56 protein-coding genes and 1 pseudogene (1 of these 57 cut by a window edge) are annotated in these 55,471 nt (G+C 67.0%); 27 read left to right on the top strand and 30 right to left on the bottom strand.

Features of this window, described 5'->3' with window-relative positions; genetic code table 11:
- Both AC3IMC_RS14785 and rraA read right to left on the bottom strand, forming a co-directional pair.
- Nucleotides 1-1,198, bottom strand: the 5' portion of a protein-coding gene (locus AC3IMC_RS14785; protein WP_490919303.1) for an MDR family MFS transporter. It extends 461 nt beyond the left edge of the window; 1,198 of the gene's 1,659 nt are visible here — the first part of the coding sequence; its start codon is at nt 1,196-1,198; its stop codon lies beyond the left edge, outside the window.
- A 96-nt stretch (nt 1,199-1,294) separates the two neighbouring features.
- Complete coding sequence (gene rraA, locus AC3IMC_RS14780; RefSeq protein ID WP_490919302.1) at nt 1,295-1,789, bottom strand: ribonuclease E activity regulator RraA; 495 nt, start codon at nt 1,787-1,789, stop codon at nt 1,295-1,297.
- A 132-nt stretch (nt 1,790-1,921) separates the two neighbouring features.
- Between rraA and AC3IMC_RS14775 the strand changes: the two genes are divergently transcribed.
- The 6 genes from AC3IMC_RS14775 to AC3IMC_RS14750 all read left to right on the top strand — a co-directional run bounded on the left by AC3IMC_RS14775 (nt 1,922) and on the right by AC3IMC_RS14750 (nt 7,481).
- On the top strand, nt 1,922-3,208 hold the full coding sequence (locus tag AC3IMC_RS14775; RefSeq protein WP_490919301.1) for an MFS transporter: 1,287 nt from the start codon (nt 1,922-1,924) through the stop codon (nt 3,206-3,208).
- Between the two features lie 137 nt (nt 3,209-3,345).
- On the top strand, nt 3,346-3,954 hold the full coding sequence (locus tag AC3IMC_RS14770; protein ID WP_490919300.1) for a TetR/AcrR family transcriptional regulator: 609 nt from the start codon (nt 3,346-3,348) through the stop codon (nt 3,952-3,954).
- A gap of 287 nt (nt 3,955-4,241) precedes the next feature.
- Entirely contained in the window at nt 4,242-5,441 is a 1,200-nt protein-coding gene (locus tag AC3IMC_RS14765) for an NAD(P)-dependent malic enzyme (protein ID WP_490919298.1), read from the top strand.
- A gap of 105 nt (nt 5,442-5,546) precedes the next feature.
- A complete protein-coding gene (locus AC3IMC_RS14760; RefSeq protein ID WP_490919297.1) occupies nt 5,547-6,050 on the top strand; it encodes a DUF456 domain-containing protein in 504 nt (167 codons plus the stop codon).
- Between the two features lie 40 nt (nt 6,051-6,090).
- Nucleotides 6,091-6,477, top strand: coding sequence for a nuclear transport factor 2 family protein (locus AC3IMC_RS14755; protein ID WP_490919296.1), 387 nt, complete (start codon nt 6,091-6,093; stop codon nt 6,475-6,477).
- A 26-nt stretch (nt 6,478-6,503) separates the two neighbouring features.
- The gene (locus AC3IMC_RS14750) at nt 6,504-7,481 is read left to right on the top strand and encodes a hypothetical protein (protein ID WP_490919295.1); all 978 of its coding nucleotides are present in this window, start codon (nt 6,504-6,506) and stop codon (nt 7,479-7,481) included.
- Here AC3IMC_RS14750 and AC3IMC_RS14745 read toward each other — a convergent pair.
- A complete protein-coding gene (locus tag AC3IMC_RS14745; protein ID WP_490919294.1) occupies nt 7,478-8,119 on the bottom strand; it encodes a LysE family translocator in 642 nt (213 codons plus the stop codon). The genes AC3IMC_RS14750 and AC3IMC_RS14745 overlap by 4 nt on opposite strands.
- Nucleotides 8,120-8,226: 107 nt before the next feature.
- Here AC3IMC_RS14745 and AC3IMC_RS14740 point away from each other — a divergent pair, with 107 nt between their 5' ends.
- Complete coding sequence (locus tag AC3IMC_RS14740; protein WP_490919293.1) at nt 8,227-8,682, top strand: Lrp/AsnC family transcriptional regulator; 456 nt, start codon at nt 8,227-8,229, stop codon at nt 8,680-8,682.
- Between the two features lie 27 nt (nt 8,683-8,709).
- Here the strand turns inward: AC3IMC_RS14740 and AC3IMC_RS14735 are convergent, their stop codons facing one another.
- The 3 genes from AC3IMC_RS14735 to AC3IMC_RS14725 all read right to left on the bottom strand — a co-directional run bounded on the left by AC3IMC_RS14735 (nt 8,710) and on the right by AC3IMC_RS14725 (nt 11,387).
- Nucleotides 8,710-9,339: a hypothetical protein gene (locus tag AC3IMC_RS14735; RefSeq protein WP_490919292.1), complete on the bottom strand. Its 630-nt coding sequence runs from the start codon at nt 9,337-9,339 to the stop codon at nt 8,710-8,712.
- Nucleotides 9,336-10,835: a WXG100 family type VII secretion target gene (locus AC3IMC_RS14730; protein ID WP_490919291.1), complete on the bottom strand. Its 1,500-nt coding sequence runs from the start codon at nt 10,833-10,835 to the stop codon at nt 9,336-9,338. The genes AC3IMC_RS14735 and AC3IMC_RS14730 overlap by 4 nt, the downstream gene beginning before the upstream one ends.
- 69 nt (nt 10,836-10,904) lie before the next feature.
- Nucleotides 10,905-11,387 carry an Lrp/AsnC family transcriptional regulator gene (locus AC3IMC_RS14725; RefSeq protein ID WP_490919290.1) on the bottom strand — a complete coding sequence of 161 codons (483 nt, stop codon included), beginning with the start codon at nt 11,385-11,387 and terminating at the stop codon, nt 10,905-10,907.
- Between the two features lie 328 nt (nt 11,388-11,715).
- Between AC3IMC_RS14725 and gluQRS the strand changes: the two genes are divergently transcribed.
- Nucleotides 11,716-12,627, top strand: a complete 912-nt coding sequence (gene gluQRS, locus AC3IMC_RS14720) for a tRNA glutamyl-Q(34) synthetase GluQRS (RefSeq protein WP_490919289.1) — start codon at nt 11,716-11,718, stop codon at nt 12,625-12,627.
- A gap of 20 nt (nt 12,628-12,647) precedes the next feature.
- On the opposite strand, the gene AC3IMC_RS14715 is transcribed toward gluQRS, so the two are convergent.
- The 3 genes from AC3IMC_RS14715 to AC3IMC_RS14705 all read right to left on the bottom strand — a co-directional run bounded on the left by AC3IMC_RS14715 (nt 12,648) and on the right by AC3IMC_RS14705 (nt 15,644).
- Nucleotides 12,648-13,211 (bottom strand): flavodoxin domain-containing protein, encoded by a 564-nt coding sequence (locus AC3IMC_RS14715; RefSeq protein WP_490919288.1) that lies wholly within the window; start codon nt 13,209-13,211, stop codon nt 12,648-12,650.
- Nucleotides 13,212-13,275: 64 nt separating this feature from the next.
- Complete coding sequence (locus AC3IMC_RS14710; protein WP_490919286.1) at nt 13,276-14,592, bottom strand: ATP-binding protein; 1,317 nt, start codon at nt 14,590-14,592, stop codon at nt 13,276-13,278.
- Between the two features lie 104 nt (nt 14,593-14,696).
- Nucleotides 14,697-15,644: an L-lactate dehydrogenase gene (locus AC3IMC_RS14705; RefSeq protein WP_490919285.1), complete on the bottom strand. Its 948-nt coding sequence runs from the start codon at nt 15,642-15,644 to the stop codon at nt 14,697-14,699.
- A 98-nt stretch (nt 15,645-15,742) separates the two neighbouring features.
- Between AC3IMC_RS14705 and ggt the strand changes: the two genes are divergently transcribed.
- Entirely contained in the window at nt 15,743-17,575 is a 1,833-nt protein-coding gene (ggt, locus tag AC3IMC_RS14700; RefSeq protein ID WP_490919284.1) for a gamma-glutamyltransferase, read from the top strand.
- An 88-nt stretch (nt 17,576-17,663) separates the two neighbouring features.
- Here ggt and AC3IMC_RS14695 read toward each other — a convergent pair whose 3' ends face one another.
- From AC3IMC_RS14695 to AC3IMC_RS14670, 6 genes are all read right to left on the bottom strand, one after another.
- On the bottom strand, nt 17,664-19,178 hold the full coding sequence (locus AC3IMC_RS14695; RefSeq protein WP_490919283.1) for an amino acid permease: 1,515 nt from the start codon (nt 19,176-19,178) through the stop codon (nt 17,664-17,666).
- An 80-nt stretch (nt 19,179-19,258) separates the two neighbouring features.
- On the bottom strand, nt 19,259-20,680 hold the full coding sequence (locus tag AC3IMC_RS14690) for an aspartate ammonia-lyase (protein ID WP_490919282.1): 1,422 nt from the start codon (nt 20,678-20,680) through the stop codon (nt 19,259-19,261).
- A 7-nt stretch (nt 20,681-20,687) separates the two neighbouring features.
- Nucleotides 20,688-21,752: an asparaginase gene (locus AC3IMC_RS14685; RefSeq protein WP_490919281.1), complete on the bottom strand. Its 1,065-nt coding sequence runs from the start codon at nt 21,750-21,752 to the stop codon at nt 20,688-20,690.
- Nucleotides 21,753-21,786: 34 nt separating this feature from the next.
- Nucleotides 21,787-22,494 (bottom strand): FadR/GntR family transcriptional regulator, encoded by a 708-nt coding sequence (locus tag AC3IMC_RS14680; RefSeq protein ID WP_490919279.1) that lies wholly within the window; start codon nt 22,492-22,494, stop codon nt 21,787-21,789.
- Nucleotides 22,495-22,535: 41 nt separating this feature from the next.
- Nucleotides 22,536-23,171 (bottom strand): DedA family protein, encoded by a 636-nt coding sequence (locus AC3IMC_RS14675; protein WP_490919278.1) that lies wholly within the window; start codon nt 23,169-23,171, stop codon nt 22,536-22,538.
- A 30-nt stretch (nt 23,172-23,201) separates the two neighbouring features.
- Nucleotides 23,202-23,957, bottom strand: coding sequence for a phosphatase PAP2 family protein (locus AC3IMC_RS14670; RefSeq protein WP_490919277.1), 756 nt, complete (start codon nt 23,955-23,957; stop codon nt 23,202-23,204).
- A 224-nt stretch (nt 23,958-24,181) separates the two neighbouring features.
- On the opposite strand from AC3IMC_RS14670, the gene AC3IMC_RS14665 reads away from it, so the two are divergent.
- The gene (locus AC3IMC_RS14665) at nt 24,182-24,445 is read left to right on the top strand and encodes a helix-turn-helix transcriptional regulator (RefSeq protein ID WP_490919276.1); all 264 of its coding nucleotides are present in this window, start codon (nt 24,182-24,184) and stop codon (nt 24,443-24,445) included.
- A complete protein-coding gene (locus tag AC3IMC_RS14660; protein WP_490919275.1) occupies nt 24,442-25,686 on the top strand; it encodes a type II toxin-antitoxin system HipA family toxin in 1,245 nt (414 codons plus the stop codon). Before AC3IMC_RS14665 ends, AC3IMC_RS14660 begins: the two co-directional genes overlap by 4 nt.
- 50 nt (nt 25,687-25,736) lie before the next feature.
- Here AC3IMC_RS14660 and AC3IMC_RS14655 read toward each other — a convergent pair whose 3' ends face one another.
- The 7 genes from AC3IMC_RS14655 to AC3IMC_RS14625 all read right to left on the bottom strand — a co-directional run bounded on the left by AC3IMC_RS14655 (nt 25,737) and on the right by AC3IMC_RS14625 (nt 32,528).
- Entirely contained in the window at nt 25,737-26,354 is a 618-nt protein-coding gene (locus AC3IMC_RS14655; protein ID WP_490919274.1) for a uracil-DNA glycosylase family protein, read from the bottom strand.
- A 159-nt stretch (nt 26,355-26,513) separates the two neighbouring features.
- Complete coding sequence (locus AC3IMC_RS14650; protein WP_490919273.1) at nt 26,514-28,013, bottom strand: HNH endonuclease; 1,500 nt, start codon at nt 28,011-28,013, stop codon at nt 26,514-26,516.
- A gap of 159 nt (nt 28,014-28,172) precedes the next feature.
- A complete protein-coding gene (locus tag AC3IMC_RS14645) occupies nt 28,173-28,556 on the bottom strand; it encodes an RNA-binding S4 domain-containing protein (RefSeq protein WP_490919271.1) in 384 nt (127 codons plus the stop codon).
- A 31-nt stretch (nt 28,557-28,587) separates the two neighbouring features.
- Nucleotides 28,588-29,733, bottom strand: coding sequence for a sulfite oxidase (locus AC3IMC_RS14640; protein ID WP_490919270.1), 1,146 nt, complete (start codon nt 29,731-29,733; stop codon nt 28,588-28,590).
- Nucleotides 29,734-29,988: 255 nt separating this feature from the next.
- Nucleotides 29,989-30,837 (bottom strand): SDR family oxidoreductase, encoded by an 849-nt coding sequence (locus AC3IMC_RS14635; RefSeq protein ID WP_490919269.1) that lies wholly within the window; start codon nt 30,835-30,837, stop codon nt 29,989-29,991.
- Nucleotides 30,838-31,842: an aldo/keto reductase family protein gene (locus AC3IMC_RS14630; protein ID WP_490919268.1), complete on the bottom strand. Its 1,005-nt coding sequence runs from the start codon at nt 31,840-31,842 to the stop codon at nt 30,838-30,840.
- A gap of 26 nt (nt 31,843-31,868) precedes the next feature.
- Nucleotides 31,869-32,528 (bottom strand): hypothetical protein, encoded by a 660-nt coding sequence (locus AC3IMC_RS14625; RefSeq protein ID WP_490919266.1) that lies wholly within the window; start codon nt 32,526-32,528, stop codon nt 31,869-31,871.
- Between the two features lie 164 nt (nt 32,529-32,692).
- Here AC3IMC_RS14625 and AC3IMC_RS14620 point away from each other — a divergent pair, with 164 nt between their 5' ends.
- The gene (locus AC3IMC_RS14620) at nt 32,693-33,091 is read left to right on the top strand and encodes a YchJ family protein (protein WP_490919265.1); all 399 of its coding nucleotides are present in this window, start codon (nt 32,693-32,695) and stop codon (nt 33,089-33,091) included.
- Here the strand turns inward: AC3IMC_RS14620 and AC3IMC_RS14615 are convergent, their stop codons facing one another.
- From AC3IMC_RS14615 to AC3IMC_RS14605, 3 genes are all read right to left on the bottom strand, one after another.
- On the bottom strand, nt 33,092-33,916 hold the full coding sequence (locus tag AC3IMC_RS14615) for a YrzE family protein (RefSeq protein WP_490919264.1): 825 nt from the start codon (nt 33,914-33,916) through the stop codon (nt 33,092-33,094).
- 65 nt (nt 33,917-33,981) lie between these two features.
- Complete coding sequence (locus tag AC3IMC_RS14610; protein WP_490919262.1) at nt 33,982-35,982, bottom strand: acyl-CoA dehydrogenase family protein; 2,001 nt, start codon at nt 35,980-35,982, stop codon at nt 33,982-33,984.
- Between the two features lie 61 nt (nt 35,983-36,043).
- Nucleotides 36,044-36,346: a hypothetical protein gene (locus AC3IMC_RS14605; RefSeq protein WP_490919261.1), complete on the bottom strand. Its 303-nt coding sequence runs from the start codon at nt 36,344-36,346 to the stop codon at nt 36,044-36,046.
- A 257-nt stretch (nt 36,347-36,603) separates the two neighbouring features.
- On the opposite strand from AC3IMC_RS14605, the gene AC3IMC_RS14600 reads away from it, so the two are divergent.
- The 4 genes from AC3IMC_RS14600 to AC3IMC_RS14585 all read left to right on the top strand — a co-directional run bounded on the left by AC3IMC_RS14600 (nt 36,604) and on the right by AC3IMC_RS14585 (nt 43,202).
- Nucleotides 36,604-38,061 (top strand): DUF3375 family protein, encoded by a 1,458-nt coding sequence (locus AC3IMC_RS14600; RefSeq protein WP_490919260.1) that lies wholly within the window; start codon nt 36,604-36,606, stop codon nt 38,059-38,061.
- Nucleotides 38,054-38,866 carry a DUF4194 domain-containing protein gene (locus AC3IMC_RS14595; protein ID WP_490919259.1) on the top strand — a complete coding sequence of 271 codons (813 nt, stop codon included), beginning with the start codon at nt 38,054-38,056 and terminating at the stop codon, nt 38,864-38,866. Before AC3IMC_RS14600 ends, AC3IMC_RS14595 begins: the two co-directional genes overlap by 8 nt.
- The gene (locus AC3IMC_RS14590) at nt 38,863-42,333 is read left to right on the top strand and encodes an ATP-binding protein (protein WP_490919258.1); all 3,471 of its coding nucleotides are present in this window, start codon (nt 38,863-38,865) and stop codon (nt 42,331-42,333) included. Before AC3IMC_RS14595 ends, AC3IMC_RS14590 begins: the two co-directional genes overlap by 4 nt.
- 176 nt (nt 42,334-42,509) lie before the next feature.
- Nucleotides 42,510-43,202 (top strand): hypothetical protein, encoded by a 693-nt coding sequence (locus AC3IMC_RS14585; protein WP_490919257.1) that lies wholly within the window; start codon nt 42,510-42,512, stop codon nt 43,200-43,202.
- Nucleotides 43,203-43,221: 19 nt separating this feature from the next.
- Here the strand turns inward: AC3IMC_RS14585 and AC3IMC_RS14580 are convergent.
- Nucleotides 43,222-43,368, bottom strand: a pseudogene (locus AC3IMC_RS14580) (FBP domain-containing protein); the annotation flags it as partial.
- Between the two features lie 170 nt (nt 43,369-43,538).
- Between AC3IMC_RS14580 and AC3IMC_RS14575 the strand changes: the two are divergent.
- From AC3IMC_RS14575 to AC3IMC_RS14550, 6 genes are read left to right on the top strand one after another with little or no spacing between them, the layout of a single operon-like run.
- Nucleotides 43,539-44,618 (top strand): iron-siderophore ABC transporter substrate-binding protein, encoded by a 1,080-nt coding sequence (locus AC3IMC_RS14575; RefSeq protein WP_490919255.1) that lies wholly within the window; start codon nt 43,539-43,541, stop codon nt 44,616-44,618.
- 10 nt (nt 44,619-44,628) lie between these two features.
- On the top strand, nt 44,629-45,717 hold the full coding sequence (locus AC3IMC_RS14570; protein WP_490919254.1) for a FecCD family ABC transporter permease: 1,089 nt from the start codon (nt 44,629-44,631) through the stop codon (nt 45,715-45,717).
- 35 nt (nt 45,718-45,752) lie between these two features.
- Complete coding sequence (locus AC3IMC_RS14565; protein WP_490919428.1) at nt 45,753-46,730, top strand: FecCD family ABC transporter permease; 978 nt, start codon at nt 45,753-45,755, stop codon at nt 46,728-46,730.
- Between the two features lies 1 nt (nt 46,731).
- Complete coding sequence (locus tag AC3IMC_RS14560) at nt 46,732-47,547, top strand: ABC transporter ATP-binding protein (RefSeq protein ID WP_490919252.1); 816 nt, start codon at nt 46,732-46,734, stop codon at nt 47,545-47,547.
- Entirely contained in the window at nt 47,544-48,599 is a 1,056-nt protein-coding gene (locus AC3IMC_RS14555) for a siderophore-interacting protein (protein ID WP_490919251.1), read from the top strand. Before AC3IMC_RS14560 ends, AC3IMC_RS14555 begins: the two co-directional genes overlap by 4 nt.
- A gap of 60 nt (nt 48,600-48,659) precedes the next feature.
- Nucleotides 48,660-49,505 carry an SGNH/GDSL hydrolase family protein gene (locus tag AC3IMC_RS14550; RefSeq protein WP_490919249.1) on the top strand — a complete coding sequence of 282 codons (846 nt, stop codon included), beginning with the start codon at nt 48,660-48,662 and terminating at the stop codon, nt 49,503-49,505.
- Here AC3IMC_RS14550 and AC3IMC_RS14545 read toward each other — a convergent pair.
- Complete coding sequence (locus tag AC3IMC_RS14545) at nt 49,502-49,807, bottom strand: YciI family protein (RefSeq protein ID WP_490919248.1); 306 nt, start codon at nt 49,805-49,807, stop codon at nt 49,502-49,504. The genes AC3IMC_RS14550 and AC3IMC_RS14545 overlap by 4 nt on opposite strands.
- Before the next feature lie 59 nt (nt 49,808-49,866).
- Here AC3IMC_RS14545 and AC3IMC_RS14540 point away from each other — a divergent pair, with 59 nt between their 5' ends.
- Together AC3IMC_RS14540 and AC3IMC_RS14535 are read left to right on the top strand one after the other, a co-directional pair.
- Nucleotides 49,867-50,352, top strand: coding sequence for a MarR family winged helix-turn-helix transcriptional regulator (locus AC3IMC_RS14540; protein WP_490919247.1), 486 nt, complete (start codon nt 49,867-49,869; stop codon nt 50,350-50,352).
- Nucleotides 50,353-50,408: 56 nt separating this feature from the next.
- Entirely contained in the window at nt 50,409-51,170 is a 762-nt protein-coding gene (locus tag AC3IMC_RS14535) for an SGNH/GDSL hydrolase family protein (RefSeq protein WP_490919246.1), read from the top strand.
- Nucleotides 51,171-51,218: 48 nt separating this feature from the next.
- Here AC3IMC_RS14535 and AC3IMC_RS14530 read toward each other — a convergent pair whose 3' ends face one another.
- From AC3IMC_RS14530 to AC3IMC_RS14520, 3 genes are read right to left on the bottom strand one after another with little or no spacing between them, the layout of a single operon-like run.
- Nucleotides 51,219-52,052 carry an FAD:protein FMN transferase gene (locus AC3IMC_RS14530; protein WP_490919245.1) on the bottom strand — a complete coding sequence of 278 codons (834 nt, stop codon included), beginning with the start codon at nt 52,050-52,052 and terminating at the stop codon, nt 51,219-51,221.
- Nucleotides 52,036-52,563, bottom strand: coding sequence for an FMN-binding protein (locus AC3IMC_RS14525; RefSeq protein ID WP_490919244.1), 528 nt, complete (start codon nt 52,561-52,563; stop codon nt 52,036-52,038). Before AC3IMC_RS14525 ends, AC3IMC_RS14530 begins: the two co-directional genes overlap by 17 nt.
- Nucleotides 52,560-54,026 carry a ferredoxin reductase family protein gene (locus AC3IMC_RS14520; protein WP_490919243.1) on the bottom strand — a complete coding sequence of 489 codons (1,467 nt, stop codon included), beginning with the start codon at nt 54,024-54,026 and terminating at the stop codon, nt 52,560-52,562. Before AC3IMC_RS14520 ends, AC3IMC_RS14525 begins: the two co-directional genes overlap by 4 nt.
- A gap of 318 nt (nt 54,027-54,344) precedes the next feature.
- Between AC3IMC_RS14520 and rpmB the strand changes: the two genes are divergently transcribed.
- The 3 genes from rpmB to rpsN are packed head-to-tail and all read left to right on the top strand — an operon-like array spanning nt 54,345 to nt 55,056.
- On the top strand, nt 54,345-54,581 hold the full coding sequence (gene rpmB, locus AC3IMC_RS14515; RefSeq protein WP_018763944.1) for a 50S ribosomal protein L28: 237 nt from the start codon (nt 54,345-54,347) through the stop codon (nt 54,579-54,581).
- The gene (gene rpmG, locus AC3IMC_RS14510) at nt 54,581-54,748 is read left to right on the top strand and encodes a 50S ribosomal protein L33 (protein ID WP_013602737.1); all 168 of its coding nucleotides are present in this window, start codon (nt 54,581-54,583) and stop codon (nt 54,746-54,748) included. Before rpmB ends, rpmG begins: the two co-directional genes overlap by 1 nt.
- A gap of 2 nt (nt 54,749-54,750) precedes the next feature.
- On the top strand, nt 54,751-55,056 hold the full coding sequence (gene rpsN / locus AC3IMC_RS14505; protein WP_009358853.1) for a 30S ribosomal protein S14: 306 nt from the start codon (nt 54,751-54,753) through the stop codon (nt 55,054-55,056).
- Nucleotides 55,057-55,471 lie beyond the last annotated feature (415 nt).

Below are 55,471 nucleotides of genomic sequence, written 5' to 3'. Positions count from 1 at the left end.
TCTGCATGGCCAGGGTGAGCGGCTGCATGCAGAAGCCCAGGCCGACGCCGAAGAAGACGGCGATGACGCCGGGCACCCAGAGGCCGGTATCCACCTGCAGGGACAGGCCCATCACGATGGCGGCGGCGGTGAGGATGCCGGTGCCCATGATGGGGAAGATGCGGAACGTGCCGGAGGCGGAGATGGTGCGGCCGGCGGTGATGGAACCGAACAGGATGCCCACCGTGAAGGTGATCATCATCAGGCCGGCCTCGGTGGGGGTGAGGCCCTTCACCAGCTGCAGGTACATGGGCAGCATGGCGATGGCACCGAACATGCCGATGCCGATGATGAAGTTCAGCAGCGAAGACAGCCCGAACGTGAGGTTGTGGAAGAGCCGCAGGGGGATCAGGGCATAGTCCCCGGCGCGCTTCTCGGCCAGCAGGAACCAGGCGATGCCGACCACGCCCAGGCCGTAGCAGAGGAAGGAGCTGACCGAGGTCCAGCCCCAGCTGCGGCCCTGTTCGGCCACGAGGAGGAGCGGAACGATGGCCACGGTGATGGCTGCGGCGCCCCAGTAGTCGATCTTCTGCTTCAGGTGCTTGGCGGGCAGGTGCAGGAACAGGAACACCACCACCAAAGCGGCAAGGCCAATGGGCAGGTTGATGAAGAACACCCAGCGCCAGCCGTCAAAGCCCAGGATGTTGGCGGAGCCGGCGAAGGCGCCGCCCACCACCGGGCCGAGGACCGAGGAGATCCCGAAGACGGACATGAAGTAGCCCTGGAACTTGGCACGGTCCTTGAGCGACACGATGTCGCCGATGATGGTCAGCGCCAGGGCCAGCAGGCCGCCGGCGCCCAGGCCCTGGATGCCGCGGGCCACGGCCAGTTCGGTCATGGAATGCACCGACCCCGCGTAGAGGGAGCCCACCAGGAAGATGGCGATGGCCGCCAGGTACAGCGGGCGGCGGCCAAAGATATCGCTCAGCTTGCCGTAAAGCGGAGTGCTGACCGTGGACGTGATGAGGTACGCCGTGGTGGCCCAGGCCTGGAGCGAAAGCCCGTCCAGGTCGTTGGCGATGGTGTAGATCGACGTGGAGACGATGGTCTGGTCGAGCGATGCCAGGAACATGCCCAGCATCAGCCCCACCATCACGGTGACGATCTGGCGTTGGGTCAGAGTCTCTCCGGCGCCGGGCGCGGCAGTGGCTTTGGACATGGGTGCTCCAAGGGAAGAAAAGGATATAAGCAGTGATAGTTGCTTTCAGTAACTATCTTACCTGCTCTTTCTATTCCCTTGCCTGCCAGGTTTTCCCTAGGGCTCCACGAGGATGCCGTCCGGATCGCACCAGACGGTGGCTCCGGGACGGAAGGTCACGCCGTCGATCACTACGTCCACGTCAACCTCGCCCGCACCGGTCTTCAGGCTCTTCTTCGGGTTGCTGCCCAGGGCCTTGACCCCGAGGTCCAGCTGCGCGATGGCCAGCCGGTCACGGATGGCGCCATTGATAACGACGCCGGCCCAGCCGTTCGCCACGGCGCTTTCGGCAATCATGTCCCCCATCAGGGCGGTCCCCAGCGATCCGCCGCCGTCCACTACCAGCACCGCGCCGTTCCCGGGCGAGCCGAGCGTGGATTTCACCAACGCATTGTCCTGGAAGCAGCGGATGGTCCGCACCGGACCGCTGAAGTGCGTCCGGCCGCCCAGGGACTGGAACTGCAACGACACGGAGGCCAGTTCATCGCCGCGCTCGTCGTAGAGGTCTGCGGTGTTGACACTGGTGCCTTGGGCGGGGGTGGGTGTGCTCATGTGGTTCTCCTTTGTACGGCGGACCTGGAGTACGGCTGGACGGACTAAGGGAGCCGCATCACGGACAGCCCCTTAGGGCCCACGATAGTCTGGTTCCACCGCCAACCGGCCGCACCAGGGGGAGCCAAGCCAATGAGTCTGCCAGATATGCCCGCCGCCCCGGACGGCACCTCGGATGGCACAAGCACGACGGCGGCGCTCGCCGAGCCCGCGGAAAAGGTCACCGCGCGCTGGATCGCCGGCCTGGTGCTGGTCAATGTTGGCATCAACGCCGCGTTCTTCGGACCCATCAACGTCTTTATCGCCCAGCAGGCCATTGGCATCGACGAAGTCAACAAGGAAGCCATCGCCTCCCTTGTACTTGGGTGCGGGGCCGCCGTATCCCTGGTTGCCAATCCGCTCTTCGGTGCGCTGTCCGACCGGACGGTATCGGGTTTCGGCCGGCGTTCCCCCTGGGTCCTGGCGGGTGCCATCCTGGCCACGGCAGCGTTGCTGGCATTGTCCGGGGCCACGGCTGTTGCCCTGATGGTGCTTTTCTGGTGCCTGGTCCAGCTGGGCGCCAACGGGGCCTATGCAGCCATCACCGCCGCCATTCCGGACCGTGTGCCGGTGCTTCAGCGCGGCGGCGTGGGGGGACTGGCAGCTCTGGGCCAGACGGCGGGGATCCTCCTCGGCGCGGTCTTCGGGGCGGTGGTGTCCGGGAACTTCATGGTGGGATACACGATGTGTGCGGCCGCCTTGCTGTTCTCCGTGCTGCCGTACCTGTTCCACCGGAATGACCCGCCGCTGCCCAGGGAGCTCCGCCCGCAGTTCTCGTGGGGCAATTTCCTCCGCGGCTTCTGGATCAGCCCGGGCCGTCACCCGGATTTCGCCTGGGCCTGGCTCACCCGCTTCCTGGTCAACGTCTGCAACCAGCTGACCATTGTGTACCTGATTTTTTTCCTCACGGACGTCATCAAGCATGAGAACCCGGCGCTGGGGGTCCTGACCCTTACCGGCATTTATGCGGTGTTGGTGATGATTACTGCGGTGATCGCGGGGCCGTGGAGCGACCGGGTGGGCAAGCGCAAGCCATTCGTGATCGCCTCCTCCGTCATGATCGCCATGGCGGGCCTCACCATGGCGTTCTTCCCCGTATGGACCGGCGCCCTGATTGGGGCCGGCATCCTGGGCATCGGCTACGGCGCCTACCAGGCCGTTGACTTCGCCCTGCTGACGCAGGTGCTCCCTCAGGCCGCAGATCGTGGCAAGGATATGGGTGTCATTAACGTGGCCGCCTCGCTGCCGCAGGTGTTCGCGACGGGCCTCGCTTTCCTCGCGGTGACGCAATTCGGCGGGTACGGCACGCTCTTCACTACCGCCGCTGTCATCGGCCTGCTCGGCGCTGTCTTCGTGGTCAAGATCAAGGGCGTGGACTGACCCCGCCGCCGCCCGACCATAAGGCTGCTGACGAATTAGGTCACAGACGTGTGCCGTATAGTTGACGCGGACTGCAGGGCGGTATGGATGGGGGCGCTCCAGGCAGCAGGCCCCTACCAGACGACCCCGGAATGCTGATGCCCGAGACTTTTTCAGATCATCCGCCCATGGCCGCCAGGCCGTCCGCTCCCCGCCAGCGCCTCCGGTATGCGCGGATCCTCGATACCGCCGCAGGGTTCGCCCGCAAGGGGCTCGACTCGGTGGAGTTGTCCGTGGTGGCCGAGAAGGCTGACGTACCGCTGGGCACCCTGTACCGGTACTTTCCCTCGCCGACGCACCTGATGCTCGCCCTGTACCGGCACCAGCTCGATGAGCTGCAGGCTGGCGCCCCGGGGTCGTCCGCCCGCTTCCGGGGGCGCGCCCTGTCCGGCCTGCTGATGGAGATCTTCCACATGCGCGTCATGCAGCCGGCGGTGGAACAGTGCCTGAGCCGCGGAGTGTATGTTCCGGACAGGGACACCACGGAGCTCCTGCGTGAGATCGACGCGCTCAGCGAAAAGCTCGTCTTGGGAGCCAGTGGGGATGCGGTGGGCGCCCGGGTCCTGCTCCTGACGGTCACTGGTCTGGTCCAGTCCGTCCGGAACCGCCGGCTGTCCCTGTTCGAGGCGGAAGAAGACCTGAAAAAGGCGTGCGCCCGGCTGTCGCCCGCTGCGGAATCAGGGTTAACACTTCCCAAAAGTGCGTAATCGGTCTAGACCAATTGGCCATTAAATCGGCCATAATGGCGTGACGCGCCTCACTAAAAGCATTGACTAAACGTTTTGGCGCCCGTATTAGGTGCTTCCTGCGGTCCGTCGCGGCCTCCGGGCTTGCCTACGATGGTGCCACCGGAGCAACAGGGAGTGAACATCCCCCGCGTTCCCACGGACCCGCCACCCCTGGGTTTCCTGTCGCACCATTTCCCCCGCTTGGGCCCGGCCGGGCCCAGGCCCCATGAGCCGTGTGCCCACGGCGAGCACCAGGAGACAACGACGTGTCCATTGACGCAATCACCGCCATCGACGATTCCGCAACCGCACCGCTGACCGAAGACGAGATCTTCAGCGCGCACCAGGGCGGCAAGCTGACCATTGGCACCACCGCCCCGCTGTCCAACAAGCGGGACCTGTCCATCGCCTACACGCCCGGCGTCGCCGAGGTCAGCCGCGCCATCCACGCCAAGCCTGAACTGGCCCGCACCCTCACGTGGGCTGAGCGCCTGGTGGTTGTGGTCAGCGACGGCACGGCCGTCCTGGGCCTCGGCAACATCGGTGCCAGTGCCTCCCTGCCCGTGATGGAAGGCAAGTCCGCGCTGTTCAAGACCTTCGGCGACCTCGACTCCATTCCCCTTGTCCTGAACACCACCGACGTCGACGAGATCGTGGAGACCCTGGTCCGGCTGCGCCCCAGCTTCGGTGCCGTCAACCTGGAGGACATCTCCGCCCCCCGCTGCTTCGAGCTCGAGGAAAAGCTGATCGAGGCACTCGATTGCCCGGTCATGCATGATGACCAGCACGGCACCGCCGTCGTGGCCCTTGCCGCGCTGACCAACGCCGCCCAGGTGACCGGGCGCGGACTCGAAGGCCTCAAGGTAGTGGTGTCCGGTGCAGGTGCCGCCGGCATCGCCGTCGCCGAAATCCTGCTGGCCGCCGGCATCAGCGACGTCGTCCTGCTGGACTCGCGCGGAGTCATCAACAGCAGCCGCACCGACCTCGCGGCCGACCCCACCAGCAAGAAGGCCGACATCGCCGGCCGCAGCAACCCGCGCGGCGTCAGCGGCGGCCCCGGCGAGGCGCTGGCCGGAGCCGACGTCTTCATCGGCGTCTCCTCGTCGAAGCTCGATGAGGCACATCTCGCCCTGATGAACCAGGACGCCATCGTCTTCGCGCTCTCCAACCCGGACCCGGAGGTCCTGCCCGAGGTTGCCGTGAAGTACGCCGCCGTGGTGGCCACCGGGCGCAGTGACTTCCCCAACCAGATCAACAACGTCCTCGCGTTCCCCGGCATCTTCCGCGGCGCACTGGATGCCGGTGCCCGCCGCATCACGCCGGCCATGAAGCTGGCAGCCGCCCGGGCGATCGCCGAACTGGCCGCCGAGGACCTCTCGGCCGACTACATCGTGCCCAGCCCCCTCGACCCGCGCGTGGCCCCTGCCGTCACCGCAGCGGTGGCGGCCGCCGTGGAAGCTGAGTAGCACTTCCCAGCGGAAATCACGACGGCGGCGCCTCCTTGCGGAAGGAGGCGCCGCCGCGCGTTCCAAGCAGGGGAGCGCGTTAAGTCCGGCCCCTAGACTGGGGCCATGAGTTCCGAGACAGTGGTGACCATTCTGTGCGGCCTGGCAATCCTGGTGGGTGTGGCCGGCACCATCATCCCCGTCCTGCCCGGAAGCGTCCTGATCGGCGTGAGCCTGCTCGCATGGGCCATCTGGGGCGGTGCCGGGACGGCAGGATGGGTGGTCTTCGCGGTTGCCATGGTCTTCGTGGCGGCCGGCATGGCGGCCAGCGCCGTCCTCACCGGCAGGAAACTCAAGCAGCATGCCATTCCCAGCCGCAGCATCGTCGTTGCCCTGGTTGCCGGCGCCGTGGGGATGTTCATCATCCCCGTGGTGGGGCTCTTTGCCGGGTTCGCCGCCGGCCTGCTGGCCAGCGAATTCCTCCGCACCAGGAATATGTCGACGGCGGCGCGCTCCAGCTGGGCCGCGCTGAAGGCCACCGGCCTGGGCATGCTCGCCGAGTTTGGGCTGGCATGCCTTGCGGCAAGCACCTGGGTCATTGGGGTGTGGGTTGCCGCGGCCAACGGATGAATCCGTTGCGCACGGGCCCGCCCGCGGGTACAACCAAGGCATGAGCCACCCAGCTTCAGACCGGGACCTTGCCCGTGAAACCGTCCACGCCTGGATGGAAAAGTACCAGGCGGCGTGGACGAGCAACGATGCCGACGACATCCGTGCCCTCTTCACCAGTGACGCGGTCTACGAGACGCGGCCCCACGACCCCGAACCCTGGGAGGGCCAGGAAGGGATCGTTGCGGGCTGGCTCGCCGCCCGCGACGAGCCGGCCGACTGGACGTTCAGCTGGGAGCTGCTTGGGGCCGACGGCGGCACTGCCTTCGTCAAGGGTGTCACCACGTACTCCGGCGGCCGGCCCACCTACGACAACCTGTGGGTCATCGGGTTCGACGGGTCCGGCCGCGCCAGGTCCTTTACCGAATGGTTCATGGCGCGGACGTGACGAATCGTCCCGGCTAGCATGGAGAGATGAGCGCCGGGGACACCGCACCGATCTACTGGGACAGCCGGGACCTCACGCCTTTCGGGCAGGCACAGCTGCGCACGCCGGTCCACGACCTTGCCGGCGGGGTGGGCGGCCTGCTGAACGGAGTCCTGGGCGGACGCAACCCGGCGCTGCTGTCCATCGACGGCGAAGTGCCCCGGCTCAAGCGGCTCCTGCCCAAACCGGCCAAAGCCGTGCACGAGGCAGTCTTCACCAGCCGCGAACCCGAGCGGCTGATCACCCTGGCCCGCGCCTACCCCGGCTGGGCGGGCCTCTGCTACCTGATGGGAGGGCTGCTCGTCTACAAGCACGGTGGCTACCTGCGCGCCTCCGAACTCCTCCAGCGCGGGCTCACCACCAGAAACGACGAGGAAGCCAACCGCTACTCGTCCACCTACCTCACCAGGATCGTCACGCGGATCGAGCTGGCCGAGCGGATAGAAATCCCGGTCCTGTTCAGCGAGGAGTCGGTGTTCCTGGCACTGGCCCACTCGCTGCGCGAGACCGGGCGAACGGAAGCCGCGCTGGACGCACTGGCGGGCCTGCCGCCGTCGCTCCCCATGGCGCTGGCACGCTGCTCCCTTGCCCTTACCCTGGGCCGCAGCCGCACGGTGATCGACTGGACGGACGGCCTGCTGAACGCCGACGATCTCTCCGCCGCCCTGCTGCTGGTCCGCGCCCGCGCGCTGCGCAGGGAAGGCCGGCTGGATGCTGCGCACCAGGCCATCGCCGAGGTCCTGCGCCGCCGCAAGACGCACCTGGCGCTGCGGAACGACGCCCTGACGGACCGGGCGCTGCTGGTGCTCGAATCAAGCCGCCGGTCCCTGAATCCGCGCGGTTGGGGACGCCGCCGCGGCGACCCGGAACCGCAGCGCGAGCTGGAAGCGCCGGCGCCCATCCGCAAGGACGAGGAAATGCGCCGGATCTGGGAGCAGGACTGGAAGGAGCTCAGCGGCGACTAGGAGCGGGCCGCCAGGAATGGCACCAGCTGCTCGCCCAGTAGCACGGCGCCCAGCGCCACCATGATGATGCCGCTGGCTAACGTCACAGCCCGCGCAGCCCCGGGCCTGCTCTGCAGCAGGCTCCGGGAGAGAAGTGCCACCACGGTGTACACCAGGCCCGCCAGTGCCACGAACGTCATTCCCAGCAGGCCTGACTGCACCGGGACGGGCAACGCGGCGTCGGCGCTGACGAACTGGGGAATGAGGGCTACATAGAAGAGCAGGCCCTTCGGGTTGATGCCGCTGGTGCCCATGCCCTGCAGAAATGTCCGCAGCTGGGTGCCGTTCCCGGTGGCGGCGGCCGCACTGAAGCTGGCCCCGCGCCAGGACCGGAGCGTCCCAACCCCGAGCCACAACAGGTAGGCCGCACCAGCCAGCGTGATCCAGGCCAGGACTCCGGGCATGCCGGCAAGCACCGCGGCCAGCCCTGCCACCAGCAGGACGGTATGGAGGACATAGCCGCCGCAGAGCCCGGCCACGGCGGGGACGAAACTCCGCTGCCGGAGGCCCGCCGCAATGGTGTAGGCCCAGTCGACGCCAGGGGTGCAGGCAAGGGCTGCGGCCACCACCAGAAAGGCCAGGAACAGCTGCGGATTCATCGGGTTTCTCCTGTCGAAGGGCTCTCAGGAGCAACCATAGGGAGAATGCCGCCAAAAGTGCTGTCCTTTTTTCGCCCGCCCCACCGCCCAGGCAGTATGTTTATTGCGTGATTGACGCAATCGACAGGAATATTTTGCGGCACCTGCAGGAGGATGGCCGGATGACTGCCACCGCGCTTGCCGGGAAGGTGGGCCTGACCGTGGCGCCGTGCCACCGCCGCCTGCGCGACCTGGAACAGTCGGGCGTGATCCGGGGGTACAGGGCGGACGTCGATCCTGCCGCCGTCGGCCTGGGGTTCGAGGCGATTGTGTTTGTCACGCTCCGGCAGGTGGACCGGCCCACGATGGAGATCTTCGAGAACCGCGTTGCGGAGAACCCGAACATCGTGGAGGCGCAGCGGCTGTTCGGATCGCCGGACTACCTGTTGAAGGTCATTGCAGAGGACCTGCCGGCGTACCAGCGCTTCTACGACACGGAGCTGACATCCCTGCCCGGGGTGGAGCGCCTGACGTCAACCCTGGTGATGAAGAACCTGAAGTCCAACGCCGGCCCGCCGGTTTAGGTACAGCAGCCAGGCAGCGGCGGGCGGCTACGCCAGCGGGTGGACGTGCACGATAATGACCTGGGTGTCCTTGCTGCCGTCATACCGAAGGTCGTAATTCACCTCGAGGCCCGTGCTGGTGCCGGAGGTGATGGAAAAGTCGCTCCTGGTGCCAGGGTTGCCTTGGGCGCTGCTGATCCATTCCTCGGCCGATTCCCGGTCGATGCCGTACTTCGCCACGCCGTCCCTGATGAGGCCGACGTACTCCTCCAGTGAAGAGGCCGTGAGGAAGTAGGTCACCTCGCGGAAGTCCGGCCGCGACTGCGTGGTGTTGAAGCGGATCCGGTCCGTTTCGGCAGAGATCTCGCCGGACGGGCCGGCGATGGTCAGCGAAATCTTCCCCGTGTCCCGCGTGTTGATTTCGGGACCGAAGCTGTCGTCGGTCAACCTGACGGCCGCCTTCTGCAGCGTGCCGGACCGCATGTCCAGGCGCGCGGTCATGCTGTCCCGGATGGCGTCCACGCCGGCGGCATCGAGGGTGGAGAATTCTGAAGTTTTCACGGTGCTCCCTGCGGAAGGTGGGGTGGCTGACGGGCTGGCGGGTGGTGGGGCGGCAGGCGTGCAGCCCGCCAGGGCAAGGGCTGCAAGAAGGGCAAGGACTGCAGGCGGCAGGGTCACTGGTGGACCTCCGCGTCGAACCCGTCCAGGAAGCGGTCCATGATCTGCGGAATGTTGTTGGTGGGCCGGTACTGGTCCACCCGGCCGTCGAAGCCCGAGCCGATGATCTGTGCGGCGCGGTCCGGATCGGTGGCCAGCAGGTGCTGGTAGGCCGGAAGCGTGTCCTGCCGGATCAGCTCCCAGCGCTGGTCTGCATTGGCGATGTTGCCGTCGGGGAAGCCCGTGGTGAAGTCGGTGCGGAACTGGGCGGGGTTGTCCCATGAGGTGAAGGGGATGTTCTCCGGGCCGGGGCTTTCGACGCTGAAGCTGAACGGGAACACCTCCGGGTAGCTCTTCGCCCCGGGGATGGAGGGCTCGCCGGCGAGCGTCACCATGTAGGTAACGGCTTCACCGCCGGGATGGCTGCGCATGGTGTCGTAATCGTCCGCGATGATGTCGTTCTGCTCGCGGTACAGCAGCACGGTGTTTCCCTCCTGCACACGGGCGGGGTCGCCGGAGTCGATGTCAGCCCACGCCCGGGCGGTGTCCGGATCGATGGCGCCGGAGTCGCGGAGGCGATTGATCTCGTCGATGCCGCCGTTGAGGTAGGCCTGGTGCTGGCGTGCCTGGTCAAGGAAGATCTCCTTGTTCATGTCCAGCATGCTGGTTTCGTAGAAGCGGATCTCCTGGTCCGTCATGCCGGCGAGCTGCTCCAGCTGGTCCAGGACCGGCAGGGGTATGTCCGAGGCAGGGGCGTCCGTGATCTGTTGCGCCAGGTCGCGGAGCATGGCCATGTCCCGGAATCCACCCGCGAAGGACGGGCCGATCATGTTGGCCATGCCGGCCCACTGCAGGTCCGGATTGGCGAGATAGGCCTGGCCGTAGAAATCGTAGACGCTCCGGATGGTGTCCCAGTTGTATTCCGTGCCCTTGGCGGTGTCCCAGTCCGAAGGGTCGATTCCCATCTGCTGCATGGCCTGGTTGTTCCAGTACAAGCCAAGGAAATCCGCGTAGGCGGGCGACTTCTTTTCGATAAGCCCTGAGTCGGCGGCCGCATCCATGGCAGCCTTGGCGGCGTCGGGATGGGCCAGTGCCCACTGCTTGAACTCGTCGCTTTGCAGGTACTGGAGGCGTTCTGCCGGTGTCATTCCGGCCAGGGTGTCGGTGAGGTCCTGGGCCGTGCCGCCGGAGCCCGATCCTCCCGACCCACCTGGTCCTCCCGACCCGCCGGCGCCGCCCCCCGAACCTGGCGAGCTGGCCTTCTCCTGTTCGTCCGCGTTGGCCAACAGCGCCTTGGACGCCGATTCGAGCCCTGCCGTGGCCGACCTCAGCAGCCTGACGTGTGAAGAAGTCCACTCGCTGCGGAAGCGTTCGGCGTCGCGCCCTTTCCACAGCCCGGAACTGATGCTGCTGCTGAGCTGCTGGCCCAAGGCGTTCAGCCGGTTGGCGCTGCCGGTCAGCTCCTTGGCGAGCTGCCGGAGCTGCGCCACGTCCCCGCCGTAAAAGTTCCCCGCCATGTGTTTTCCCCCCGTTAGGATCTCCCGTGCCAGCCTAGCCGGGACCGCCGGCTTCGACGATGGGGAGAGCTATCCAGAACCGGCCCGGTCCGCGCCGTCGCTGAGCAGGCCGGTGGTGCGGTAGGGAATGACTTCGCGCAAAAACATGCTGGTGGACGTGCGCACGATGCCCGGGCACAGCCGGATCTCCTCGGACACCCGGTACAGGTCGTCCGGGCTGGTGGCCACCACGCGGATCAGCAGGTCGGTGTCCCCCGCCGGGGCATGGCATTCCAGGACTTCGGGGATCTCGCGCAGTGCGGCGATGGCCTCGTTGAGGTGGCTCTGGTCCAACTCTGCACTCACCGCTGCGGCCACGCCGCGTCCCAGCGCTGCCGGGACCACCCGGCTGCTGTTGGCCCGCAGGGCGCCCGACGACGCCATGCGCTCCAGGCGCGACTGCACGGTTCCGCGGGCCAGGCCCAGCTTCTGCGCCAGCACCATGATGGGCATGCGGGGATCGTCGTCCAGCGCTGCGAGGATGCGCTTGTCGGTCGGGTCGAGTACCTGCAAAATGATCAGTTCCTGTCGTCAACGGGCGCTCCAACCAGCCAGATTGACCAGTTGGACAGGGCTCGGTTGCACCAACTGTAGAAGTACTGCTCAAATATTGGCAACAAGGGATGCAGGCTACCGCCGGCTCCCGCAGGCTACAGGAGCCCCGGCACACCACCCGGTCCCTCGAACAGGCTTCCCGCAAGGATGCCGCCGCTGATTGACTCTTGTTCACGCATTGTCATTCCGCACCACACGGCAAGAGCCCCTGAGCTACCGACGTCGGCATTTTCCGGAGTCATCGGTAGCTGAGGGGCTCTTGTGTTGTTCCGCCTAAGGTGGATTCATGACCTCCGCCGGCCGCTTCGCCCCCAGCCCCTCGGGCGAACTGCACGTTGGGAACCTTCGCACCGCCATCCTCGCCTGGCTCTTCGCACGCTCCACGGGCCGGAAGTTCCTGCTGCGGGTGGAGGACCTGGACCGTGCACGCGCCGGGGCGGAGGCGGAGCAGCTTCGCGACCTGCAGGCAATTGGCGTGACTTGGGACGGTGAGGCTGTCCGCCAGACGGACCGCGGCCAGCTCTATGCAGCGGCTATCGCCCGGCTGGAAGAAGCCGGACTCACCTATGAATGCTTCTGCACGCGGCGGGAGATCCAGGAGGCGGCGTCGGCGCCTCACGCCCCGCAGGGCGCCTACCCCGGAACCTGCCGCGACCTCGAACCCGCCGAACTGGAATTCAAGCGCTCCACGAGGCCCGCCGCACTCCGCCTGCGCGCCCACGTTGCGGAATTCACCGTGCACGACGTCCTCCACGGTGGCTTCACGGGCGTGGTGGACGACTTCGTGCTGCGGCGCAACGACGGCGTGACCGCCTACAACCTCGCCGTGGTGGTGGATGATGCCGCGCAAGGCATAGACCAAGTGGTCCGCGGCGACGACCTGCTACCGTCCACGCCGCGCCAGGCCTACCTCGCGTCCCTCTTGAGTATTCCCGTTCCGGAATACGTTCACGTGCCCCTGGTGGTCAACCACGACGGCGTACGGCTGGCCAAGCGCGACGGCGCGGTGACGCTGGCCGACCTCGCGCGGACGGGGGTTCCGGCGGAGGAGGTTCGGGACCGGCTGCTCGCATCCCTGGGCCTGCCCCCCGGGAGCCTGGAGCACGCCCTGAAGGCGTTTGACCCTGCGAGCCTCCCGAGGGCGCCCTGGGTGTGGACACCGCCCGTGGTGATGCGGCCGGCACCGACCAGCACCTGATGCAGCCCGGTCAGGGGGACCTACTTGGCCGCCGGTTTCCGCCCGAACTGCGCCTTTCCCCCGAACTGTGCAACGAACTCCTCGGCGAACCGCCGCACCCCGTCCCACTCGGTGTAGATGTAGTCCCGGCCCGTGTCGGTATCGGTGCTGCCCTGGCTGCCGACGATCTTCTTCATCATCATGCGCTTGAGGAAACCGTACTGGGTGTACAGCAAGGCACCGCCGAACACCGCCACTTTCGACGGGTGCCAGCCTGTGGCGTCTTCGAATTCCGCCACATACTTCTCAGCCTCATCAGGGTCCGCGTGGGCTGAGAGGCTGACGGAAAACAGTGCGGCGGGAAGGTTCCCGAGCGCGGTCCTGTTCCGGCGCACGAAGTCGCCCACATATCCCTCGTGTTTCCCCGCGTGGATGGACGCACCGACGATGACCGCGTCATAGCCTTCGGGCAGATTATGCTCCGCGTGCTTGAGGTCCAGGGTCTCGGCCTCATGTCCGTGGGCGCGCAGGACGTCTGCGATGTAGTCGGAGATGCGGGCCGTCTGGCCCTCCGAGGTGCCATAGGGAATCAGGATTCTTGCCATGGGCACCACTCTGCTGCCCACCCGGCGGCCGGCAAAGGGGCGAAAGTCCCGCCACGCCCGGCGGCTACACCCGTCCCAAGGCGTCGATGTCTTCGAGGAAGTCCTGGTGGACCTGTTCGCTCACCGTGGTCCGGGTGTCCCCGATAGCATCCAGGTAATCCTGGGTGGAGGGCCCCTTCCGCACGGCCTCCCGAACGGAAACCTCACCTCCGGAGGCCAGCCCGCCGTCGTCGTACACTGCTTTCTCCAACGCCCGCTGGGAGGCGCTGCGGGCCGCGTACTCAATGTCCGCCGGGGAGAAGCCCTCCGTGCGTTCCACCAGCAGTTCCACATCCACGTCATCCACCACCGGTGCGGGAATGAAGCGCTGCCACATCGCCTCCCGCGCCTGCCGGTCGGGCAGTCCGATCGGGATCACGTAGTCGAACCGGCCATGGCGCAGGAACGCCGAATCCAGGGCACGGATGAAGTTCGTGGCGCACACGAGCAGCCGGCCCGGTTGCTCGCGGAACGCCGGGATGATCTTCAGCAGCTCGTTGGTGACCCCCTGCAGCGGCGACGGCGGGTCCCCCGCGCGCTGGGAGGCGATTTCCTCCACCTCGTCGATGAACACCACCGCGTGTTCCAGTTCGGCGATTTCCAGGAAGGTCTCGCGCAGCGCCCCGGCCAGGCCCTGCGGATCGGCCGCCAGCCGGGACGGGAACACCTCCACGAACGGCCACTCCAGGCGGGAGGCGATCGCTTTGGCAAAGGTGGTCTTGCCGGTGCCCGGGGGTCCGAAAAGGACGACGGCGCGCGGCGGCACCACGCCGAATTCGTCCGCGAGGTCCGCCTCGGCGAGGGGAAGCACCAGGCGCCGCTCCAGCAGTTCCTTTTCCCGGCGCATCCCGGCGACGTTCTCCCATAGGTCGCGGGCGAGGACCCTGCCCCCCAGCTGGCCCAGGGCGCCAAGCTCCTGGCGCTGCACGGGAATGGTGCGTTCGAAGTACCGCAGGTTCTTCTTCAAGGCGAAACCCCGGCCCAGGAATGCCTCCACCCGCGTCTCCGATTCCGGCATCAGGGCGGAGAGCTTGTTCAGCCCGTGCGGTGCCATGCGGTTTTCGACGGCGGCGAGCAGTGAGGTGCCGATCCCGCGGCCCCGGTACTCAGGGAGGGTGGCCAGGAAGACGATCCAGCCTTGGTCATGGGCAGCACGGCCGACGGCGGCGCCCACCACCTGCTCGCCCAGCACCGCTACCACCGCGTGGTCCTTTTCGCAGGACGCGAGCACCTCGGAGAGGGCATAGACCGGTTCCACATTGTTCGCCTTGAGGGTCTCCCACAGGTGCAGGATCCCGTCCAGGTCTGCCGGGTGGAAGTCCCTGATCCGCCAGTTGGTCATGCGTTTACTCCTGTTGGTTCCTCATTGAGCCGGCACAGCTTCTGTTGGTGAGCATATGCGAACCGCCGCCGGACATGGTTGCGGCGGCGTTGCATGACGCGCGTTCAAAGCCCCAGCGTGGCCATGGTGTTCCGCAGCGTGTCGGCGGAATGCTGCAGTGCCGCCTGTTCACCGGGGTCCATGGGTGTGTCCAGGACCCGGCGCACGCCCCCGCGGCCCACGATGCTGGGAAGGGACAGCGCCACGCCCGAAATCCCGTACTGCCCTGACAGAACCGTGGAGACGGGCAGGACAGCGTTGTCGTCGCGGAGGAGCGCCTCCACGATCCTGGCACCGGAGAGCCCGATCGCGTAGTTCGTGGCGCCCTTGCCGGCGATGACCTTGTACGCGGCCTGCGTGACATCCCGTGCAGCTTCGGCGAGGTAGCCGGGTGTGAAGATCCGTTCACCACCGTCCGTCCATTCGCGGATTGGGACGGGTCCGATCGTGGCGCCGGACCACAGCGGGAACTCGGTATCGCCGTGCTCGCCCACCATGCTGGCGTGGACGCTTGCCACGGACACGCCTGCGCGCCGGGCGAGCAGCCACCGCAGCCGGGAGGTGTCCAGGACCGTGCCCGAGGAGAAGATCCGTTCGGTGGGCAGCCCTGAAATGCGCTGCGCGGCCACGGTGAGGACGTCGCAGGGGTTGGTCACCAGGACATAGACGGCATTGGGTGCCTGCTCCAGCAGCTGTGGCATCAGCTGCTCCAGGATGCGGACATTGGTGCCGGCCAGGTCCAGGCGGCTCTGGCCGGGGTTTTGCTTGGCACCTGCCGTAATGACGACGACGTCGGCCCCCTCCGTTACAGCGATGTCCCCGCCGCCGGTGACCGAGGCGGAGGCTGCCGCGAACTGGCTGCCGTGGGCAAGATCGAGCGCCTCGGCCTCGGCCTTTGGCGCGTTGACGTCGAACAACGCGATATTGCTGGCCGAGCCGCGGATCAGGGCCGCGTACGCAAGGGATGTTCCGACGCTTCCCGCCCCTACCACCGCTAGCTTCGATCCTGACATGGTCTACCCCTTCCCGCGGAGGGTACCGCCGGCCGTTGAGTGTGTCTCCCCTGAAGAGTAGCGTGACCCACATCACTCAACCCCACTTAGGAGCCACCATGCCACATTTCGGACGCCGGCTCGCAGCTCTGACCGCCGCATTGACGGTGAGCGTGACCACCGGGGCCATCAGCCCGGCCTTTGCCGATGAACGGCAAACCGACAAGGATCCCACCGCCACCGGCTACGGCGGCGCCGTCAGCACCGTGGACCCGGAAGCTTCAGCGGCAGCCATCGACGTCCTGCGCAAGGGCGGGAACGCGGTGGACGCTGCCGTCGCCGCCGCAGCCACTTTGGGGGTGACCGAGCCGTACTCCGCCGGCATCGGCGGGGGCGGCTACTTCGTCTACTACGACGCAAAGTCCCGCAAGGTCAGCACCATCGACGGCCGGGAGACGGCGCCCGCGGGCATCTCGCACGATGCCTTCATCGATCCCGCCACGGGCAAGGCCTACAACTTCACGCCGGAGCTGGTGACGAGCGGCGTTTCGGTGGGGGTCCCGGGAACGCCTGCAACCTGGGAACGCGCCCTGGAGCGCTGGGGCAGCATCAGCCTCGGGGACGCGCTGAAACCCGCCATCAAGGTGGCCGACCGCGGCTTCGTGGTGGACGATACCTTCCGCAGCCAGACCAAGGACAATCAGGTCCGCTTCGAGGCGTTCACTTCCACCAAGGACCTCTATCTCCCGGGCGGACAGCTCCCGGAGGTGGGCTCGGTGTTCAAGAACCACGACCTGGCGGACACTTACCGCCTGCTGGCGCGTAAGGGCATGGACGCTTTCTACACAGGTCCGCTCGCCGAAGAGATCGCCAAGACTGTCCAGGCGCCCCCGAAGTCCCCGGACACCAAACTCCCCGTTCCGGTGGGTTCCATGACGGCGAAGGACCTTGCCAACTACAAGGCCCTGGACCAGAAGCCAACCCACGTGAACTACCGCGGCTATGACGTCTACGGCATGGCACCCTCCAGCAGCGGCGGCACCACTGTGGGTGAGTCGCTGAACATCCTGGACGTGTTCGACCTGCCGGACCTGAAGAAGGACAAGCCTGCCGTCCTTCACCACTACCTCGAGGCCAGCGCCCTGGCCTTCGCGGACAGGGCCGCGTATGTTGGCGACCCCGCCTTCGTGGATGTTCCCACCAAGGCCCTGACGGATCCCATCTTCGGCAAGGAGCGTGCCTGCGAGCTCGATCCCGCACACGCAGCGACGAAGCCCGTGGCGGCCGGTGACGTGAAGTCGTATGACGGCACCTGCCCGGTGGATCCCGCCGCGCTCCCGGACGAGAAGGACACGGAGAACATCTCCACCACCAACATGACTGTCTCCGACAAGTGGGGCAACGTGGTGGAATACACGCTGACCATCGAGCAGACGGGCGGCTCCGGCATTGTTGTTCCCGGCCGCGGGTTCCTGCTCAACAACGAGCTGACCGACTTCTCCACCGTCTACAGCGCGACCGACCCCAACCGGATCGAGCCCGGCAAGCGACCGCGTTCGTCCATGTCCCCCACGATCCTGCTGAAGGACGACAAGCCGTTCCTGGCCCTGGGTTCCCCGGGTGGCTCCACTATCATCACCACCGTCCTGCAGACGCTGGTGAACCGCATCGACCTGGGCATGAGCATCCCGGACGCCATCGCGGCACCCCGCGCAGCACAGCGGAACACCGCGAAGGTGACCGCCGAACCGGCCTTCATTGACAAGTACGGGGCCGCACTGACCTCGCGCTTCGGCCACGAGTTCACGCCTTCCGGCGATTCGTTCTCGTCCGCCTCGGAAATCGGAGCGGCCACCGCCATCGAATTCCTGAAGGACGGTCAGGTCCTGGCGGCCGCGGAACCGGTCAGGCGCGGCGGCGGATCGGCCATGGTGGTGAAACCGGCAAAGTGACCGGAGAAAACCGCCGTTAAACCCCGACGGCGGCACCTGGGCTGGTTTGTTCCAGAACCCGGGTGCCGCCGTCGGACGTTTAAGGCAGTTACTTCTTGAAGGTCTCGGCCGGCGCGTTGGCGACCACGGGTGACATTCCGGTGAAGCCTTCGCGGGTTTCGGCGATTTCGCGGATCCGGGTCCGGCAGGCGTACCAGCCGGCCACCATCAGGACCGACGCGATGGCCGTCACGAGCATGGTGAGCGGTGAATCGATGAAGACCATGACCAGCACGCCGACGAGGAAGAGCAGGGAGAGGTAGCCGGTGTAGGGGGCGCCGAACATGCGGAACGAGGGGCGCTCCACCCAGCCCTTGTCAGCCCAGCGCTTGAGCTGGATCTGGCACAGCACAATCGTGGCCCAGGTCATGATGATGCCGACGGAGGCGATGTTGAGGACGATTTCGAACGCCTCGGCCGGGACGAGGTAGTTCAGCGGGACGCCCAGCAGGGAGACGACGGCGGTGATGGCGATGCCGCCGTAGGGCACGCCTGCCTTGTTCATGCGGGAGGCGAACTTGGGGGCCGAGCCGTTGACGGACATGGAGCGCAGGATCCGGCCGGTGGAGTAGAGGCCGGCGTTCAGGGACGACAGGGCGGCGGTGAGGACCACGAGGTTCATGATGACGTCCACGCCTTGGACGCCGATGGAGCCGAAGAACGTCACGAAGGGGCTGACGCCCTTCTGGTAGGACGTGAACGGCAGCAGCAGGGCGAGCAGGATCACGGAGCCGACGTAGAACACGGCGATGCGGAAGACCACGGAGTTGATGGCCTTGGGCATGATCTTTTCGGGGTTTTCGGTTTCGCCCGCGGCGGTGCCCACCAGTTCGATGGAGGCGTAGGCGAACAGGACGCCCTGCATGAGGATGATCATCGGCAGCAGTCCGTTGGGGAAGATCCCGCCGTTATCGGACAGGAGGCTGATGCCCACCTGCTGGCCGTCCACGGGGGTGCCGAAGATGACGAAGTAGGTGCCGATGATGAGGAATGCGACCAGGGCAGCGACCTTGATCAGGGCGAACCAGAATTCCATCTCGCCGAAGACCTTCACGGAGACCAAGTTCAGGCACAGGACGACGACGAGGGCTGTCAGTGCCCAGACCCACTGCGGGACATCGGCCATCCAGGGGATGTAGTTGCCGAAGAAGTGCATGTAGAGGGCGGCCGCGGTGATGTCCACGATGGTGGTGGTGGCCCAGTTGATCCAGTAGAACCAGCCGGAGACGAACGCGGCTTTTTCGCCGAAGAATTCGCGGGCGTAGGAGACGAAGGAGCCCGAGGATGGCCGGTGCAGCACCAGTTCGCCCAGGGCGCGGAGGATCAGGAACGCGAAGAAACCGCACACCGCGTACGCGATGACCAGGGACGGGCCGGCTGCATTGAGCCGGCCGCCGGCGCCGAGGAACAGGCCGGTGCCGATCGCGCCGCCGATGGCGATCATCTGGATCTGCCGGGGCTTGAGGTTCTTGTGGTAGCCCTTGTCCTCGGCGTGCAGGGAGGTCTCGGACGCGTGCGCGTGACCACCGTCAATAACGTGGTCTGGAAGGGGAGTGTTTGTCATTGGGGGGTGTCCTTACAACGGTGGGCCCACGCCCGCCGGGTTCCCTGGCCGAGCTTGCGAGGCTAGGGGGCGGGTGGGGATTATTTGCTGAGGTTGGCCAGGCGTTCGGGGCTCAGGAGTTCCTGGAGTTGGGCACCGGTGAGGAGCCCGTGTTCCAGGACCAGTTCCGCCACGCCCTTGCCGGTGGCAAGTGCTTCCTGCGCGATGGCAGTGGCGGTGGCGTAGCCGAGGTGGGGATTCAGTGCGGTCACCAGGCCGATGGACTGCTCCACGGTGCGGCGCAGGTGTTCGGTGTTGGCGGTGATTCCCCGGATGCAGCGCGCCGTCAGGGTGCGGCAGGCTGCCTCCAGGTGGGAGATGCTCTTGTGGAGGCTGTGGACGATGATCGGTTCGAAGGCGTTGAGCTGCAGCTGGCCCGCTTCGGCGGCCATGGTGATGGTGACGTCGTTGCCGATGACTTCGTAGGCCACCTGGGAGACCACTTCCGGGATCACCGGGTTGATCTTGCCGGGCATGATGGAGGACCCGGACTGGACCGCGGGCAGGTTGATTTCGCCGAAGCCGGCGCGCGGACCTGAGGAGAGCAGGCGGAGGTCGTTGCAGATCTTGGAGAGCTTGACCGCAACGCGCTTCAGCACGCCGGACAGGTGCACGAACGCTCCAACGTCCTGGGTGGCTTCGATGAGGTCGACGGCGGTCACGAGGGGCAGCCCGGTGACCTCCGCCAGGTGCCGGCAGGCTGTTTCGGCGTAGCCGGCCGGGGCGTTCAGTCCGGTGCCGATCGCTGTGGCGCCGAGGTTGATCTCGTGGATCAGCAGCTCAGCCTCCGCCAGGCGGAGCCGGTCCTCGCCGATGGTGACGGCGTAGCTGCCGAACTCCTGGCCCAGCGTCATGGGGACGGCGTCCTGCAGCTGGGTGCGGCCCATCTTCACCACGGTGCGGAATTCCATGGCCTTGGCGGCGCAGGCGTCCTCGAGTTCTTCGAGGGCTGCCAGCAGTTCCCGGGCGGCGAAGATCGTGCCCAACTTCACTGCCGTGGGGTACACGTCGTTGGTGGACTGGCTGAGGTTGACGTGGTCGTTGGGGTGCAGCCGCGCGTAGTCGCCCTTGGGGTGGCCCAGGATTTCCAGCGCCCGGTTGGCGATGACCTCGTTCGCGTTCATGTTCGACGACGTCCCGGCGCCGCCCTGGACGACGTCCACCACGAACTGGTCGGCCAGGCGGCCGGCGAGCACGTCGTGGCATGCCTGTTCGATGGCATCGGCGCGTTCGGCGTCCAGCAGGCCGAGCTCGCGGTTGGTGCGGGCGGCGGCCAGCTTCACGGCGGCCAGGCCCCGGACCAGGTGCATGTTGGAGGACAGCTTCTGCCCGGTAATGGGGAAGTTCTCGACGGCGCGGAGGGTGTGCACGCCCCAGTAGGCGTGTGCCGGTACGTCGCGGTCGCCGAGCAGGTCATGCTCTGAGCGGACCTGTGCGGGTACAGCTGTTTCGATGGTGGTCATGGTGTCCTTACAGGGCTTCGTTGACGGGTGCGGACAGGGTGTTGTGGTTCAGGAAGTCGGTGGCCTGCAACCGGCCCACCTCATGGCCTCCGCCCAGCACGGGGGCGGTGGCGATGCCGGCCAGTTCGTCGGGGTCTTGGCCGAGGGCTTCGAGCAGGCGCACGGTGGCCGGCATCCGGGCGCGGTCGCCGCCGTCGGAAATCTTCACAGCCACGGCGCTGCCGTCGGCCAGGCCCACCAGCTGGACGCCCTCGAAGCCGTCCTTGGCCACGGAGCCGGGCAGCAGGCGCATCAGACCGGTGACGTCGCGGCCGTCGCCGGCCACCATCTCCGGGTGCCGCTGCATGGCGAGGCCGACGGCGGCTTCCGGGCTGCCGCCGTCGTTCTGAGCATCCGAGGCGGCGGCACGGGCGATCCGGCCGAACGCGCGGGCCATGCCGTGCAGGGTCAGCGCGAACAGGGGCGTACCGCAGCCGTCGGTGCTCAGGGCTGCCGGCTGTTCGCCGGTCAGCTCGATAACGGTGCGTGCCACGAGCTGCTGCAGCGGGTGGGACGGGTCCAGGTAGCCCTGCACGGGCCAGCCGTTGACGGCGCAGGTGGCCACCATGGCGGCGTGCTTGCCGGAGCAGTTCTGGGTGATTTGCGTTGCGCTGCCGCCGCTGCGCAGCCAGTCCTCGCGCTCTTCGACGCCATAGGGGAGGTCCGTGCTGTTGCCGAGGTCTGAGGCGGCGAGCCCGTGCAGTTCGAGGATGCGCAGTGCGCCGTCGCGGTGCGCCGCCGCGCCGGAGTGGCTGGCGGCGGCGAGTGCCAGGAGGTCGGCCGGAAGCTTCAGTCCGGCACGGACCATGGCGACGGCCTGCAACGGCTTCAGCGAAGAGCGGGGGTAGAACGGCGCTTGCGGGTCGCCGGCCGTGGCTGCTGCAGTCCCGTCAGGGCCGAGGGCGATGGCGGAACCGTAGTGGACGCTCTCCACCAGACCGTCGCGGACGGCGGCCACCAAGGGTGTGTGCTGCGGCAGGGCCAGTACGGCCGGATCAGCAGTGGGGGCAGCGGAAAACGCAGGGGAGGGCATGGCGTCCTTGGGATGGTGGATGGATCGTGGTTCGTCAGTTGTTGAGGATGGAATCCAGGGCCACGCCCACGGCTTCCAGGTGCCGGGCCATGGCAGTGCGGGCGTCCTCCGCGGAGCCCGCCTCGATGGCGGCAAGGATTTCCTGATGTTCGATGTCTGAGGCGTGCTGCCGGTCCGCCACCATGTTCAGAGTCTCGGACTGGTGGGCCAGGGCGTCACGGATGTCTGCCACAACGCTGGCAAAGACCTTGTTGCCGCTGGCGCGGGCGATCGTGGCGTGGAAGGTCGAATCCATGGCCACCCATGATTCGGGGTCTGTCTCGGCGGACATAGCGGCCACGACGTCGCGGAGGGTTTCCAGCTCCTCCGGGGTGCGCCGCTGCGCGGCCAGCCCGGCGGCGGGGACCTCAATGTGTGGCCGGGCTTCGGTGAGGTCGCGCGCCGAGTACTGTCCCAGGGTCAGGTCGTTGGCCACCTTGCTGGCAACCACAAAGGTGCCCTTCCCCGTCCTGGTGACCGTCAGTCCCAACGCGGTGCAGGAGCGCAGGGCTTCCCGGATCACCGAACGGCTCACGCCGTACTCCTGCGAGAGGACGGCCTCGGAGCTGAGCTTGCTGCCGACCGGGATAGCCCCTGACTCAATGTCTGTCCGGATAGCGTTGAACACCGCCTCGGCGGCACTCAGCCGGGCGAGGGGGCGGGCTGCAGGCTGTCCTGCTGTCCGGCTGTCTGACAGGTTCACGCTTTAAATATGGCACCGGTCACAGTGTCTGTCAAACTTTCCTACCTCTTCGGCTGGCTGGCCGCGGCCCGGCGCTGTCGACGCCGTCGGGAACGGAAGTGCCAGGTGATGAGTGCCGCCACTGCCAGCACGGCGATCACGACGGCGATATCCCGGCCTGCTGCCTGGGCGACGGCTTCATAGGAGTTGCCCGCCACGAAGCCCAGCAGGACAAAACCGGCGCCCCAGGCCAGGCCGCCGGCGGCGTTGAAGGCGAGGAACCGGCCGTAGGGCATGCGCGACGTGCCGGCCAGTGCGGGCATGACGGCGCGGAAGAACGCGGTGAAGCGGCCCAGGAAGACGGCGGAACCTCCTTTGCGGCGCAGGAAGTCCTGCGCATTTTCCAGGCGTTCCTGGTGGCGGGCGAGCGGCCGGGAGTTGATGATGCGCTGGCCCAGATGTTTTCCCACCTCATATCCGGCGCTGTCCCCGACGATGGCTGCGGTGACCACCAGGGCCATCATGGGAAGGAGCTGCACTTCACCGCGGCTGGCCACCACGCCACCCAGCACCGCTGCCGTTTCGCCCGGGATGACGAAGCCGACAAACAAGGCGTCTTCGGCGAACACCAGGCAGAAGACTGCGATGTACGCCACCAGGGGGCTGACGTTCAGGAGGCCATCGATGAAGGCCGTCATGGCAGCAAGTTTAAGCCTGCGGCGCCGCGTTTAAGCCTGCGGCGCCGGGACGGGACCAAGCTTTGCCAGGAACGGGATCCGGCTGAGAATGGCCAGGCCGAACCGGTTCCAGAGGCCGGTAACGAACGCTGCTCCGGTTGCTGCCGTGAGGAAGGACGCCACGACGTCGGTGGGGTAGTGCACCCCCAGGTAGACGCGGGAGAGTGCCACCGCCACCACCAGGAGAACGCCCAGGACGGCGGCGGGGCGCTGCCACCTCGTGCCGCGGGCCAGCAGGAAGATGGCGATGGCGAGGGCAGCGGCCAGCGCTGTATGGCCGCTGGGGAAGCTGTCGGTGCCGGGCTCGGGGATCAGCGGGTTGAACAGGGCGGTGGAATCCGGCCGGTGCCGGGCCACCACCACCTTGAACAGCTCGCTGCTGACCCAGCCCCCGGCCGCCACCATGCCTGTGGCAACGGCGTTCACGGGGCTTCGCCGCACCAGCAGCAGGTACAGGCAGAGGGCCGCGATCATCAGCACCCCGCCGGGCGGACTGAAGACCACGTTGATGAAGAGGGCAAGGCTGGTCAGGGGCGGGGTGTGGTCGTGGCTCAGCTCGGCATCCACGGCCATGTCCGAGGCCGTCAGGGCCGGGATGAACCGCAGGGCCAAACCGGCGGCGGCGATCAGGACGGCGGCCAGCATGGGCAGCGCGATCCAGTGCCGGAGCTGGGGAAGGGCGGCCATCCGGACCTCCGGAATGGCTGGCCCGGCCGAAGCAGCAGGGCGGGGGCTTGGTGAGGGCATCGTGTGGTTCTTTCGCGGGGAGGTACTCACCTTGAGTATGCGCCTGCGTGCCTGAAAGGAACCTGTGAAGGGGCTCGGGACGGGCCTGACGTCCGTTGAGCTTGGCTAGTCTCCGGCACGTTCGTGCCGAACGAAGTGCTTTACGGCAGGTTTTAACGGCGATAGGGTGGTTTGGCAGAGCCATCGGCACGTTCGTGCCTAACAGGCGGGTGGTATTGAGGGAGATGGACCAGTTACCCAAGCGGCTGGCAGCAGAAGTTCGGGCGCGGCGGGCCTCCCTGCGCCTCAGCCAGCGTGACCTTGCGGACATGGCAGGGGTCTCTGAGCGCTTTGTCCGGTTCGTGGAGCAGGGCAAGCCCAGCATCCAGCTCGACTCGCTGGTGGCCGTGCTGGAGACGCTCGGCCTTGAGCTGCAGATCACCGGTCGCGCCAGCCCGGCGTCCCGCCTTGCGCGGCCCCCGGGCGGCCAGGACGGGGCTGGCCCGTGAGGCACCGGGTTGCGGACATTTATAAAGCCGGCATTTTGGCCGCGCGGCTGGAGCGGCACGACGGCGGCACGAAGTTCAGTTACCTGCCCTCGTACCTAGCTGCCCACGGAGCCGCCGTCGCAAGCTCCCTGCCGCTGACCGGCGAGCCTGTCTTCTCTCCTGCGGGGGCGGCCCCGCCCTACTTCACCGGGCTGCTGCCGGAAGGCCGCCGCCTTAACGCGCTGAGGCGCTCCATCAAGACCAGCGCCGACGACGACCTCTCCCTGCTCATCGCGGCCGGCGCAAATCCCGTGGGCGATGTGCAGATCGTGGGGCACGGAGAGCCGCTGGAGCCGGACGAGCATGCAGTGGAACTGGACCCGAAACAACCCGTTGATTTCGACCAGCTTCTCGGTGATCCGGACCTGATCGACCCGGTGGCGCTCGCCGGGGTGCAGGACAAGTTGTCCGCGGGAATGATTTCGGTGCCCGTTGCCAGGGCCGGGCGGCGGTACATCCTCAAACTTAATGCCCCCGAATTTCCGCACGTGGTGGAGAACGAACTGGTGATGTTCCGTTACGCGGCCAAACTGCGGATCCCGTTAAGCCGGGTGGAGCTTATCCGGGATGTGGCCGGGCGGCCGGGCCTGCTGGTGGAGCGCTTCGACAGGGTTCCGTTGCCGGGTGGGGGAGCGGACGACGTCCAGCGCCTGGCAGTCGAAGACGCCGCGCAGGTGCTCAAGCTCTACCCGGCGGGCAAGTACAACGTGGGCTATGGGCAGGTCTGCCATGCTTTGGCGGATCATTGTGCCGCGCCGCTGCCGGCCCTGCGGAACCTCGCCATCCAGGTAGCCTTCGCGTGGTTGAGCGGCAACGGCGACCTCCACGCCAAAAACCTGTCCATGGTGCAGCAGCCGCATGGGGAATGGACCGTCGCGCCGGTGTATGACATCCCTTCCACCGTCGTGTACGGCGACAAGACGCTGGCGCTGACCCTTGACGGCAAACGGACGGGCATCTCCCGCCGCCACTTCCTGGGCTGGGCGGCCGGGCTGGGACTTCCGGCGCGCACCGCCGCGAAGGTGGCCGAGTTGGCCCTGGCCGCGTCGGGACCTTTGCTTGCCGACCTTCAGGCAGGGACGGCCTTCGCCGTCGTAAGTGGCGCCAAAGGGAACCACGACGGCGGTTCACCGTTCCCCGAGATGGTCACCAGGGCATGGGTGAAGGAGCTGAAGCACCGCCGGCGGATGTTCGAAGGATAACGCGGATGTTCCCAGCAGCTATGCCAGGAGCGCAGGCGCCTGGCCGTGGTTCACAGGTGCTGGATGCCGGCCCGTTGCATGGCATCCCGGTAGGTTTCCACGCTCTTGGCGAGGAGCTCTTCCTGTTTTGCTTCGGAGACGGCAAATGCCCTGCCCCCTAATGCGGTTGCCTTGTAGATCTTGATGCCGGCGTTCTTCAGCGACGAGTGGTACGTCTTTTCGAAAAGTGTCAGGAAGGTGGATGCATCCGTGCCGTGGGCGATGATCGCCGAGACGCGGGCGTTGATCTTGAGGAACTGGCGGAAGGGGCGGAGGCCGTCCGTCTTCTCCTGGACGCTCAGCGCTGACGGGCTGCCGCTTTCACGGACCCACGGGTAGGCGTTCCACGGCATCACGTAGCGGGGGTCGAGTTCGGCCAGTTCGTAGATCTGGGTGGCGCGGCGGGCGGCTTCGTCGTCGTTGTTATGGGAGACGAATCCGGACTCGGTGCCCTTGCCGGGGCTCGGGTGGAGACTGATAATCCTGCACTCATCTTCGTCGTGGACGGGGTCGATATACGGGACCGTGAAGCCGGGCTTCTTTTCCATCAGTTCATCGCAAAGCTGCGTCACTTTGGCAATGTTGGGTTCCTGTAGCAGGGCCTTTTTTTCGTCCCAATCAATCGTCACGATCTCTCCCTAAGCAGCGAGGCGTCCAGAATCAGGCGTCCGATGCCACTTTACGCTCCCCGGGGTAGGGGTGGGCAGGGGCAATGTTAGGGGCACCCCTAATCCCGGCGGTCTCCACCGCATCAGTGCTGGTGGGAGCACTTTTCCTGGCGCGCGCCCCTAGCGGATCCCGGCCGGGGCGCCGGTCATTCTGCTCTTGGCGCGCTGCCAAAGCTTTCGGCGCCTGCTGTCGCTCCGGGGCACCACCCTTCCGAGGACATGGACGGCCTGGCCGGGTTGGACAAGTGGGACGGGTTGGACAGGTTGGGCGGCAGTTCCCGGCAGGGGTGGTGCCGTGGATTGGTAGGTGTGGCCAGTGGGGGTGGTGGTTGTGACGGTGTGGCGTGGCCCGGGAACCGGCTTCGCGGTCCAGCCGGGGGTTTCTTTGGTGTGGTTGCAGGCTTCGCAGAGGCCTTGGCCGTTGACTGCGGTGGTGGGGCCGCCGTTTTGCCAGGATTCGATGTGGTCGTGGTGCCGGATCGGGGCGTCGCAGTAGGGGGTGCGGCACGTGTCGTCCCTGATCTGGAGGAAGCGTTTCAGGCCAGGCGGGAAGAGCCGGGCGTTGGAGTCCATCGCGACCAGTTCCCCGGTGCCGGGGGCGGTGTAGAGCCGGCGGAGGAAGACATTGAATTCCGGGGTGACGGCGTCCCCTGCGCCGCCGCTCTTGCCGGTGAGGGCGAGTTCGCGGGCGGTTGCTGCGGGAACAACACCGTAGCCGGGGAGGCGTGCGGGTTCGGTATCGGCTTGGAGGAGGGTGCGGTCGGTCATGACGAGCTGGATCTCAACCCCGGACACGCCGCCGGGGGTGCCGGTGACGCGTTCGACCAAGGTGTCGGCCATGACCTGCCCGCGGGACCGGTCATCGCCTGCCGAGCGGGCGGTGTCGGCGTCCCGGGACAGGGCCGCGTAGGCGGCGACGCCCTGCGCGACCGGCAGCAGCGCGGTCAGGTAGGTCATGGTGTCCGGTGCCGGGCGCAGGCTCACGCACCGCTCACCCACGGCCCGGGCCGCCCGCTTGGCAACGGACGCGGGGTCCCGCCGGTACGCCGCGGCACGGACCGCGGCGATGATGGCCTTGTCACCGGCGCCGTCGAGGGTGCCGGTGAGGGTTCCGCTGCCGGCGGCGAGCTCCTCGTCCACGCCGACCCGGTCCTCGACAGACAGGCAGATCGTTTCCTTCACGATCAGCGTTGTCCGCCACTCATTCAACCGGCCGTTCCTGAACGCGGCGAACGTGTGCGGCATCCCGGTCAGGGCCTTAGCCAGGCCCAGCAGCCGCGAACCCTTCGCCGGGGACTCCCGCCGGGCCAGCGCGATCTGCGCCGCCACGCCGGCGCCCCGCTCATCGGCCGGCATTCCCGCCGCAGCCTGCTCCCGCCGCTGCTGAAGATCAAAGGCCACGGTGGCATCGGCCTGCTTCGCGCCAGCCAGGCACTTGATGTCCTCCAGCCCGCTGATCTGGTCGATCAAGCCCGGACCATCAGCGGCGAGCGGCACGGAACGAAGCAGGGCCAGGACATCAGCAAGGGTGGGAACGGCAGCAACAGCCAGGGCCGCAGGCTGCGGCGTTCCACTCGCCGCCGCCGTCACACCTGATTGCCTCGTCCCCAGTGCTTCCATGACCAAAGTCTTCCAGCACCCTCTGACAATGGCAGCCACCCCCAACCCCTATGTGGAAAACGGCGCCGGCAAACACCCAAGGAAGACGGCAGGCCCGCAAAAGCCAGCCACCCGCCGTCGTACTTTGCGACCCAGGGGCGGGATTGAAGCTGTCAGCGCTTAGACCGTGCCGCGGAGGCGCTCCATCTCGCGGCGATCCTTCTTGGTTGGCCGGCCGGTGCCCCGGTCGCGCTGGGGCAGTCCAAGTGCCGGGGCAAGGGGACGCGGCGGCGTGTGGTCGGTGAAGCAGTTGGACGCTGCCTCAGCCCCCACGCGCTTGGCAATGAGGCGCCTCACTTCGAGGATGCGCTCGTACCCCGGCATGCGGACGGTCACGGTATCACCCGTTACGAGGGTTGCCGATGCCTTCGACGGGCTGCCGTTCAGGCGCACATGCCCGGCCCGGCACGCGGCGGTGGCGGCCGATCGGGTCTTGTAGGCGCGGATGGACCACAGCCAGGCATCGATTCGGACGCTCGCGGGGGCGGAAGGAAGGCTCGTCATGATTGGCACCGAGTATAGCCCCGGCGCCGGATCAGCTGCCTTCCACCGTCACGTTCACGCGCTGCACCACGTTGTTGCCCATCCCTTGGTAATTCCAGTTCTGCTCGAGGGGCTGCGTGGCGCCGGTGATGTCGGTGGCGCGGCAGGCGAGGACATGCTCCCCGGGTTCGGCAACCCACGGCAGTGTCCATTTCCGCCAAGCGAAGCCACCCGCCGGCTTGTCCAGTTGGGCGGGGAGCCAGGTGCCGTCGATTCCTACCTCTACGGCGGTGACTGCACCTTCCCCGGACCACGCCCTGCCCTGAAGCAGTACCGGACCGGGGCGGAGAACCCGGTGCCGGGTGAAGAAGTCGGGGACTCCCGGCGGGACCATCAGCGAACGCACGCGGATCCGGGACACCGGCCGCCCGGCGTCGTCCTCGGAATCCTGGTAACGGTAGGCCACCTGCTGCTGGTAGCCGGTGAACGGTGCCGTGACCACCTCGATGGATTCGAGCCACTTGACGCTGGCCATCCCGTACCACCCGGGGACTACCAGCCGCAGCGGGTATCCGTGCTGGGGCGGCAGTTCGCCCCCGTTCATTTCGTAGGCAAGGACGACGTCGGGACGCAGCGCTTCCCGGATGGGCAGGCTCCGCGCGTACTTCTGGGCAACGCCGCCCTGTACCCCCGCGTCGGTCCCGGTAAAGACCACCTCCGTGGCATTGGGCAGCACGCCTGCTTTGCCCAGGAGGTAAGCCAGGGGAACGCCGGTCCAGTGCGCCGTTCCCACTGCCTCCAGCACCCAGGGTTGGCTAAGCGGCCTTGGGTCCAGGAGTGAGCGGCCGTTTCCTGCGCATTCAAGGGTGACCGGGACAGTGATGGCCGGGTCCCTGCGAAGCGCGGCCATGCTCAGTTCCAAAGCACCCTCCACCGCTCCGTTGATCCGCAGATGCCAGGAGTCCCCATCGATGTCCGGGATGTCGAAATGGGTCAGCACATAATGGAGACCCGGCGGCGTTACATCCCGCCGGAGCGCCTCCAGCGGCATGGAATGGTTGCGGGCCGAGAGCTGCAGCTCCTCCGGCGTAATGCCCGCCGCTCCCGCCGCCGGCGTGGTGCCGGCGGCGGGACTTTGGGGTGCCGGTGGAGTTGTAGGCGTGCCGCTGACAGTGGGTTGCTGATCGGTGTAGGACATGGCGCTGCGATTCTGGTCTATGGACTGGGATAGTGCCCTGCCACAGGTTTACGCCTGGCCCCGCAGACCCGTCAACGCCCTACCTGCCGGCGGGGCCGCTGTCAGCCTGCCGGCGGGCCGGGCCGCCCTGCATCCGGACCAGTTCTGTCGTGTTCTCGGCCGTGCGGATCCCGGCGATCAGCGATTCGAGGCAAATGCGTGCCAGCGCCAGGTAGATCAGGACAAACAGCGGCCCCGGACATCACCTGTCCACCGCTATAAAACGGGCCGTGTCAGGAACTCCGCCAGGCTGATGGGGTCATCGCCGGTCAGTCCGTGCACGTCAGGGGAGAGTCCGGCCATCTCGCCCGAGGCCATCGCCGTGTAGGTGCTGACCCACGCATCCAGCTGCCACTGCGGATCGCCGTAGGAGGCCCGTGATGCGTAGGCTTCCTCGACCGTTTCAGGATGGTAGCTGACAGACCGCCCGGTCCCCGTGGTGAGGATCTCCGCAGCCCTGGCCAGGGTCAGTTCCTCGGGGCCGGTCAGGTTGTAGGTCTTCCCCTGATGCACGGCCGGGTCCCGCAGTACGGCGTGGGCACAGCGGGCGACATCCTCCCGCGCCACCCCGGAGAACACGCCGTCCCCGGCCGGGCCCCGGATCACGCCGTCCTCTCCGGCCAGCAGCGGCAGGAAGTCGAGATAGAAATTGTCCCGGAGGAACGTGAAATCCATCCCCGAGTCCTTGATGCGCTCCTCGGTGGCGTAGTGGTCCCGGGCGAGGGTGAAGGTGGCGTCCGGTGCGGCGCCGTAGAAGGACGTGTACACCACATGCTCCACGCCCGCTGCCGCGGCGGCGTCCACGAACGCATAGTGCTGCTGCAGCCGGTCCTCGGCTTCAGCAGCGGACACCATGAACAGGACCTCCACGCCGTCCAACGCCTGGCGGGCCGCGGGCCCGTCCCCATAACTGCAGACGACCGCCGAAGCCCCCTCAAGTTCGGGGGCCCGGGCAGCGTCCCGCACCAGCAGGCGCTGGGCGGAACCGGACGCGGCTACGTGCCGCGCCACCATCCCGCCCAGCCCGCCGGTGGCTCCGGTGACGGCAAGTCCGGGCAGCGCCACTCAGGCTTCCCTGGTTGCCGGCGACTTGGTTTGGGCGGGATCGCGCTCCGCGAGTGACCCGATGGCGTCGTCGATCTTCTTCAGGACCTCCGTTTCCAGCTTCACGCCGGCCGCGCCCACGCTGTCCGCGATCTGCTCCGGCCGGGACGCGCCGACAATGGCGGAAGCCACGTTCGGGTTCTGCAGCACCCACGCAACCGCCAGCTGCGGCATGGACAGTCCGGCTTCCTGCGCGATGGGTTTCAGTTCCTGCACCCCTGCCAGGACGTCGTCGCGCATCCAGCGTTCGATCATCTTGGCGCCGCCCTTTTCATCCGTGGCGCGGCTGCCCTCGGGGGCTGGCTGGCCGGGCAGGTATTTGCCGCTGAGGACACCCTGCGCCATCGGGGACCAGACGATCTGGGAGATGCCCAGCTCTTCCGACGCCGGGACGACCTCGGCTTCGATGACGCGCCAGAGCATGGAGTACTGCGGCTGGTTGGAGATGAGCTGGAAGCCGAGTTCCTTGGACAGCTTGTGGCCTTCACGAAGCTGGTCTGCGGTCCATTCGCTGACACCGATGTAGAGGGCCTTGCCCTGCCGGACGATGTCCGCGAAGGCCTGCATGGTCTCTTCCAGCGGCGTTTCGAAGTCGAACCTGTGGGCCTGGTAGAGGTCCACGTAGTCCGTCTGCAGCCGGCGCAGCGAACCGTTGATGGACTCCATGATGTGCTTCCGGGAAAGGCCGAGGTCGTTCTTGCCCTTGGGGCCGGTGGGGCCGAAGACCTTGGTGAAGACTTCCAGGGATTCGCGGCGCTCGCCCTTCAGGGCCTCGCCCAAGACCGTTTCCGCTGCCGTGTTGGCGTAGACATCGGCCGTGTCGAAGGTGCTGATGCCGGCGTCGAGGGCCGCCCGCACGCACTGGGTGGCAACGTCGTTTTCCACCTGCGAGCCGTGTGTCAGCCAGTTGCCGAACGTGATTTCCGAGACTTTGAAGCCGCTGTTACCGAGGTATCTGAATTCCATATGTTCACGCTAACCCAGATGGTTGCTCAGGGTAAGGGCTTTGCTCCGTTCTGTTCCTCTGCCTGTTCCTTGATGGCCTGCGGAGCGGAGAGGGAAACCAGCGAGCCGGTATCGAGCGGTGCGAGCGGGTGGGGCGGCTGCGGTTTTTTGAACGAGCGGGGCAGCTCCTGGGGCGGCCGATGGTTGTGCAGCGCGGATTCGACCAAAGGGGCGACTTCCACCACCTTCTCCGCGGGGACGGCGGGGTCGGGGAGGTCGCGCACTGAAAGCTTGATTTCCGGTGCCGCGGCGCGTGCCCTGGCGATCGCGCGGGCATCCGCGTCGGCCACGGCCGAGGCCCAGTCCTCCGCAAGGACCGGAGGTTCGCGGCGTGCGGCAAGCTTCGGGTGGCGTTCGACGGCGGTGCGGAGCGACTTGGCCAGCCGGTCCGGCTTCGACGCGGCCAGCCGTTCCCGCAACAGCCGGCGGGGGGTGGCGGACCCAGCCGCGCTGCCTGCAGTGTCCCGGGACCGGACCAGGGGGCGCCTGCCGAAAAGTGCCATCAGCACGACGGCGGCGAGCCGGCCCAGGCCCGCCAGGACCAGGGTGATAACCCCGAGCAGGAAGAGAACGAAAAACATCATCAGCGCCATGCCCACGGTGCCGAGGAAAGTCAGGTTGAGGACGAGAGTGTCCGGTTGCTCCACGTCATCTCTCCTCTCTCCCGTCATCCTGAACCAGCACCCGGCGCGTCAGGCCGTGGGCGAAGCTCCTTCTCCACCATACGGATTTTTGCTCCGCCGTGCCGCCCGGCCGGCTTGGCGGCAGGGGGTTGTAGCAAAGCTGTTACCGGATATGACAGCATCCGGGTATGACAACCATTGAAGGGCAGGACAACTGCGTGTGCCTGTCCGGGGAGCACTACCAGGACTGCTGCGGACGGTTCCACTCGGGCCATGCGGAGGCGGCAACCGCGGAGCAGCTCATGCGCTCCCGCTACTCAGCCTTTGCCCTTCTTGACGAGGCCTACCTGCTGCGCACCCATCATCCGGCGACGGCTCCCCGCGACCTCCAGCTGGACCCGGAGATGCAGTGGCGGCGCCTGGACATCCTGTCCACCAGCGGGGGTGGTCCCTTCGACACGGAGGGAACGGTCGAGTTCAAGGCCCATTACCGGCACGGCAGGGAGCGCGGCGTCCTCCACGAGGCCAGCCGGTTTGTCCGGGACGGCGGCCGCTGGCTGTATGTGGACGGCGACATCCGGGCCTGACTACTTGTCGTCGTCGTAGTATTCGCTGTCCGGAGTGAAGCCCGCACGGTCCACCTTGCGGTGGAACCGCATGCCCGCCAGTCCGCCCAGCACGGCGCCGACCAGGGCTACCGCGGCAACCACGACGGCGGCGATGATGCTCGTGGTGGTCAGCTGCCCCTCATTGATGGGGATCCGCGGGAAGCTGTTCAGGCTGGCCAGGACGTTGAACTGCTGGCCGGCCACCATGCCCAGCACGGCAACCAGGATCGCCGCGATGAGTGCCCAGATCCACACCATCAGGCCTTGTTTGGCACCGTTGAACCGTGCCATCCGGCCGGCCACGTAGCCGCCGCAATAGTAGGACAGGAACAGGATAACCAGCAGGACGATGATGCCTACCAGCCCCACCGTTCCAGTGTTCTGGGCCGCCTGGTTCACGGCCTCGTTGACGTCCGTGTTGCTGGCAAGGCCTACGGCCGTTCCGGCTGCTGCCACCAAGGCGGTCAGGAGCACGGCCATTCCGGTGGCGGTGAGCCAGCCGAAGAAGGCCGAGCCGGCCTTGATGCCGCCGAAGCGTTCCCGCTGGCGTGCGACGGCGGTCTCCCGGTCAGCCAGCCCCCGGTCCACCACGGGTGCCGCGGCGGTGGGGGCGGGCTCGTATACCCGCTCGGCGGTTGGCTCGGGGTAGTAGTCGCCGCGGTCGCTTGAACGCGCGGGGGCTTGGTCGAACGAGCGTGTGGCTGCCTCATCCGCGTCCGCTGCACGGTAGCTTCCGCTCCGGGGGGTCTCGTCCTCCCGGTGGCGGCGGGGAGGCAGGTTCTCTGGGTCCGTTGAGCTGCTCATGTGAACCACTCAACCACCCACCTGAGTCGATAGCAAGCGTGCTTACTATTTTGTGACCTGCGGTTTTACCGGTATTTCCGGTGCAGGTCCTCCTTCCTGGAGGGTCCCGGGGAAGCGTCCGCGATCCACGGGCCGGTGCCCTCGGACGGGTCCAGGACTCCCGCCTCCAGCCAGGTGTACTCCCCGGCGAGGACCTTGCGGGTCAGCTCATGGTCGGCATCGTCGGTGTTCCGCCATAGCCGGTCGAAGTATTCGTCTACGCGCACACGGGCCTGTTCGCAGTAGGCCTCGGCGAGCTCGTAGGCGCTGGCACCCTTTTCGGGCGCCGTCCTCAGGAGCATCTCCGCCCGGACGCAGCAGGCGGTCATGGCAAACAGCTCGGCGCCGATGTCCACCACGCGGCCCAGGAAGGCCTGCTTCCGTTCCAGCTTCGCCTGCCACCTGCCCATGCCGTAAAAGGTCTGCCGGGCCAGCCGCCGGGATGAGCGTTCTACAAAGCGCAGGTGCTTGGCGAGCCGGCCGAACTCGTTGTAGGAGCGCGGGTCCATGCCCGCTCCGGCCACCAGCTTGGGCAGCCACTTGGCGTAGAACCCGGAAGCGCCGACGGCGGCCTTCGCTTTGTCAGCCAGGCTGGCGTCGAGGGACGCAAGGTCGCCCGCGGCGGCCAGGTGCGCATCAACGGCTTCCCGGGCAATCAGCAACCGCATGATCTCCGATGACCCCTCGAAAATCCTGTTGATCCGCAGGTCCCGCAGCTGCTGCTCGGCCGGCACCGCGCGTTCCCCGCGCGCCGCCAGCGATTCGGCCGTCTCGAAGCCGCGCCCACCGCGGATCTGCACCAGCTCGTCCGCGATGAGGCAGCTGATCTCCGTGGCCCAGAGCTTCGCCAGTGCAGCTTCGATCCGGACGTCCTTCTGTCCCGCATCGGCAAGTTCGGCCGAGAGCTCGAAGACGGCATCAAGGGCGAAGGCCGAGGCTGCGATGAAGGCAATTTTCTTGCCCACGGCTTCGTGTTCACCCACGGGGCGGCCCCACTGGGTGCGGGCGTTGGACCACTCGCGGGCGATTTTGAGGCTCCACCGGCCGGATGCCACGCAGAGAGCGGGCAAGGCAAGCCGGCCAGTGTTGAGGGTGGTGAGGGCGATCTTGAGGCCCTGCCCTTCGCGGCCCAGCCGGTTCGCGGCCGGGACCCGCACCTGGTGGAAGCGGGTCACGCCGTTTTCGATCCCCCGCAGACCCATGAAGGCATTCCGGTTCTCCACTGTGATGCCCGGGGAATCCATCTCCACCACGAAGGCGCTGATGCCGCCCTTGTGTTTGGTTCCATCGGCGTCGGTGTGGGCGGGGACCAGGGCCATCACCACCACCAGTTCCGCGATCACCCCGTTGGTGGTCCAAAGCTTCACGCCGTCCAGAAGGTAAGCGTCGCCGTCGTCCGTGGGCGTAGCCGTGCTGCCCATCCGGGCGGGGTCGCTGCCCACGTCCGGTTCGGTGAGGAGGAACGCGGTGACGGCCCCGGCGGCGCAGCGGGGGAGGTACTCGCGCTTCTGCGCCGGGGTGCCGAAGACCTTGACCGGCTCGGGGACGCCGATGGACTGGTGGGCGGAGATGAGCGCACCGAGGCTGGGGTGGACGCTGCCGAGCAATGCCAGCGCGCGCCCGTAGTACACCAGGGACAACCCCAGGCCGCCGTATTCCTCGGGGATCTTCATGCCGAAGACGCCAAGATCGGCGAGGCCCTTGATGTACTCGTCGGGGATCTTCGCCGCGCGCTCGATGATGCTCCCGTCCATCGTGCGGGCGTACTCGGTGAGGCGGGCCATGAACTCCTCGCCCCGCTCCACGGATGGGGGGTCGGCCGCGGGCCAGGGGTGTACCAGGCCGAGGTCGAAGCTGCCGAGGTAAAGGCCTTTGGCGAAGCTCGGCCGGTCCCAACCGGACTCCCGGGCCGCTTCGGCGACGGCGCGCGCGTCCTCGGCGGTGGCGGCGGCACCGATGTTGCCGGCAGGTACGGGTATTTCTTCCGCCGGGGCGTCTTTGGCCTGGCTGTCAGTCACGGAGCTCATGGGTTATCTCCTTGGCCGGATTGGCCGGTGTAGCCATGGATCCGCCGGGTTGGAGAACCCTTCAGCTGTCCCTCAAGATTACCCGCGGGTAGGTTCCGGTGCTAGGGGATGGCTGGTGCTGGAAATCGCCGGAGCGGTCCACCGATGCAGCCCGGTGGACCAGCCTCTCCCAGCCGGCATTGATGCAGTGGACCACGGCAAGGAGCGTGTTGGCTATCGCCATCCAGGTCAGTTTGCCGGCACCCAGCAGGACCAGGGCAACCAGCCCCGCTACCAGGACGAACGCGGCCAGGACTGCCGCGATGGCCAACGTGCCGATAAAGACGAGCGTGGATGTTTCCACTGCGCTCAGATCAAACTGCATGAATCCCCCTGCTGCGACGTTGCTGTGGTGAATGACTGCCGTGGTGAAGATCAGTAGCAGAAGCGTAGGGGGACACTCCTGCGAGCAGCCATAGCTGCCACGTGCGGATGCGCCGGTTGATACGGGATCGAGATGCTACCCCTGGGTAGGTCACGGGGCGGTCGCGGCGGCCTGCGTTAACCTTGTAGTTGGCAGTTTTAAGGTCCGTCCTTTGCGCGGACCCTGCCCAGCCCCCGCCAACAGCCCAAGGAGAGTGTGTGCCCCGCTCAGCCAGGTCGTCCGCTGACGCCATCAGCGCCCGGCTCCGGGACCTCGAACTCCTCACCAAGGGGCCAGCGTGGGCTTTGACGCGCTCGGCGCCCTGGGTGATCGCGGTGCTGCAGGCGTCCTTCACCCGCACCCGGCCGCAGTTGCCGCTTGAGGAATTCCATGCCGACGTCGACTCCTTCCTTGAGGAGCTTCGCCGCCAGGACCCGGGGCTGGGAGGCGGGGCGAACGGAAAGTCGTTCGGCGACGAGTGGACCCGCCGCCAGTTCCTGACGCGCCGGAACCAGTCGGGCCAGATTGTTTACGAGGTCACGGAGGCGGCCGCGCGGGTGCTCGCGTTCCTGGACAGCCTCTCAAGCGAGCGGTCCACCTTGAACGGTTCCCGGCTGGGCACGCTCCTGGGTGACGTGGAGAAGCTCGCCAACGAAACGAACCCGGACCAGAGTGCCCGCCTCGAGGCCCTCGAGGAGGAAATCGAAGAGCGGCAGCAGCTCATCGAGGACATCAGCAGCGGTGAGTTTGACGGCCTGCTTGACGACGACGAGGCTGTCGAGGCTGCGGGAAACATCCTGGACCTCGCCGCCAGCCTCCCTGCCGACTACAAGAAGATGCGTGACCGGATCGAGGAGTTGGTGGGTGAACTCCGCAACCAGATCATCGAGGAATCGCTGACCAAGGGCGCCACCATGGCCCAGGTGCTGGAAGCGGACAAGCGGCTCCGCCAAAGCCCGGAGGGCAGGACGTTCCGGTCCTTCACCGCCTTCCTGGAGGACCCGCAGCAGCAGCTGAGGTTCCGGTCCGCCATCGGCGAGGTCCTCAGCCGGCAGTTCGCCGACGACCTGTCGCCCGAGGACCGCGAAACACTGAAGAACCTGGTGGCTGAGCTCCGGCAGCAGCACAGCCAGATCCAGCGCATCTACGGCAAGCTCAGCGAGAGCCTCAACACCTACGTCCAGAGCGACGACTTCCGCCAGTCCGTCCGGCTCCGGCAGGTGCTGCGGGAAGCCGAGCAGGCCATCCGGTCCCTCCCGTACGAGCGTGAACGTCCGGGGCTGGTTCCGGGCCCCGTGCTGTTCAATGCAGGGTTCGAGTCGCTGTCCATGGTCAAGCTCTTCGATCCCGATGAATTCGCGGCGCCTCCCCGGCTGGCGGACCCCATCGCGTTCACCGACTCCGACCGGGTGCGCTCGCCGAGGACGGGCAAGGCGCGGCCCCATGTGGTCCGTGCGGCCCTGGCAGGGGCTGCCACGCTCGCGGACGCCTGGCAGCAGGTGCCGCCGGAAGAGCAGCACATCAACACCATCCGCGCCCTGCTGTCCGAGGCCCTGCATGCCGGGGCCGAATTCAACCGCAGTGACTTCGCGGGCCTGGACTTTGAACAGATAGACGGCTCCATCCGCAGGGCCTACCTGCCGGTGGTCACGCTCGCAAAGGATTCCGATGAGTGAAGAGATGACGACGACGGCCGACACGGCGGACGAGCCGGCGGTTGAGGCCGGCGAAGCCCGGGCGGCCTCTATTGCTGGCGTAACCCCGCGGGAGACGTTCGTTGACGGCGCCGCGCTGTTCCCGGGCGACACCGGCGTGCTGCCGATGAAGGTCCGGCAGGCGCTGGTGAAGCTGCTCAAAGGCCCGTACGTGGACGGCGGCCGGGACGAGAAGCTCTGGACCGTCCTGCTGGACAACCAGGTGATCCTGCGCAGCCGCCTGTCCGAACTGTTCCTGGCCCTGCAGCTGGACCATGAGCGGAAGATCGCCGTCCTGCGCCCCGTGGACCCCGAGGTCATCGGCGGCGGTGCACGGTCCAGCATCCTGCGCCAGCAGCGGGCCCTCAGCCGGGTGGAAACCATCGTGCTGCTCCGACTCCGCCTCCTCCTGGACAGGCACGTCACTGCCCAGACCGACCCCACCATCACCCGCGAGGAAATCACGGAGCTGGTGGCGCACTACCAGCCCGCCGGGCAGCAGGACGCCCTCCGCGACTCGGACGTGGTGACCCGGGCCATCACCAAGCTCCTGGCCCGCCAGCTCCTGCTCCCCACCGGCCTGGACGACGTTTACACCATCTCCAACGCCCTCCCCCTGGCCCTGCCGTTCGAAAACATCGGCGACATCCCGGCCCACATCGAGGCCCTGGTAGCCGCCTCGGCGGACCAGTCAGGAACCGAGCCGCTGTTGGACCTGGAGTCCGAGACAGCAGTTGAACCTGCCGACGCCGGGGACGACAACGACGACACGGAGGGCGCCAAATGAGTATCCCGAGCATGCTTCCGCTGGGCGAGGTGACGAACCCGGGACAGATGCGGCTGGCGCTGGTCCAGGTGGTCAACTGGGGGACCTTCCACGGGGCGCACACGATGCATATGGACCGGAACGGGACGCTGCTGACCGGCAACTCGGGGGTGGGAAAGTCCACCCTGTTCGACGCGATGCTGCGGGTGTTCGACGCACGGCCGCGGTCCAATGAGGCGGCTGCCCAGCGTTCGGGGGCCGTTGAGGACAAGCGGACCACGTTTACCTATATGCGCGGCAAGGTGGGGGACAAGGCCGTGGGCGAGGGGTCGGCCAGTGCGTTCCAGCGTCCCGGTGCCACCTGGTCCGCCGTCGCCCTGACGTTCGACAACGCCGCCGGCACCCGGGTGACCGTCTCGGCGCTGTTCGACCTGCCCAAGAACGGCACGGAGTCGAGCGTGGGCCGGTTCTACCTGATCGACAACGTTCCCCTTGATCTTGAAGCCGTGGAGGGGATCGCCGACAAGCGCTTCACCAAGGGCGCGCTTGAGGCCATCTTCCCGCACGCCCAGGTGTTTGACGTCCACAAGGCCTTCGCCGAGCGGTTCCGGCGCCTGCTGGGCATCAGCTCGGACCAGGCACTGCCCCTGCTGCGCGTGATCCAGGCCGGCAAGGGCCTGGGCGGCAGCGTCAACACCTTCTTCCGCGACCAGGTCCTCGACGCGCCCGCGACGCTGGCCGCGGCGGACGACGTGGTGGAGGAGTTCAGCAACCTGATGTCCATCCGGCAGCGGCTGGAAGACGTCCGGCAGCAGCGCGACCAGCTTGCCCCCGTGCCGGGCCTGAACCGGGAGTACGCGCAGTCGCTGCTGGACGCGAACCGGCTCCGCGAACTGGCCGGCGAGGAGTTCGAGGCGTACAAGCAGAAGCTGGCCGTTACCGTGCACCAGAAGACGCTGGCGCGTTTCAAGGAGCTGGCGCAGGCGAAAGCGAAGGAACTCGGCGCCGAGCGCGCGGTCCGGGATGGCCTGGCCAAGGAACTGCGGCAGCTGGAAACCGATTACAACCACCAGGGCGGCAATGCGATCTCCGCGATCGAGCAGTCACTGGAGAACGCCCGGGTTGGCCTGAAGCTGCGCCGGCAGGTGGAGGAGGCGGCGCAGCAGGCACTGGCCGACGCCGGGCTGCAGCTTGAGTGGAGCGCCGCGGGCTGGGAGCAGGCACATGAGCAGGCGGCGGCCCGGTCCGCCGAGCTGAAGGATGATTCGCAGGCCCTGCAGGAGCTGAGGTTCGAGGCGTTCGACGCCCACGCCACCCGGAAACGCGAGCTGGCGGCTGCCGAGCAGGAACTCGTCTCGCTGAAGACGCGCAAATCCCTGCTGCCGCCGTCGAGCATTGAAAACCGCGCCGCCATCGCCGCGGCCACCGGCATCCCCGAGGACCGGATGCCGTTTGCCGGCGAACTCATGGACCTCGCGGAAGGGCAGGAACGGTGGCGCCCCGCCGCCGAGCGCGCACTCCGCAGCCTGGCCACCACCCTGCTGGTCCCGGGCGAGCACTTCGGCACCGTCACCCGGTACCTCAACGACCACAACGTCCGCGGAGCGCTCCGGGCAGTGGACGTCTCCAAGCCGCTGGCCGGCGGTGCGCTCGCCGTGGAGGACGTGCGCGACGGCGACCTGCTCACCAAGCTGGACATCCTCGCCTCCGGCGCGGCTGCTGAGGCGGGCGAATGGGTGCGCGAACGGATTGCCCTGGACTTCGCGTACCCATGCGTGGAGGACCCGGACGAGCTGGCCGTGCTGGACAAGGGCCTGAGCCTGGGCGGCGTGGTCAAGCGCAACCGGCACACCGTGGAGAAGGACGACCGGTTCACCAGCCGGCAGGACTACGTCCTCGGCTTCGACAACGCCGCCAAGCTGGAACTCGTGGCCGGCCAGGTGGAGGACCTCCGGCAGGAAGTGGCCAAGGCCGCGGAGCTGGCGCAAAGCCGCGAGGACTCGCACCAGGGCATGAGCCGGCAGCTGGACGCGCTGCGGCGGATCGCCGAAGACGACCGGACCTGGGAACAGGTGTCTGCCGCCGTTGCTGCGGACGAGCTCGCGCGGATCGAGCAGCGGCTCAAGGATGCCCTGGCCGCGCAGGCCGACCTCGAACCCCTGCGTGCCACCATCGAGGAAGTCCGGCAGAAGCACCAGTCCAGCACCGAGTCCGCCGCAGTCCTGCAAAGCGAATACAAGGCACTCGACCGCCAGCTGACCTCTGCCGATTCCCTCCTGGACGCTGCGCGTGAACGCCTTGCCCAGGCGCCGCCGTCGGACGCCACCGCCGCGGCGCTGGAGCCGTACTTCGCGGAATTCGGCGACGTGACCGAAATGCACGAACTGGACAACCTCGCCAACCGGGTGCGGACCGCACTGCTCGGCGACCTGCACGCGGCCGAATCCCGCGGCCAGGCCACCGCGGAGCGGCTTACCCGCATCTTCGAAGGTTTCGTCCGCGAGTGGGGCAGCGCCATCTCGGCCGACCATGGCACCAGCATCGGTGCCGCCAGCGAGTTTGAAGCCCGTTACCACGCCATCGTCAACGACGGCCTGCCCGCCCAGGAGGCAGAGTTCCGGCAGTTCTTCAACCAGCGCACGCACGAATCGTTCAGCACGCTGCTGCACCTGCTGGACGAGGAACGCCGTTCCATCACCAGCCGCATCCTGCCACTGAACGGCATCCTGTCCCAGGTCAACTTCCACGAGGGCAGCTACCTGGAACTGGACATCAAGCAGACGCTGCCGCCAACGGCCAAACAGTTCAAGGACGCCATCCAGAACGCGCTGAAGGCCCGGCACACCCGGCCGGCCAAGGCAGAGGCGGCCAGGGCGGAGGCCGCGGGCAGGGACGACGACGCGGAACTCACCGCGCGCTACAAGTCCCTGGAAACCCTGGTCAAGCGCCTCGGCTCGCAGGCGCCCGAGGACCGGCGCTGGCGGGCAGAGGTGCTCGACGTCCGGGGACACCTTTTCATCCAGTGCAAGGAGCACCGGGACGTTGCCGTGTCGTCACCCAAGGGGAAATGGGGCGGCAAGAAGACCGAGGTGTTCATGCACGCGGACACCGGCTCCATGTCCGGCGGCGAGCGGCAGCGGTTTACCGCGTTCATCATGGCCGCTGCGCTGAGCTACCAGCTGGGCATCGCCGAGCAGGGCTTTACCACCTACGGCACGGTGATGATGGATGAAGCCTTCGTGCTCGCGTCGGAGGAGTTTGCCGGCGCCGGCATCAAGGCGCTGCACGAGTTCGGGTTCCAGCTGCTGCTGGCCGCGCCGGAGAACGTGATCGACCTGTCCCGGCACTTGGGCTCCGTCACCGAAATCCTTCGCGACCGCCGCACCAACCGCTCCGGTGTGCTCACGGCGCCGGTGATCCGGCCCCGCCAGGGCGAGGAGGGCGCGTGGCGTTCCGAGGCGAACCCGGTGGACATCGTCCTGCGCTGAAAGGCCATATAACAAATTGGTGGATTTACTGCCTCGCCAGTAGCAGCGGCGGTTCCGCTGTGCCACTCTGGGGCCTACCAAATCACCTCGCCTGAGTGATCCCCATAGGTACTGCGGGATGCTGGGTCCGCGCTGTTTCCCGAGAGAACGATGGCGTCCTCTTGAAAGGCACTCCCATGCGCCCGCGGCAATGCATCGGCTTCTCCCTCGCGGCAATGGCCGCAGCAGTGCTGTCCCTCGCAGGCTGTGCGGCAGGCACGCCTCCCGGGAGCGGCGGGGCGTCGACAGCACCTCCCTTTTCGGAACCCCCGGCCAGCGCGCCTCCGTCCATTGTTCCTGCCGCCACCTCCTCTGCAGTGCCGAGTCCCGACGGGGCGGTGACCTACACCTTCCCCGACGGCAGGCTGTCCTTCAGCCACCCGTCGGGCTGGCGGGTGCAGCATGAGCAGGTTTCGGCGTCACCCGCGGTGGACACTGCCACGGTCTATGACGCCGACGGCAATGGGCGGGTCAATATCTATTACAGCCAGATTGGGGACGCCACCGCAGGGCCCGCCAGCAGGTTCGTCCTCGATACCGAGCCGGTCCCGGGCTTGATCGGGCAGTCTGTTCCAACACCCCATTCGTCGTTCTTTGTTGACCACATTGCCGGCGTTGCCCATTACCGGATGGGGCTTACTGCCGGCTTGCCTGTCTCGCCGGATGGGACGTTCCAGCACGGGCTGATCAGGCTGGGCGACCGCATCATGACTGCCGAGGTCCTGTTCGCGGGTCCAGCGTTCGCCACTGACGAGGAGGCGAAAGCGTGGTACTGGGGCAGTGAAGGCCAGACCTTGAAGGCACTGCTGATGAGCTTCACTTACTGCTGAGCGGCACGCCCCCTGCGCCTTACGTGCCCCGCACGCGGGCCAGGAACTGGTCCGTCCGGTCCTGCAGCCCCTGGATCTGGCGCTTCACGACGACGGCCGGGTCCGGGTTGATCTCGTTGGCAGGGGGCTCCTTGCGGACGTTGGCGCAGCACAGGAAGTCCGCGCAGGCGGCCATCCTGCCGCATCCGGCCCTGCCTGTCCAAGGGCAGGCGTCCAAGGTGCGGCCCTGGTGTGCTCTTCGTCACGTAGGAGCTATTACGTGACATAAACCTTGCGTAATAGTCATTTGGGTAGGTTAGCCTTACTTAAGTTCGCCTCACCCACTTAAGGAGCTCCGTGACTTCGCCCCTCTTCCCCGGCCCCATCTCCACCCGCCGCACCCTCTTTTCCTCAGCGGGCAAGGCTGCGGCCGTCCTCGCCGCAGCAGCAATGACGCTGTCGGCCTGCTCCACGGGACCGGCGGCCTCCACTGCTGCCAGTTCCAGCAGCACACAGTTCCCCGTCACCATCGGGCACGTGTTCGGCGAAACCACCATCGAGAAGCAGCCCACGCGGGTAGCCACCGTCTCCTGGGTCAACGACGACGTCGCCATCGCCCTCGGGGTGGTGCCCGTGGGCGTTCCCAAAAATGAGTGGGGCGGCAACGATAAAGGCTCCACCCCCTGGAAGGACGCGGCCCTCGAAAAGCTGGGCGCCGGCTTCGGATCCGCCAAGGCCCCGGTCCAGTACTCAGAGGCCGACGGCATCAATTTCACCGAGATCGCCAAGCTCAGCCCGGACGTCATCCTCGCCGCCTACTCCGGCCTCACCGAAGAGGACTACAGGAAGCTCAGCGAAATAGCCCCGGTTGTCGCCCACCCCGAGGTTGCCTATGGCACCTCCTGGCAGGACTCCACCACCATCATCGGCAAGGCCCTCGGCAAGGAAGCGGAGGCGGCCAAGCTGGTTTCCGATACCGAGGCCACCATCAAGGACAAAGTGGGCAAGTTCCCCCAGATCGAGGGCAAGAGCTTCATCTACGGCAACCTCGAACCTGCCAAGGGTGATGGCGTGAACGTCTACACCGCCAACGACAACCGGCCGCGTTTCCTCAGCGAAATCGGCATGGCGCTGGCCCCGGTGGTTACCGACAACTCCAAGGGCTCCAAGGAGTTCTACATTCCCTGGTCCGCGGAAAAGGCCAACGAACTGCAGTCCGACATCTTCGTGACGTGGGTTCCCGACGCCTCCACCACGGATGCCATCAAGGCCGATCCGCTGCTCAGCCAGATCCCCGCCATCAAGAACGGCGCCCTGGTTGCCGACTCGGACAACACGCTGACCCTTTCCATCTCGGCATCCTCGCCCTTGAGCCTGCCGTGGTCCCTGGATACGTTCCTGCCGCAGCTGGCCAGCGCGGCGGACGCAGTGAAGTAAGCACACCTCCATGACGCAGAGTACGACGACGGCGCGTCCGGCCGTGCCCGCCGGCACCCGGGTGCCGGGCCACGTTCCCAGTGGCCGCACCGGGAGCACCGCTTCCGGAAGGACGCGGGCCGCTTGGCTGACCGCCGCCGTCGTCGTGCTGGCGCTTTTGGCCGGGGCGTCGCTGGCCGTGGGAGCCCGGGACGTTGCCCTTGCCACCGTGTGGCAGGCCCTTGCCGCTTTCGACCCCGCCAACGGAGACCACGCCGTGGTCCATGCCCGGATTCCGCGCACCGTCCTTGGCCTGCTGGTTGGGGGCGCCCTGGGCCTTGCCGGTGCGGCAATGCAGGGTGTAGCCCGCAATCCCCTTGCCGATCCCGGCATCATCGGCGTCAACGCCGGAGCCGCCCTGGCGGTGGTCACAGGAATCTATATCTTCGGCGTGGCAACCTTTTCCGGCTACATCTGGTTCGCGTTCCTCGGCGCTGCCGCTGCCGCCGTCGTCGTGTACCTCATTGCCTCGCTGGGCAGGGAGGGCGCGACCCCGGTGAAGCTGGCCCTGGCTGGAGCGGCCCTCAGCGCCGGACTGTACTCGCTCATGAACGTCATCCTGGTCTCCAGCCAGGACACCCTCGACCGGTTCCGTTTCTGGCAGGTGGGCGGAATCGCCGGGCGAGACTGGTCGGTGATCCTGCCGGCGCTGCCGTTCCTGGCCCTTGGCGCGCTCACCGTGCTGATGGCAGGCCGGATCCTGAACAGCCTGGCCCTGGGGGACGACATGGCCCGCGGGCTTGGCCAGCGCGTCGGCTTCTCCCGCGCCGTTACCGCCCTGGGGATTGTCCTCCTCTGTGGTTCCGCCACCGCACTTGCAGGTCCCATCGGCTTTATCGGCCTGGTCATCCCGCACGCGGTCCGCTTCCTCACCGGCCCCGACTACCGCTGGATCCTTCCTTTCTCCCTGGCGGCTGCACCCGCGCTGCTCCTTGGTGCGGACATCATCGGGCGGGTCGTGCTGCTGCCCGGCGAGGTCCCGGCCGGCATCATGACCGCCCTGGTCGGTGCGCCGGTATTCGTCTGGCTGATCCGCCGCGGGAAGGGGGCCGGCCTGTGAGCCGTACCGCGGTGCTGGCCGCCGGCGCAGTGCTGATGTTCTTCGTGTCCGTCCTGCTGGGCAGCTACACCGTGACCATCCCCGACTTCTTCACGATCGTCGCCAACCACGTGGCGGGCGGCCCCAAAATCCCCGGTGCGAGCTTCATCGTGATGGAGAACAAGCTTCCCCGGGCAGTCCTTGGGACCATGATCGGGATTGCCTTCGGCCTGGCCGGTGCCCTTTTCCAGACAATGCTCCGCAACCCGCTGGCCAGCCCGGACGTCATCGGCATCAGTTACGGTGCCAGCGCCGCGGCGGTCATGGCCATCGTCATCTTCGGCGCCACCGGGGCCGCCGTTTCAGGCGCGGCCATGGCCGGCGCCCTGGCGGTGGCGGCCCTGATCTATGCGATATCCAGCGGCGGGGCGCTGCGCGGAACCGCCCGCGGGAACGCCGCCGGCAACAGGCTCGTCCTGGCCGGCGTGGGCGTCGCGGCCGCGCTGCAGGCCGTGGTCAGTTTCCTGATGACGCGCGCGGACATCCGGACTGCAGCCGACGCCTTGGTCTGGCTCAACGGGTCCCTGAACTCCGCCAACTGGGACCGCGCCGGCGTCCTGCTCCTCGCGCTCGGGGTCCTGCTTCCCGCCGCCGCCGTGATCGCCGGGCCGCTGCGCATCCTGGAACTGGGCGACGACACCGCGGCCAGCCTGGGCATCCGGGTCAACGGCACCCGCCTCGCCCTGGTCGCCGTCGCCGTTACCCTTGCGGCGGTGGCGACGGCGGCCGCCGGGCCGGTCTCGTTCGTCGCCTTCCTGGCCGGGCCCATTGCCCGCCGCTTCACCCGGAAAGCCAGCCTGCCGGCGTCGGCCCTGACGGGTGCCCTGATTGTCCTTGCGGCGGACTTCTTCGCCGCGAACGTTGCCCCCTTGCTGCTGGGCGGCACAGTGCTGCCGGTCGGCGTCATTACCGGCGCGCTCGGCGCCCCCTTCCTGCTGTGGCTGCTGGTCACGGCCAACCGAAAGGATGCCTGACGTGGCAGTTCTGACCGCCAAGGACCTGACGCTGAAATACGACCAGCGCTGCGTGGTGGAGGGCCTCAACACCCAAATCCCCGAAGGCCGCGTGACCATGATCGTGGGCGCCAACGCCTGCGGAAAATCGACCCTGCTCCGCGGCCTGTCGCGGCTCCTCAAGCCCGCCGGGGGCGCGGTAACCCTCGACGGCAGGGACATCCACTCGCGGCCGGCACGCGAACTCGCCCGCACCCTGGGCTTGCTGCCGCAGCACCCCACCGCGCCGGACGGCATCACCGTTCGGGACCTCGTGGGCCGCGGCCGGTACCCGCACCAGGGCCTGTTCCGAAGCTGGAGCGAAAAAGACGACGCCGCGGTGCACCGCGCGCTGGAAGCCACCGAAACGCTGGACCTCGCCGGGCGCGACGTTGACGAACTCTCCGGCGGCCAGCGGCAGCGCGTGTGGATCGCCATGGCTCTGGCCCAGGAAACCGATGTCCTGCTGCTCGATGAACCCACCACCTACCTGGACCTCGCGCACCAGGTGGAGGTCCTGGACCTCGTCACGGATCTAAACCGCAAACGCGGCACCACCGTGGCCATCGTGCTGCATGACCTCAACCTCGCGGCACGCTATGCAGACCACGTGATCGCCATGAAAGGCGGCGCCGTGGTGGCTGCGGGCCCGCCCGGCCAGGTGGTCACCGAAGACCTCGTCCGCCGCGTCTTCAACCTTGACTCCCGGGTCATCCCGGATCCCGTGTCCGGAACACCCCTGATCATTCCCATCGGCCGCCACCACGTCCCCGCCACCGAACTGGAGCTCGTTTCATGAAGACCCGGGAAACCACTGCCGCTGAACCCATGACCACCGAACCCATGACCCTGGCGTTCGACGTCACTGTGACCTCGGTCCGGGAGCTGAGCCCGAACTTCCGCAGGATCACCTTCGGCGGCTACTCGCTGCGGGATTTCGGGGTGCACGGCGACACCCTGGACCTGCGCGTCAAACTGATGATCCCTTCCCTCGCGGAAGACGGCTCCGCGCTGCCGCTGCCGGTCTTCGAAATGGCCTCCTCCGGCTGGTACCGGGAATGGCTGGCCATGGATCCGGCCGTCCGCGGTTCCATGCGCACCTACACCGTCCGCCAGGCCCGGCTTGATGCCGTGTACCCGGAGATCGACGTGGATTTCGTCATGCACTTTGACGGCCGCGGAAACGGCGGCCCGGCAGCGAACTGGGCGTTGAGCGCCCAACCCGGCGATGCCATCACCATCATCGGGCCCAACAACAGGGCCGCGCATTGCGTCACCGCCGAAACGTACTCGGGCATCGAATGGCGTCCCGGGCTGGCGCAGCGCATCCTGCTCGCCGGCGATGAGACAGCAGTCCCGGCCATCTCCGCCATCCTCGAAAGCCTGCCGCCGTACATGAGCGGGCACGCCTTCCTGGAAGTCCCCGAAGCAGGCGACTTCCAGGAACTGACCTCGCCCGCTGACATCGAAATCACCTGGCTTGCCCGGGGCGCCTCGCTCGGACGCGGCCGCCGCCACGGCCAGCTGCTGCAGGAAGCCGTGCGCACCGCGGTTCCCGTGCCGGGCTGGGTTGGCATCAAGGCGGCCAACGGCGGTGCGGGCCCCGAGCCCGAGGACGTCAACGTGGACGAGGACATCCTCTGGGAGACGCCCGCCCGGATGGAAGCCGCCGATATCCAGGCCACCAAAAACCCCGAAAAGCCCGCCGGAGCGCTGCCCTTCTATGCTTGGATCGCGGGCGAGGCCGGGGTCATCAAGGACCTGCGGCGCTACCTGGTGCGGGACGTCGGGATCGACCGGAAGCAGGTGGCCTTCATGGGGTACTGGCGACAGGGCAAAGCCGAAGGCTAGGTCTCCCACTGTTCATCCCGCCGTCGCCCTTGCTTTTCCCTGGCCCGTTAGTTTGGGGCCGTGCCCTCTGTTCCCTTGCTTCCTGAGTCCGGGCGGCGGGTGTTTGTTGCCCTTGGCGACTCTTTTACCGAAGGCGTGGGGGACCGGGACGAGCGCCTGCCCAACGGGGTGCGCGGGTGGGCCGACCGTGTCGCGGAGAAGCTGGCCAAGGCGCAGCCGGGCTGGAAGTACGCGAACCTGGCGATCAGGAGCAAGCGGCTGCGGCATATCATCGACGAACAGCTGGAACCTGCGCTGCAGATGAAGCCCGCCCTGATCACGCTTTACGCCGGCGGCAACGACATCCTCGACCTTAAAACGGACATGGCGGCGCTGATGGTGGACTACGAAAAGCTCGTTGCGCGTCTCGCTGGAACAGGCGCCACGTTGGTCCTGTTCACGGGATTCGACGTCAAGGTCTCGGCACTGCTGGAGCCGTTGAAGAAACGCAACGCTTTTTACAACCAGCAGGTCCGGGCCATCGCGGAGAAATACGGAGCCGTGCTGGTGGACTACTGGTGCCTGGACGCCTTCCATGACCGGCGGATGTGGGACTCGGACCGGCTCCACATGTCCAAGGCGGGCCACAAGTACCTGGCCGGCCAGGTCCTGGACCAGCTGGGGGTGCCGCACAAGATCCGGCCCAAGGACTGGGAACCACCGCAGCGGATCGGCCTGCGCGAGTGGGAGCGGCGCCAGCGGCGCTGGGTCCATGACTGGGTCCTGCCGCTGTTCGGCCGCAAGCTCCGCGGTGTGACGCTGGGGGACACCCTCACCCCGCGCTGGCCCCAGCCGGTGAAGGTCCCGCGGAAAGGCGGGCTGAAGAAGCTGGCCGCAGGAACGTACGACGGCGGCCGGGTGCCTTAGGGGGCAGGCTGCGGCGGGGTGTCCAGCAGGTTTTCAAACCCCGGGGCTACACGGCCGGCATGGAACTCCAGTACCTCAAAGTCGGCAACCCCGTTGCTGTAGAACGGGTCCTGCTTGATGCTCGCATCCAGGGTGGCACGGTCAGCCTGGGAGAGCAGCAAGCCTCCGGTGCGGGGGATCTTACGGCCCGCGGCGATGAACACGCCATCGTCGAATGCCTTCTGCAGCCAGGCTATGTGGGCGTCGTTATGGAAGTCCACGATGTCCTGGGGCACGCGGTAGGTCAGGGAGACAACATACATGCAGCCAGCCTACCGGCGGCGAACCGGCTGCTTGAAAGATCAATCGTAGAATAAGGCCCATGACCGAACCCCGGTGGCTCAACGCCGACGAACGCCGAGCCTGGCTGGCCCTGGTCAGCATCAATACCCTGCTGCCCGCAGCCCTGGACACCAGACTGCATGCAGCGGGCAAGCTGTCACTCTTCGACTACACCGTCCTGGCCATGCTGTCCGAGGCTGAGGGCCGGTTCCTGCCCATGAGTGAACTGGCCGCGCGCAGCAGCGCCTCCCTGTCGCGGCTCTCGCACGTGGTGACCAAGCTGCAGAAGCGCGGCTGGGTCGAACGCCGCCCGCACCCCTCCGATGCGCGGGTCACCACCGCCCATCTGACTGAGGAAGGGATGGCAACCATCGTCGGGCTGGCGCCGGTACACGTGGAGGACGTCCGCAACCTGTTCCTTGACGCCCTGACGGAGCAGGATGTGCTGGACCTGGCACGGATCGGCGAAAAAGTGGTGGGCCGCCTGGACAGGGACCACTGGATCCTCCGGGAAACCCAGGCCTGACCGGAGGACATGCCGGGCGATTGGTTGCTCCCGGCAACGGATGGCAAACTAACCGCATGGATTTCACTTCCCGCTTTGTGGCCCTGGGCGACTCCTTCACCGAAGGCGTCGGCGACGACGACCCCGCGCGTCCCAACGGCGTCCGCGGCTGGGCGGACCGCGTCGCGGAGCAGCTCAGTGCCGCTGATCCCGGTTTCGCGTACGCCAACCTCGCGATCCGCGGCAGGAAGCTCCGCCAGATCCTGGCTGAACAGGTGGATGCCGCCGTCGCGCTTGAGCCCACGCTGGTGAGCATCTACGCGGGCGCCAATGACATCCTCCGCCCCCGCGTGGACATCGACGACCTGCTCGTGGAGTACAACGACGCCGTCGCCAAGCTCGCTGCCACCGGCGCAACGGTTGTCATGTTCACCGGCTTCGACGCGCGCGGCTCCAAGGTCTTCGGCACCATGCGCGGCCGGACGGCGATTTACAACGAGCTGGTCCGGGGGATCGCCGGTGACCACGGGGCGCTGCTGGTGGACTATTGGCGCTTCAGCGAGTACTACGACTGGGGCATGTGGGCACATGACCGGATGCACATGTCCGCTGCCGGCCACGCCAACATGGCCAAACGCGTCCTCGAGGTACTTAAATATGACCACTCGATCGACATCCCGCCCATGACGCCGGTCCCCGAACTCAGCCGGGCTGAGGCCATCCGCGCCAACGCCCAGTGGTTCCGCGAGTACGCGGCGCCCTGGGTGGTCCGGCGTGTCACCGGCAAGTCGTCCGGGGACAACCTGCAGCCGAAGTACCCGCAGCTCACCCGCCTGTAGCAGGAGCTCCCGCGGCTGTCCGTCCCGCGTGCTTCAGTCCCGCGTGCTTCAGGAGGGCTGGAATCCCGGGGTGGCCAGCATGGAGCCGTCCGGGCGGATGGCCAGCACGGCAACATCCCAGTTGCCTGCGGCCAGGTTCAGCATGCGGGTCCCACCGGCAACGATCGCGGTGGCCAGCACGTCCGCGGTGACGATATCCAAGGCTGCCACGGTCACCTGGACAAATTCGCCCTCGTTTCCCACCCGCCAGATGTGCTCACCGCGTTCAGCAGAGCCCGAGGTGGCGATCGCCCTGTGCCTGCTGTCGCGGCCCAGCGCGTAGCCGGTAATAAGGGTGCGGCGGTCGGCAGGATCCACAATGCCGGCTTTCCACGGCTCACTGCTGCCGGGCTCCGGTGAGCCACTGACCAGGACGTCGCCCCCGGCATTGAGGCACCAGTCCCCGCGGCCCAGGGCCAGGAGCGAGGTTCCGGCCTCGCGGATGGCATGGCCCTTGATGATCCCCGACAGGTCCAGCACGCCGTCCGGCCTTTCCGGGGTGAAGGCACCTTCGGTCAGCAGCCGCCACTCATGCGCCTCGGCATACCGCTCGCGCATCTGTGCCGAGGCTTGCGGAAGCTTCAGTTCCCCGCGGGCCAGCCTGCTCGCTTCGGAGTCCGGGCGGTAGAGGCTGAACGTTTCGTCCAGGTCCCGGAACAGGCGTTCGACGACGGCGGTGGCGGCAGCGAGTTCATCCAACCCGCTCTGCCCTTCCGTGGGGCAGTCCACTGGCATGGTGAGGCCGATGACCGTCCCCATGCACTCAAAGGTGCGGGCCTTGAGGACGGAGGCTTTGCGGGCGGACGTGCCGGTGGCCGTTTGCGGGTCAGAGGTTCGCTGCATCGATGGCCGCCTGGAGCGAGGCCAAGTAGGCGCTGCTGGTGATGGTGGCGCCGCTGACGGTCTGGACATGTGCCGACTGTGCCGCCAGGACCTTGCTGCGAAGCAGGGGAACCGCGCGGTTGCTGATCTGGATGGACTTGCCGTCCGTGTTGGTGAGCTGGAGGGCCGTGACATCGGTGATCTTCCCGTTCGCCACCGTGATCTGGACCTGCACGGGACCGAACCGGGTCTGAACGGTGTTGCCCTTGTAGGTCCCGGAGGCGGAGGAGTTCGAGGACCCGGTAGAACCCGACGAACCGGAGGAACCGGAGGAGCTGGACGAACCTGACGTGCCCGTTGACCCCGAGGAACCTGACCCGGACGAACCTGTACCGGTCGAACCCGTGGTGCCTGCCGCCGTCGTGCTTGAAGCGACGGTGCTGATGCCGCCTGCCTGTGTGCCGGTCTGCCAGCCCGCCAGGAGGATCCCGGCGGATGCCAGGGCCGCTGCAATTGTTCCGCGTATTTTCACCAGTCAAACCTTTCGTGATGGATCTGTTCCGCAGGGACGCCGGCTTTCCCGGCATCCGCTATGACGTTGGCCGCCCAGACCGCCGGTCCGCACACATAGACGTCCGCCTCCGCGATGTCGGGCACATAGGACGTGAGGGTGTAGCCGTTCCGCGCGGCATCCTCGGGAAGCCAGGTGGACTTGGTGCGTGACCGCTGTCCCGTGAGGTGGAAGAGCCGGACGCCCCGGGACTGGCAGAGGTCGAGGATCTCGCTGCCGAGGTACAGCTCCTGGTCTGTGTGGCCACGGAGCAGGACGGTTGCCTCACCCGGAGCAAAGGGCGTGGTTTCCAGTAGCGCCCGCAGGGGTGTGATGCCGATGCCCGCGCCGATCATCACCACCTTGTTCTTCGTCCTGGCAGCCGTGCTGAGCAGGCCGTATGGGCCTTCCAGCGCCACCTTGGTGCCCTTCCGCAGTTTGAGCAGCTGGGCGGAGCCGTTGCCAAGGTTGCGGACCGTGACCCGCAGTGTCCCCTGGCCGTCCGGACCGTTGAAGACGGGCTCCGCGGACAGGCTGAACGGGTGGGGATGCCACCAAATGCCCGACGCCAGGAAGCGCCAGATGAAGAAGCGCCCGCCCGTCCCTGCCAGCTGGTCCAGCTTCCGGCCCCTCATCACGATGTTCACTACGCCCGGCGCCACTGCCTCCACGCGGGCCACGGTCAGCTGGTGCCGTGCCGTGGCGAGCACCGGCTCCAGGATCCGGAAGTACGCCAGGGCGGTGCCGGTATAGATGCAGATGGCCAGCCAGTACCAGCGCTGCCAGGTGCCCGCGGCAAAAAGGCCGCCCACGCTGAACTGGTGGGGGATCGAGGTGGCAACGGCGGCATAGGTCAGGAGGTGGACCACATACCAGAACTCGTAGGGAAAGCGACGGCGGACAGCCACCAGGGACGTGACGACGACGGCGATGAACAGCGCCATGGAAACGAACGCCAGCCACATGTCGGGCACCTGGACCCAGAGGTTGATGGACTCGCTGACCGGGTCCAGCCCCTCGGCCATGCCGTACCCGATGACGAGCAGCAACCCGTGTGCCAGCAGCAGGTAGAGGGAGGGCTTGCCCAGTTTGCCGTGGAACTCCAGGGCGCGGTCGTGGCCGATGGTGCGGTCGATGAAGGGGATCCTTGCCGCAAGGAGCAGCATGAGCAGGACCAGGTCCATGCCTGCCAGGCCGGCCACGATGCCGGCCGCCGTGAAGGCCGCGGCCGCCGAAGTGATGGCGGCAGCACCGCCGTCGCCCAGCCACAGGGCGATTGCGGCGGCGACCGACGCCCAGGCAATGACCGTGAGGAGATCCAAGCGCAGCATGCGCTGCCGGTATTGGCGATCAAACCAGCCACGCGCTGGCCTTGTCCTCGGTGAAAGCTCCGGGCGGCCGGAGCTGCTTGCGGCCGGTGACGCCGGCAGGAGCTGTGTGTTCATGCCTCAAAGATCCGCCCGGAAGCTTTCGATTTCCTGTGAGGAGGGGCGGACTCTTGCTGTGACCTTTCGGCAGTGCTTATACACCCGTGGTGGTCCCGATTGGTCTTTAATTGCGTCAACTCGTAGACTTGGTAGGCGCTAAGTGCGCGGAGCGTGCGCAATTGCTCCGGTTGCCCGGTATTTTTCTCCAGGGTGGCCGGTAGTTAGGGGCTCAAGTTGCGTAACTAACCGTTGCCCGTACATTCTGTGGGTCGCCCTTAGCAGCATGGTCCAGCAGCAGATATGCGGATCATTACTTTCAATTCTTGAGGAGAAGTCATGGCAGCACACTGCCAAGTGACCGGGGCCGAGCCGGGCTTTGGGCACAGCATTTCGCACTCGCACCGCCGCAACAAGCGCCGGTTCGATCCGAACATCCAGAAGAAGCGCTACTGGGTTCCGTCCCTGCGCCGTAACGTCACGCTGCAGGTCTCTGCACGTGGCATCAAGACCATCGACGTTCGCGGCATCGACGCAGTCGTCGCCGACATTCTGGCTCGTGGGGTGAAGCTCTAGTGGCTAAGGACAAGGACGTACGTCCGATCATCAAGCTCAAGTCGACCGCGGGCACGGGTTACACCTACGTAACCCGCAAGAACCGTCGTAACGACCCGGACCGCATGGTCCTGAAGAAGTACGACCCCAAGATCCGCCAGCACGTCGAATTCCGAGAGGAGCGCTAAACATGGCTAAGAAGTCCAAGATTGCTCGCAACGAGCAGCGCAAGGTCATCGTTGAGCGTTACGCTGCCAAGCGCCTCGAACTGAAGAAGACCCTGGTTGACGAAAACGCAACCGACGAAGCACGCGAAGCAGCCCGTCTGGGCCTGCAGAAGCTGCCCCGCAACGCGTCCCCGATCCGTCTGCGTAACCGCGACATCATCGACGGCCGTCCCCGCGGTACCTTCCAGAAGTTCGGTATCTCCCGTGTCCGCTTCCGCGACATGGCCCACAAGGGCGAACTCCCGGGCATCACCAAGTCTTCCTGGTAATCAGCCCTGCTGATTCCAGCTGCTTGAAAGAGCCGGCAACCTCACGGTTGCCGGTTCTTTGCGTTTATCGCCCTTTAGCAGGATCGCTGGTCCTGCTGGTTGCGGGGTGCCAGCGGCTGTGGCGCAGCACACGGAGGGGAATGACGACGGCGGGGGCCGGCGAAGTGCCCAGATGACCGGTTCTGCCCCGCGATTCCGGGGGTTTCGCGGCCCTGGGGAGGGGATTTGCGGCCGCCCCCGAGTGGGTGTATTGTTTTCTAAGTCGCCGCGAGGGAGACAGCGAAGAGCTGCTAACCCGGGCGGCCAAAACCCCACAAAACAAGCCAAAATCTGGTAGCTCTTTAGGGCGCTGGAAAGTGGCGGGGGCGGTCCTCCTGCCGGTATGAATCCTGAAAGACGGATTTGCATCGGGGCG

The organism is Arthrobacter sp. E70 (assembly GCF_058266945.1).
This window is presented reverse-complemented; position numbering and strand designations above follow the sequence as displayed.

Coding starts and splice junctions, on each gene's coding strand:
- ggt (WP_490919284.1), top strand. CDS start 15,743: ATGCCACATTTCGGACGCCGGCTCGCAGCTCTGACCGCCGCATTGACG.
- AC3IMC_RS14665 (WP_490919276.1), top strand. CDS start 24,182: ATGGACCAGTTACCCAAGCGGCTGGCAGCAGAAGTTCGGGCGCGGCGG.
- AC3IMC_RS14620 (WP_490919265.1), top strand. CDS start 32,693: ATGACAACCATTGAAGGGCAGGACAACTGCGTGTGCCTGTCCGGGGAG.
- AC3IMC_RS14670 (WP_490919277.1), bottom strand. CDS start 23,957: ATGCCCTCACCAAGCCCCCGCCCTGCTGCTTCGGCCGGGCCAGCCATT.
- rpmB (WP_018763944.1), top strand. CDS start 54,345: ATGGCAGCACACTGCCAAGTGACCGGGGCCGAGCCGGGCTTTGGGCAC.
- AC3IMC_RS14760 (WP_490919297.1), top strand. CDS start 5,547: ATGAGTTCCGAGACAGTGGTGACCATTCTGTGCGGCCTGGCAATCCTG.
- AC3IMC_RS14595 (WP_490919259.1), top strand. CDS start 38,054: ATGAGTGAAGAGATGACGACGACGGCCGACACGGCGGACGAGCCGGCG.
- AC3IMC_RS14715 (WP_490919288.1), bottom strand. CDS start 13,211: ATGGCAAGAATCCTGATTCCCTATGGCACCTCGGAGGGCCAGACGGCC.
- AC3IMC_RS14535 (WP_490919246.1), top strand. CDS start 50,409: ATGGATTTCACTTCCCGCTTTGTGGCCCTGGGCGACTCCTTCACCGAA.
- rraA (WP_490919302.1), bottom strand. CDS start 1,789: ATGAGCACACCCACCCCCGCCCAAGGCACCAGTGTCAACACCGCAGAC.
- AC3IMC_RS14650 (WP_490919273.1), bottom strand. CDS start 28,013: ATGGAAGCACTGGGGACGAGGCAATCAGGTGTGACGGCGGCGGCGAGT.
- AC3IMC_RS14775 (WP_490919301.1), top strand. CDS start 1,922: ATGAGTCTGCCAGATATGCCCGCCGCCCCGGACGGCACCTCGGATGGC.
- rpsN (WP_009358853.1), top strand. CDS start 54,751: ATGGCTAAGAAGTCCAAGATTGCTCGCAACGAGCAGCGCAAGGTCATC.
- AC3IMC_RS14590 (WP_490919258.1), top strand. CDS start 38,863: ATGAGTATCCCGAGCATGCTTCCGCTGGGCGAGGTGACGAACCCGGGA.
- AC3IMC_RS14755 (WP_490919296.1), top strand. CDS start 6,091: ATGAGCCACCCAGCTTCAGACCGGGACCTTGCCCGTGAAACCGTCCAC.
- AC3IMC_RS14585 (WP_490919257.1), top strand. CDS start 42,510: ATGCGCCCGCGGCAATGCATCGGCTTCTCCCTCGCGGCAATGGCCGCA.
- AC3IMC_RS14710 (WP_490919286.1), bottom strand. CDS start 14,592: ATGACCAACTGGCGGATCAGGGACTTCCACCCGGCAGACCTGGACGGG.
- AC3IMC_RS14745 (WP_490919294.1), bottom strand. CDS start 8,119: ATGAATCCGCAGCTGTTCCTGGCCTTTCTGGTGGTGGCCGCAGCCCTT.
- AC3IMC_RS14685 (WP_490919281.1), bottom strand. CDS start 21,752: ATGCCCTCCCCTGCGTTTTCCGCTGCCCCCACTGCTGATCCGGCCGTA.
- AC3IMC_RS14570 (WP_490919254.1), top strand. CDS start 44,629: ATGACGCAGAGTACGACGACGGCGCGTCCGGCCGTGCCCGCCGGCACC.
- AC3IMC_RS14555 (WP_490919251.1), top strand. CDS start 47,544: ATGAAGACCCGGGAAACCACTGCCGCTGAACCCATGACCACCGAACCC.
- AC3IMC_RS14645 (WP_490919271.1), bottom strand. CDS start 28,556: ATGACGAGCCTTCCTTCCGCCCCCGCGAGCGTCCGAATCGATGCCTGG.
- AC3IMC_RS14565 (WP_490919428.1), top strand. CDS start 45,753: ATGTTCTTCGTGTCCGTCCTGCTGGGCAGCTACACCGTGACCATCCCC.
- AC3IMC_RS14695 (WP_490919283.1), bottom strand. CDS start 19,178: ATGACAAACACTCCCCTTCCAGACCACGTTATTGACGGTGGTCACGCG.
- AC3IMC_RS14630 (WP_490919268.1), bottom strand. CDS start 31,842: ATGGAATTCAGATACCTCGGTAACAGCGGCTTCAAAGTCTCGGAAATC.
- AC3IMC_RS14690 (WP_490919282.1), bottom strand. CDS start 20,680: ATGACCACCATCGAAACAGCTGTACCCGCACAGGTCCGCTCAGAGCAT.
- AC3IMC_RS14605 (WP_490919261.1), bottom strand. CDS start 36,346: ATGCAGTTTGATCTGAGCGCAGTGGAAACATCCACGCTCGTCTTTATC.
- AC3IMC_RS14730 (WP_490919291.1), bottom strand. CDS start 10,835: ATGGCGGGGAACTTTTACGGCGGGGACGTGGCGCAGCTCCGGCAGCTC.
- gluQRS (WP_490919289.1), top strand. CDS start 11,716: ATGACCTCCGCCGGCCGCTTCGCCCCCAGCCCCTCGGGCGAACTGCAC.
- AC3IMC_RS14545 (WP_490919248.1), bottom strand. CDS start 49,807: ATGTATGTTGTCTCCCTGACCTACCGCGTGCCCCAGGACATCGTGGAC.
- AC3IMC_RS14675 (WP_490919278.1), bottom strand. CDS start 23,171: ATGACGGCCTTCATCGATGGCCTCCTGAACGTCAGCCCCCTGGTGGCG.
- AC3IMC_RS14530 (WP_490919245.1), bottom strand. CDS start 52,052: ATGCAGCGAACCTCTGACCCGCAAACGGCCACCGGCACGTCCGCCCGC.
- AC3IMC_RS14770 (WP_490919300.1), top strand. CDS start 3,346: ATGCCCGAGACTTTTTCAGATCATCCGCCCATGGCCGCCAGGCCGTCC.
- AC3IMC_RS14610 (WP_490919262.1), bottom strand. CDS start 35,982: ATGAGCTCCGTGACTGACAGCCAGGCCAAAGACGCCCCGGCGGAAGAA.
- AC3IMC_RS14540 (WP_490919247.1), top strand. CDS start 49,867: ATGACCGAACCCCGGTGGCTCAACGCCGACGAACGCCGAGCCTGGCTG.
- AC3IMC_RS14520 (WP_490919243.1), bottom strand. CDS start 54,026: ATGAACACACAGCTCCTGCCGGCGTCACCGGCCGCAAGCAGCTCCGGC.
- AC3IMC_RS14615 (WP_490919264.1), bottom strand. CDS start 33,916: ATGAGCAGCTCAACGGACCCAGAGAACCTGCCTCCCCGCCGCCACCGG.
- AC3IMC_RS14640 (WP_490919270.1), bottom strand. CDS start 29,733: ATGTCCTACACCGATCAGCAACCCACTGTCAGCGGCACGCCTACAACT.
- AC3IMC_RS14705 (WP_490919285.1), bottom strand. CDS start 15,644: ATGTCAGGATCGAAGCTAGCGGTGGTAGGGGCGGGAAGCGTCGGAACA.
- AC3IMC_RS14750 (WP_490919295.1), top strand. CDS start 6,504: ATGAGCGCCGGGGACACCGCACCGATCTACTGGGACAGCCGGGACCTC.